Genomic DNA, 56,694 nt, shown 5'->3' on the forward strand with positions numbered 1-56,694 from the left:
GCGTCCTGCGCAACCCGGCCCCCGTCGGGCTGGCCGACGCCCGCAACCTGGGCCTGTCGCTCGCCTCCGGCCGGTACGTCACGTACATGGACGGCGACGACTGGCTCGCCCCGGGCTATCTTCCACGGCTGGTGGCCGCCATCGAGGACCTGGGCTGCGACTTCGTCCGGGTGGACCACGTGCAGGCCGAGGGCCGCAAGCGGGTCGTGCACCGGGCGCCGCAGGCCAGGCGCGGCGTGGTCCTCGACCCCCGGGACGGCATCCTGCCGGTGGACGGCAGGTCGATGGTCGACTACCCGTACGCGTGGGCCGGGATCTACCGGCGTGACCTGGGCGACCTGCTGACCTTCCCGGGCCATCTGCACACCGCCGAGGACCGGCCGTGGATCTGGCGGCTGCACCGCAGGGCGCGTTCGTACGCGGTGGTGTCCCTCGCCGGGCTCTTCTACCGGCGGCAGGTGCCCGGCTCGCTCACCCAGATCGGCGACGAGCGGCAGTTGCAGATCTTCGACGCCTTCGAGCTGGTGTTCAAGGACCTCGAAGAGGAGCCGGTCTTCCTGCCCAAGGCGGTGCGCAACCTGTGCGCGCTGATCGCGCACCACCTCGAACTCGCCGAGCGCTTCAGCCCGGAGCTGCGGGTGAAGTTCGACGAGCGGGCCGCGGACGCGCTGCGGCGGCTGCCCTCCGACCTGCTCGCCGCGACGCTCACCAGGATCGAGTCCGAGCGCGCGCGGGCGCTGAGCGCCCTCATCCCGGAACTGGAAGTGGATCTGCCCGGCCCCCGGCCCCCGCAGGAGGACGCATGACCCGGCTCTTCTACGCCTCGACGCTGTTCGGCGCCATGACACTGGCCGCCGCGATCGACGCGGGGCGGTTCGGCCCGCGCGAGGGGCGGCAGATCCTCATGGTGTCCAACAACGCCGCCATCCCCGAGGTCGCCACCGCGCTGGACGAGGCCCCGGCCTTCGCGGCGCTGCGCTCGCGGTTCGACGAGGTCTGGTCGTGGAACGAGATCGTCGCCCCGTTGCACCCGTCGGACTGGAAGGCCCGGGTCATCGAGGTGCCGATGATCGGCCGCCTGGTGTCCTCGCACCTGTCCCTCGGCGACGGCCCGGACGAGCTCGTCGTGGAGTCCATCGCGGTGCCGCCCGCGCGCACGATCGCCGGACTGGTCCGGGACTGCCCGATCACGGTCTACTCCGACGGCCTGATGAGCTACGGCCCCACCCGCGACCCGCTGCCGCTGGAGATCTCCGGCCGCATCACCCGGCTGCTCCACCTGGACCTGGTGCCCGGCCTGACCCCGCTGCTGCTCAGCGAGTACGGCGTGCCGGCCGAGCGACTCCCCGACGCCGCGTTCACCGGCGTGATCGGCCAGGTGGCCGCCGCGGTGCGGGACCTGGTGGCGGACGACGCGGCCGGCGACCCGCTCATCCTGGGCCAGTACCTCTCCGCGCTGGACGTGCTCAGCCGCCCGGAGGAGGAGGCCCTGCACGCCGACATGCTGCGCGGCCTCGCCGCCCGCGGCCACACCCAGGTGATCTTCAAGCCGCATCCCGCCGCCGGGCGGGGGCACGTGCGCGCGCTGCGGGAGACCGCCGAGGAGCTCGGGGTCAGGCTCGTCGTGGCGGGCGAGACGGTGCCCGCCGAGGCGCTCTTCGCCGCGCTGCGCCCGTCGCTGGTCGTCGGCTGCTTCTCCACCGCGCTGGCCACCGCCCGGCGCTACTTCGGCCTCCCGGTGGCCACCATGGGCGGGGAGCTCGTGCTGGAACGGCTCACGCCGTACGAGAACAGCAACCGCGTCCCCGCCACCCTCATCGACGCCACCACGCCGCTGCTGCGCCCGGACGGCGGCCTGGAGGATCCGCCGGTCGCCGCGGAGCGGGTCGTGCCGCTGGTCCAGGCGGTCGGGTTCTGCATGCAGAGCACGGTCTACCCGGAGCTGCGCGAGACCGCCGCCGCCTACGTGGACGAGGCGGGGCCGGGGCGCTACTTCAAACGCCAGCGGCTGTCCTCGGTCGGCGTGCCGTACCGGGTGGAGGACGGCGGCGCGGCGGCCAGGCCGGCGAAGGAGCCGGCGAGCGCGCTCAACCGGCTGCGCCGCAGGCTCTCGCGTTCCATCTGATCGGCTTTTCGCGCCGTTGACGCCGCCCGTGTGGCCGGCCGCCGCTCACGCGGGGCCGGCCTTTCCGGCTGTCAGGTGATGGCTTTGAGGTAGCGGCGCACCCGCCGCTTGGCGCGGTAGCCCACCCGGAGCATGTCCGGCGGGATCTCGACGCGGAGCCTGGCCCTGCGCCGGGCGGCGGCGTGCTGCGGGCCGTCGAGCAGGGACGCGGCGGGGCGCAGCCGGCCGGCGCGGGCCTCGGTGGACATCGCCGCGAGCCGGGCGGCCCAGTCGGCGGCGGCCCTGTCGTGGAAGTAGTTGGCCTGGCACCAGGCGGGCAGCGGGTCGCGGAACTCGCCCTTGGCCAGCTCCTCCAGGGTGCCGAGGCAGCCGCTGCCCTCGAAGACGAGGTTGATCATCTCGGCGCTGACGCCGAAGTCGGACAGCACCAGCAGCGGCACCGACTGGGCGATCGCCTCCAGGGCCGCGGTGGAGCTGACGGTCACGAATCCGACGGCGTGCGCGAGGTGCTCGTGCATGGCCCCGTCGGCGAACCGGACGCCGCCGTCGCGCACCCGGCCCTGGGCGACCAGCTCGCGCCACAGCCGCTCGTAGTGGTAGCGCTCGTTGTGCGTCTGCCGCTCGCCGTCCCTGGCCCTGAGCTTGACCACGACGTCGAGGTCGGGGCGCCGGTCGGCGAGCGCGGCCAGCGCGAACAGCACGCTCTCCCGGTCCTCCCTGCGCCGCGGCACCTTGGCCTGGGTGGCGAAGACGACACGGTCGCGGGGGCCGGTCGGCGCCACCGTGGTCCCGTGGTCGAGGAAGGGCAGCCGGGCCAGCCCGATCGCCCCTCCCCCGCCGAGCCGCTCGGCCACCGCCGAGAACTCGCCCACCTCGCGCCCGCTGTGCAGCACGAACAGGTCGCAGCCGCTGCGGAACAGCCACGCCTTGTCGGTCGCGGGCACCGAGATGCCCGGCAGGCCGGAGACGAACACCGGGCGCGGGGAGAGGCCGTCGAGCACCTCCGAGACCAGCACGTCCACCACCGGGCCGGTGCAGGCGACCAGGACCGCGTCCGGCTGGAACCGCTCGGCCAGGCGGCGCAGCCGGCGGGCGGACAGGACGGGAGGCAGGCCGCTGTCGTCACCGTCCTCCACGGCCGGGCCGGCGGACCGCGCCGCGGCGGCGCCGGAGCGGGTGCCGGCGACCGCGGCCCGGATCTGCCCGGACGAGGGGGCGATCGGCGTGCGGATGACGACGAGCTCTGTGGCGCTCCCCGCGGGCAGGCCGTCGAGCAGGCATGCGGCCCACTTCAGATAAGAGTCCGAGTCGGCCACCGCCAGGACCTTCACCGAGTAACTCCTGAGTCATGATGTGCGAACATTTGCAGGTGGGAACGTAGGGAGGGGGCCGCCTGCGCGGTCCACCAGTCGTCCGGCACCTCCACCGCGTCGACGCTCACCCCGCGGGCCGACAGCAGCACCCGCAGCGACGTGACGGCCGTGGAGGGCAGGCTCAGCACACGTTGTTCCGCCGACAGACCGCGTAGCGTCATTTCGGCGGGCGCTCCGCCATCGTAGACCCGAATGCCCGGTTGTTCCCGAACTCGATCGAGATCTCCGGGATCTTCTCTCCGGTGCGGGAAATAGGCGACCGGGCCGTCCGTGCCGAGCCCGGCGAGCCAGTCGAAGTAGCGGTCGCGGTGGATCAGGCCGTTGCGGACCAGCGACGTGCCGAGCACGATCGTCCGCTCGCCGGGCAGCGGCCGGGCGAGGGGCTGGGCGCGCAGCCAGGCGAAGTCGTGCAGCACCAGCCGGGCGCCCGCGCGGCGGACCCCGTCGGCGAGGGCCTCGGGCACGGGGAGCGCGGTGAAGACCGACAGCCGTCCGGCCCGGGCGGCGGCGCGCAGCCGCAGCCCGGCCGCGGTGCCGAGGGCGTAGCGCAGCGGCCCGGCCTGGGCTCTGGCCCGCAGCAGGGGCTTCCAGGGCCGTCCGCCGAGAAGTTCGAGCAGATGGATGGTGGCGAGCCCGTCGTCGACGATCACCACGCGGCGCGGGAAGGCGGTGAGCAGGCTGAGCTGGACCTTGCCGGAGAACGCGTCGCCCACCGCCCAGGTGGCGCCGCGGCGGGGGCGGCGCATCTCGCTCTCCGGCGCGGTGAGCGTCGCGCCGGGCGGCAGCGCCAGCCCTTTGAGCTCGCGGCGGGTCGCGTTCAGCGCGGGGAGTTTGGCCCGTGGCACCACCTGCGTGTCCGCGCCGAGCAACCCCGCATGATGGGCCTCCACCGCGCAGAGCATCTGCAGCGGGGATTCCACCCAGGCCACGGCCGACCCTTGCTCCCGCGCGTGGTGCGGCCGACCATCTTCCTCCACGCCGGATCTTGACCCGTTCACGACAGGGCCACGTTAGCCCGGGTTGCTTAAGGCATCGGGAACCAAGAGTGAACAGACGGCCACGTGCACGCTCACGATCACTTAATGTCCCATTTGCCCTCCCATAGCCTCATGTATTACCTTTTCAGGAATTAGGTACTCGTTCGTGCCTGTTTGTCGGGTTTGAACGTTTGCCTGGTCATTGCAAGCACCGCGCCCACGTGGCGGGATCCCCATCCCGTCTTGGGGCGCGGCCGCCGAGTCCGCGCGAGCGGAGCCGGGGACCCATCTCTCCCATGGGGTGAATCGGTCCGCCGCCTCGTCAGAGGCGGGGGTGCCGTAGGGCCGCCTTCCAGGTCCGAACCCGTCAGCTAACTCGGTAGGCGGCATGGAAGCAAGGAGCTCTCCCCCTATGTCCCTCTCCCGGATCAGTGAGCGAACGCGAACCCGCCTCGTGTGTGGCGTGGCGGGTCTCGCCCTGGCCGCCGGCGCCGTCGCCGGCCCGGTCGCCTCCGCCTACGCGGACAGCCCCACCGACACCGCCGTGCGCGTCCCCGCCGCGGCGGACAAGGCGGCCAAGATGGTCACCGCCCAGGACGTGATCAACCTCGCCATGCGCCAGGTCGGCATCAGCGAGAACAGCTACGGCGGCGGCACGAAGTTCCAGCAGTGGTACATGAACACCCAGCGCGCCAAGGAGACCCTGGCCCGGGACGGCGGCGGCACCCCCGCCATCTACCTGAACGCCCCGTGGTGCGCGATGTTCGTCTCCTGGCTGGGCGACCAGCTCGGCATCCGGCCGATCCTCGGCTGGGACGCCTACACCGTCACCTACGCCAAGTGGTTCCAGAACAACGGGCACTGGGGCGACGTCGCCAAGCCGGGCGCGGTCGTCTTCTACGCCTGGAACGGCAGCAAGGACGTCGACAGCGTCGACCACGTCGGCATCGTCGTGCAGGACAACGGCGACGGCACCATCAAGACCGTCGAAGGCAACACCGGACGCGGCCAGGTCGAGGTCAGGATCCGGCCCAAGAGCCAGGTCGTCGGCTACGGCTACCCGCAGTACACCGCCTGACCGACTCCCCCACCGGGTGTCGCCCGGCCGGGATCCCGCACTCCGCGAGGCGGCAGGACGCCTCCCGCGGAGCCCCCGAGGGACCTGGACCGACGCGACATCCCCTCAACCGGCCAGCAGGCCCGCCGTGACCTCCGCCGGCCGCCGCACGCCCGCCGTCCCCATCGTGATGTCCAGGTCGGCCAGCAGGCACCGGATGACGTGCCGCACGCCGGCCTCCCCGCCGAGCCCGAGCCCGTAGGCGTAGGGACGGCCGATCAGGACCGCCCTCGCGCCCAGCGCCAGCGCCTTGAGCACGTCGGAGCCGGTGCGCACGCCGCTGTCGAACAGCACGGTGAGCCGGTCCCCCACCTCCTCCACCACCGCGGGCAGCGCGTCCAGCGCGCCGATCGCGCCGTCGACCTGCCGTCCGCCGTGGTTGGACACGACGACGCCGTCCATGCCCGCGTCCGCGGCCCGCCGCGCGTCGGCGGGATGCAGGATCCCCTTCAGCAGGATCGGCCGGTCCCAGTGGTCCCGCAGGAACCCCAGGTCCTCCCAGGTGAGCGAGGGGTTGCCGAAGGTGGCCTGCCAGGCCGCGATCGCCTCGCGCCGGTTGCCCGCGCCGATCGGGCCGCCGACCTTCTTCTGGAACACCGGGTCGGAGAAGTAGTTGGCGACGCCGACGCCGCGCAGGAACGGCAGGTAGCCGCGGTCCAGGTCGCGTGGCCGCCAGCCGAGTGTATGGGTGTCCAGCGTGACGACCAGCGCCTGGAAGCCGGCGGCGTGCGCGCGCTGCAGGAAGCTCGCCGCGAGGTCGGGGTCCCCGGGCCAGTAGAGCTGGAACCAGCGCGGGCCGCCGGCGCCCGCCTCCGCCACCTCCTCCATCGAGTGGGCCGCGGCGGTGCTCAGCACCATCGGCGTCCCCTGCGCCGCCGCCGCGCGCGCCACGGCGATCTCCCCGTCCGGGTGCATGATCGTCAGGACGCCGACCGGGCCGAGCAGCACCGGCGCCGGCAGCCGGTGGCCGAACAGCTCCACCGACAGGTCGCGGGCGGCCACGTCGCGCAGCATCCGGGGCACGATCCGCCTGCGCTCGAAGGCGTCGCGGTTGGCGCGGGCCGTCCACCCTGTGCCCGCGGACCCGGCGACGTATCCGAACGCCCGCGGGTCGAGCCGCTCGCGCGCGAGCCCCTCCAGCTCGGTGAGGCCGGTGGGCAGCTCCGGCACCAGGCCGCGCAGCCCGTTGAGGTAGATCTCGTTCTGGTAGTCGGCGAGAGCACCCATGGTGATCTCCTGTGGTCGGTTCACGGTACGGCCGGCGGCTGGTCCGCGCCGGCCGGGGCGGCGGGCGGGCCGCCCTCCTCGCCCGCGTCGCCGGGCGAGACCAGGGCGCCGGCGCGCCGCAGCCCGGTGATCTGGGAGTCGTCATACCCCAGTTCACGCAGGATCTGCACGTTGTGCTCGCCCTGGCGGGCCGGCGGCTCCTCACCCTGCCGCTCGCCGCCGTCCGGCCCGAAGTGCCACGGCGGGCCCGGGACCGGGATCTCGCCGCCGGCGCGGTCGGGCACGTGCCGTACCGCGCCCCACCGCGCGGCCCATTCGCCGCCGGCGACGTCGGCGAGGGTGCGCACCCGCCCGGTGGCGATCTTGGCCTCGTCGAGCTGGACGTCGAGCGAGGCCATGTCGTCGAAGGTCCAGATCCAGTCCTGGACGATCGCGTGCAGCTCCTCCAGGTGCGCCCGGCGGGCCTGCGGGGTGCGGAAGCGCGGGTCGCGGGCGAGTTCGGGGCGGCGCATCGCGGCGAGGTAGGCGGGGAAGGACATGCTGCCCACCATGCTCATCGGGCAGACGAACGTCTCGCCGCCGGGACCGGTGAAGAACGGGCAGTCCGTCGCGCCCAGGATGGGCGTCTCCGCTCCGAGGTCGAGGCCGGACAGGTCGGCGTGCACCCGCTCGTCGACCGACAGCATGACCGCGGCCATCGCCACGTCCACGTACCGCCCCTCGCCGGTCGCGTCCCGGTGGCGCAGCGCGGCCAGTATCGCGATCGCGGCGTGCAGCCCGGCGTAGACGTCGGCGTGCGACAGGGAGTCGGTGCGCAGGGCGCCGAACTGCTCCCGGGTGAGGTCCGTGAGGCCCGTCTCGGCCTGCACGGTCGGGGCGTAGGCCATCCGCGAGCTCCAGGCGCCGTGCTGGCCGTACCCGCTGATCGAGGCGTACACGACGCGCGGGTTGCGGGCCGCGACGTCGTCGTAGCCCAGGCCGAAGGAGGCCAGGGTGCCCGGGCGGAAGTTCTCCACGACGACGTCCGCGCGGTCGCACAGCCGCAGCGCGACCTCCCGGGCGCCGGGGACGTTGAGGTCGACGGAGACGTTACGCTTGCCGGCGTTCTGCTGGGCGTAGTAGCCGGAGATCTCCCCCCACCGGGGGAAGGCCCGCCGGGCCATGTCCCCGGCGGGCGGCTCCACCTTGACCACCTCGGCCCCGAGCTCGTGCAGGGTGCGCGCGCACAGCGGCCCGGCCAGCACCCGGGAGAAGTCCACGACGCGGATCCCGTCGAGCAGCGCGGTCATCGCTAGCACCCCCTGAACTCGGCCAGGCCGGGACCGGCGCGCCGGTAGGACTCGACCCCCTCGGCGAAGTCGCGGGAGCGGAAGATCGGCTTCTGGAGTCCGGCCATCGCCTCGTCGGCGGCGGCCACGCCCTCGTTCTCGGCGATCGACACCAGCGCCTTCGTCGCCGCGTGGGCCACGGTCGGCCCGGCGGCGAGCTCGCGGGCGAGGCTCATCGTGGCGGCGTCCAGTCGTTCGTCGGGGACCACGCGGTTGATGACGCCCCAGCGTTCCATGGTGCGCGCGTCGTAGCGGCGGCCGAGCATCGCCATCTCCTTCGCGCGCGCGGCGCCGGCCCGCTGGACGATCCGCTGGACGCCGCCCATCAGCGGGTGCAGCCCCACGGTGGCCTCCACCGATCCCAGCCTGGCCGACTCGCCCGCCACGACGAGGTCGCAGGCCAGGGCCAGCTCCAGGCCGCCGCCGACGCAGACCCCGTGCACCCGGGCCACGACCGGGATCGGCAGCTCGCCGAACGCGCGCAGCACCTCGGTCAGCCCCCAGTCCAGCACGCCGTCGCCGCGCGCGGCGGCGGCGGCCATGGCGTCGAGGTCGGCGCCCGCGGAGAAGTGCCGCAGCCCGCTGCCCAGCACGGCGGCGCGGGCGCCCTGCCCGGCGACCCAGGCCAGCGCCTCGACGATGTGCCCGGACATCTCCCCGTCGAGCAGGTTGTAGGGCCGGTGGCACAGGGTCAGCACGGCCACGGTGTCCGCCATCCGCCGCTCGATCGGGCTGTGGCGGGCCTCGGTTGCGGGCGGTGACATCGGCCTCCCCCTCCCCTCGGCTGACTTTCAATATGAAAGCCTACCTTTCTCGCAGCCTACGCCGGGAGCCCCCTCCCCGCAAGTCGGCGGTCCATCACCGCCGGTTGGGCGTATCGTGGTGTACGAAACCGTTCCGTACACTCGGAGGCATCCCCATGACGACCTGGACCGTCCGCGACATCCCCCCGCTTACTGGGGTCAACGCGCTGGTGACCGGGGCGAGCAGCGGCATCGGCGTCCCCACGGCGCTGGAGCTGGCCAGGCGCGGCGCCCGGGTCCTCCTCGCCGTCCGCGATCCGGCCAGGGGACGCGCCACGGCCGACCGCATCCGCGACCTGGTCCCCGGCGCGGATGTCGAGCACGGCCGGCTGGACCTCGCCGACCTGCGCTCGGTGCGCGAGTTCGCCGGCACCGTGACCGGGCCGCTCGACCTGCTCGTCAACAACGCGGGCCTCGGCATGGTCCGGCGCGGCACCACCGCCGACGGCTTCGAGACGCAGTTCGGCGTCAACCATCTGGGGCACTTCGCGCTGACCGGGCTGCTGCTGCCCCGCCTGCTCGCCCGGGGCGAGGGCCGCCCAACGGCGCGCGTCGTGACCGTCTCCAGCGACGCGCACGCGTGGGGCCGGATCGACTTCGACGACCTGGCGCTGGAGCGGCGCTACGGCCGGTTCTCCGCCTACGGCCGGTCCAAGCTGGCCAACCTGATGTTCGCCAGGGAGTTGCAGCGCAGGGCGGACGAGGCGGGCGCCGGCCTGCTGAGCCTCGCGGCGCATCCCGGGGCGACCGCCACCCCCTTCGTCAAGGCCGGACCGCTCACCGGCGCGCTCGTGGCGGTGGCCCGGCTGATGATGAGGTCCCCCGAGGAGGGCGCCGTGCCCTCGCTCTACGCGGCGACCTCGCCGGACGCGCGGGGCGGCGAGTTCATCGGCCCGGGGCCGAAGCGGCTGACGCCTTCGGCCAAGGCGTACGACGAGGGGGTGGCACGGCGGCTGTGGGAGGTCTCGTGCGAGCTCACCGGCGTAGACTTCGCACAGTTCGGGCGGCACGCCACACACGGGTGACCGCGCCGGCCCGCAGAAACCCCGCGGACCACGGGGTCCCGGAGGAGAGGGTGAGCGCGTGCGGACCGAGGACGGCGGGGCGGCCGGGACCCGCAGGCTCGACCCCGGCCGGGAGCACGCGATCCTCGACGCCGCCCTCGGCCTGCTCGCCGAGGTCGGCTACGACCGCATGTCGATCGACCAGATCGCCCGCAGGGCCGGGGCCAGCAAGGCCACGATCTACCGGCGCTGGACGGGCAAGCCCGAGATCGTCGTCGACGTCATCTGCCACCGGATGGACCTGGCGGTCGCGGAGCCCCCGGACACCGGCTCGCTGCGCGGCGACCTGGTCGCGCTGTGCCGTTCGCTGTGCGAGACGTTGGAGGTCAAGCGGGATCTCGTCCTCGGGCTGATCCCGACCCTGCTCGCCGACCCGGAGCTCGCCACCGCCCTGCGCGCCCATCTGCCCGGCCAGAACCTCACCGGCATGGTGCTGGTGCTCGGCCGGGCCCGCGAGCGGGGCGACCTCGCCGGCCCGGTCGAGCCCGCGGAGCCGGTCGCGGTGGTCGAGGCGATGATCTTCCGTCAGATGTTCTTCGGCGGCCGTCCGCTCGACGACGAGTTCGTCCGCTCGACGGTGGACCGGGTCCTGCTCCCGCTGATCCGCGCCTGGACCGCCTGACCCCGCCCACAAATACCCCCATGTCCTGATATATCACCATTGTGTGGGAGCGCTCCCAACGACTGATATATCCCCCAAAGCGCCTTATATCGCCATTTCAGATGCCAGTCAGCCGCCGGAGTAACAGTTAGGTTTCGGCGTATTGACGTCCCGGTTCCACATCGGCCAGTCTCGTGGGAGCGCTCCCAAAACATCGGGGACTCACGCGAATACGCAGCGCATCGTGCCACCGCGTTGTCGGGGACCGGGTCGCGATGTTCCATCTCCCATCGAATCGGGCGACCACCTGAGAGGGGTCCGGAATGACGATCAAGAAGCGGCCCGGCCGCTTAGCCTCCGCCGCCGTGGCGATGGCCGCGGCGCTGGCCGTCGCGGCGTGCGGCGGCGGCGGGGAACCGGCGGCGACCGGTGGCACGTCCTCGGCGCCCAACGAGAAGATCACCCTCACTCTGCAGACCTTCGGCGGCGGCACCAACTTCGGCTACAAGGCGGCCGTCGACAAGTGGAACCAGGAACACCCGAACATCCAGGTCAAGTACACGAACCTCACCCCGGACTTCGAGAACCAGTACTGGCCGCAGATGCTGAACTGGCTCCAGGCGGGCAAGGGCGCCGGTGACGTCATCGGCATCGACGAGGCCGGCATGGGCCTCGCCAAGGCCCGCCCGCAGTTCTTCACCGACCTCGGCCAGTACGGCCTGCAGAGCCGCCAGGGCGACTTCCCCGCCTGGAAGTGGGAGAACGGGATCAACGCCGAGGGCAAGCTGTTCGCCCTGGGCACCGACGTCGGCGGCATGGCGGTCGCCTACCGCAAGGACCTCTTCGAGAAGGCCGGCCTGCCCACCGACCGCGAGGAGGTCGCCAAGCTCTGGGCGACCTGGGACGACTTCATCGAGACCGGTAAGAAGTTCCAGGAGAAGGTCCCCGACACGAAGTTCATCGACGGCCTGAACACCTGGTTCAACGTCGTGCTGTCGCAGGAGGCGGCCAAGAACGGCGACGTCTCCTACTACAGCAAGGACAACCAGCTCATCGTGGAGAGCAACCCGGCGGTGAGGTCGGCCTTCGACTTCGCCACCAAGGTCAACTCGGCGGGCATCTCGGCCAAGCTGCGCAACTTCCAGGACCCGTGGTTCGCGGGCATGCGCCAGGGCGCCTTCGCCACCGTCGGCGCGCCCGGCTGGATGCTCGGCGTGATCCAGGGCACGATCACCGAGGACGGCGAGAAGCCCGACCAGGGCAAGGGCCAGTGGGACGTCGCCACCGCGCCCGGCGGCGGCGGAGGCAACTGGGGCGGCTCGTGGCTGGCCGTGCCGAAGCAGTCGCAGCACCCGAAGGAGGCCGCGGAGCTGCTCAGCTACCTGACCAGCCCCGAGGCCCAGCTCCTGGCCTTCAAGGAGGGCGGCAACCTGCCGAGCACCATCCCGGCGCAGGACAGCCCCGACCTGCAGAGCGCGGTCAACGAGTGGTTCAGCGGCGCCCCGCTGGGCGCGATCTACGGCCCGTCCGTCAAGTCGCTGCCGCCGATCTTCCTCGGTGAGAAGCACTCGCAGACCAAGGCGGAGGTGGAGAACGTGATCCTCGGCATGGACGAGGGCTCGATCCCCGTCGGTCAGGCATGGCAGAGGTTCATCGACGAGGCCAAGAAGGTGGCGGACGGCTGACGCCGCCCCACCCGTCCCCGGCCCGCCACGGCGAACGCTCCGGCGGGCCGGCGGCCGACCTCCCGAGCGGGCCGCAGGCGAGCGCGCCGGCGGCCGCTCCGAACGCCGAAAGGTGACCTCCGATGAGCCTCCACGTCGAGACGGGGCCGCGGGCCGACGCCCGCGCGCCCGGTCGCCGCCCACGGCAGGGCGGGCGCGGGCCGCGCGGCCGGCTGCCGGCCATGTTCGACCTGCGTGTGACGCCCTACCTTCTCATCTCCCCTTATTTCCTGCTCTTCGCCGTCTTCGGGCTTTTCCCGCTCGCCTTCACGTTCTGGACCTCGCTGCAGAAGTACGAACTCGCCGGGGACGCGGAGTTCACCGGGCTGGACAACTACGTCAAGCTGATGAGCGACGGCGACTTCTGGAACGCCGTCGTGAACACTGTCGGCATCTTCGTCCTGGCGACCGTTCCCCAGCTCGTCCTGGCCCTGCTGCTGGCCAACGCGCTCAACAAGCGCATCCGCGGGCGGTTGTTCTTCCGGATGGGCGTGCTCATCCCCCTGGTCACCTCGATCGTGGCCGTCGCGGTGGTCTTCACCCAGCTCTACGGCCGTGACTACGGGATGATCAACTGGATCCTGGGCCTGTTCGGGGTGGACAACATCGCCTGGCAGAACGAGAAGTGGTCCTCCTGGATCGCGATCGCCACGATGGTCGACTGGCGCTGGACGGGGTACAACGCGATCATCTACCTCGCCGGGATGCAGACCATCCCGCGCGACCTGTACGAGGCGGCGTCGATCGACGGCGCGAGCCCGCGCCGCCAGTTCTGGCAGATCACGCTGCCGATGCTGCGCCCGATCATCGTCTTCACCGTCTTCGTCTCCACGATCGGCGGCCTCACGCTGTTCGCCGAGCCCGTCCTGTTCAACAACGGCCGGATGGACGGCGGCAGCACCGGCCAGTTCCAGACGGTCGCGATGTACATCGTCGAGCAGGGCTTCCGGCGCTTCGAGTACGGCTACGCCGCCACGGTCGCCTGGATGCTGTTCCTGCTCATCCTCGTCGGCGTCCTCATCAACTACTTCCTGGCACGCCGCATCGGGGGCGCGAAATGACCACGATCACGCAGACCCGCCCGCGGGTCGCGGGCAGGGTGCGGGACCGGCGGGACCCCTTCAGGGCGACCCCGCTCACCAAGGCGGCGCTGATCTTCACCGTGCTGCTGTCGATCTTCCCGATCTACTGGATGATCGTCATCGCCTCGCGGACCACCGCGCAGGCCGTGGACGTCCCGCCGCCGCTGCTGCCCGGCGGGAACCTCGGCGAGAACATCGCCCGGGTGTTCGCCACCGAGGACGCCCACTTCGTCACCGGGCTGACCAACTCCCTCATCGTCACCTCCACGGTGACGTTCTCGGTGGTCGTCATATCGACGCTGGCCGGGTTCGCCTTCGGCCGGCTCCGCTTCCGCGGCCGCAACCTGCTGCTCGGGTCCATCCTGATCACGATGATGGTGCCGATCCAGCAGATGGGGGTCGTGCCGCTCTACCAGCTCATGGTGAACCTCGGCTGGACGGGCAGCCTCCAGGCGGTCATCCTGCCGTTCCTGCTCAACGGCTTCGGCGTCTTCCTGATGACGCAGTACACCGAGCAGGCGGTGCCGCAGGAACTCGTCGAGGCGGCCCGCGTGGACGGCGCCTCCACCATGCGGATCTACTGGAACGTCGTGCTGCCCGCCGTACGGCCGGGCATGGCGGTGCTCGCGCTCCAGACGTTCATGCTCAACTGGAACGAGTTCATGTGGCCGCTGATCGTCCTGACCCCGGAGAACCCCACGGTCCAGGTGTCGATCGCCTTTCTCACCGGCCAGCACAGCACCGACTACGCCCTGATCTTCACCGGCACGGCGCTGTCCGTCCTCCCCCTGATCATCGTCTTCATCGCGTTCGGCCGGCAGATCGTCGGCGGCCTCATGGAAGGTGCAGTCAAAGCGTGACCACGCAGCAGACGCAGACACAGTCGCCGGATCTCGCCTTTCCCACCGGGTTCGTCTGGGGCGCGTCCACCTCGGCCTACCAGATCGAGGGGGCCGTCGCCGAGGACGGGCGCGGGCCCTCCATCTGGGACGCCTTCGTGGCCAGTCCCGGCAGGGTGCTCAACGGCGACAACGCGGACGTCGCCATCGACCACTACCGGCGGTACCGGGAGGACGTGCGGGTCATGGCCGATCTCGGCCTGTCCGCCTACCGGTTCTCGGTCTCCTGGCCCCGGATCCAGCCCACCGGCTCCGGCGCGATCAACCCGGCCGGCATCGACTTCTACCAGCGGCTCACCGACGAGTTGCTCGCCCACGGCATCGACCCGTGGGTGACCCTCTACCACTGGGACCTGCCGCTCGCCCTGGAGGAGGCCGGCGGGTGGCCGGCCCGGGACACGGCGAAGCGCTTCGCCGACTTCGCGGCGGCCGTGCACGCCGCGCTGAGCGACCGGGTGACCAACTTCAGCACGGTCAACGAGCCGTGGTGCGCGGCGTTCCTGGGCTACGCCTCGGGCGAGCACGCCCCCGGGCGGCGCGAGCCGGCCGAGGCGATCCGCGCCGCGCACCACCTGAACCTCGCCCACGGCCTCGCCACCCAGGCCATGCGGGCCCAGTCGGCCGCCACCAGGATCGGCGGCTGCGTCAACCTGTACGCGATCACGCCGCACACCGGCAGCGAGGCCGACCTGGACGCGGCCCGGCGCATCGACGGCCTGCAGAACCGGTTCTTCCTGGACGCCCTGCTCAAGGGCTCCTACCCGGCCGACGTGCTGGAGGACATCGCGCCGGTGGCCGGCACGTCGTTCGCCCGGGACGGCGACCTGGAGGTGATCTCCACGCCGCTGGACCTGCTGATGGTCAACTACTACAGCCGGTTCACCGTGTCGGGCGCCCCCGGCGGCGCCGCCTCGGCCGCCGCCGCGCCGACCGACACGGGATCGCCCTGGGTGGGCAGCGAGCAGGTGTCCTTCGTCAACGGCGGGCGCCCGGTGACCGCGATGGGCTGGGAGATCGACGACGCCGGCCTGCTGGAGATCCTCACCAGGGTCGCCGCGGAGTACCCGGCGATCCCGATGGTCATCGCGGAGAACGGCGCCGCCTTCGAGGACGTGGTGACCGGCGACGAGTCGGTGCACGATCCCGAGCGCGTCGCCTACATCGACGCCCATCTGCGGATCTGCCACGCGGCCATCGAGGCGGGGATTCCGCTCCAGGGTTACTTCGCCTGGTCGCTGATGGACAATTTCGAATGGGCCTGGGGATACGGAAAGCGCTTCGGGCTCGTTTACGTGGACTACGAAACGCAGCGCAGAATTCCCAAGGACAGCGCCCTCTGGTACGCGGAGAACATCAAACGTGGCGGGTTGCGGGCTCCGGCAGAATGAGAACGCACGGCGCCCGTCTCGGACGGCGCCCACGACGGATAGGGGGGCATCGTCCATGAACGGGGACCGGCGCACGGTGACGCGTCCGACGCTGGAGGCGGTCGCCGCGCGGGCCGGCGTCGGGCGGGGCACGGTGTCACGGGTCATCAACGGCTCGCCGAAGGTGAGCGAGAAGGCGCGCGACGCCGTGCTGCAGGCGATCGAGGAGCTCGGTTACGTGCCGAACCGGGCGGCCCGGACGCTGGTGACCCGCCGTACCGACACCATCGCCCTGGTGGTGTCGGAGACCCAGCAGCGCCTCTTCGACGAGCCGTTCTTCGCCGGGATCGTCCGGGGCATCGGCTCGGCGCTGAGCGAGACGGGTCTGCAGCTCATCCTGGCGATGGCGCAGTCGCCGGAGGAGCACTCGCGGCTGGAGCAGTACCTCACCGGGCAGCACGTCGACGGCGTGCTGCTCATCTCCCTGCACGGCGCCGATCCGCTGCCCGGGCGGCTGGAGGACATGGGCGTGCCCACCGTGCTCGGCGGCCGGCCCGTCGGCCTCGACCCCTACAGCTACGTCGACGTGGACAACCGGGCCGGCGCCAGGCAGGCGGTGAAGTACCTGCTCGCCCAGGGCAGGCGGCGCATCGCGACGATCGCCGGGCCGCAGGACATGTGCGCGGGCGTGGACCGGCTGGCGGGCTACCGTGACGCGCTACTGGCCACCGGGCTGCCGGAGATCGTGGCGTTCGGCGACTTCTCCGAGGAGAGCGGCATGGCCGAGATGCGCGGTCTCCTGGCCGGTCACGGGGACATCGACGCGGTGTTCACCGCCTCCGACCCGATGGCGCTCGGCGCGATGCGGGTGCTGAAGGAGGCGGGCCGGCGGGTGCCCGACGACGTCGCGCTGATCGGCTTCGACGACTCGTCGGCGGGGGCGCACTCCTCCCCCGCGCTCACCACGGTGCACCAGCCGTCGGAGGCGATGGGCAGGCAGATGGCCCAGTTGCTGGTCGCCAGGATCAACGGAGAGTCCCTGCGCCAGCCGGTGGTCATCCTGGACACCCACCTGGTGACCCGCGCCTCGGCGTGACCGGCGCGGCGCCGCCGTCCGGTCCGGGCGGCGGCGCCGGGCCCGCCGCGAATGATCGCGGTACGATTCCGTGCACCGGCCATCGACGTGAGAGGACCCGTGGTGTCCCGCCAGTTCACCCTCCGCAGCGGCGCCATGGTCGCCGAGGTCACCGAGCGGGCCGCGGCCCTGCGCGGGTTCCGGCACGGCGACCGGGACCTCGTCACCGGCTGGCCCGCCGACGGTCCCATCCCCTTCTACAGCGGCACCCTGCTCGCCCCCTGGCCCAACCGGGTGGGCGGCGCCGTCTACGCCTTCGAGGGCGAGACCCACCGGCTGCCGGTGAACGAGAAGGACCGCGGCCACGCGCTGCACGGGCTGGTCGCCGACGTGACCTGGCAGGCGGTGGAGTGGCTCCAGGCGGAGGACGAGCACGCGTTCCTGCGGCTCGCGCACACCGTCACCCCCTCCCCCGGCTACCCGTTCACGCTGGCCCTCCAGGCGGTCTACACGCTGACCCCCGCCGGGCTGACCACCACGCTCACCGCGGAGAACACCGGGGACCGGCCGGCGCCCTACGGCTGCGGCCCGCACCCGTGGCTGCTGGCCGGCGACGGCCCCGTCGGCCCGTGGGAGCTGGAGCTGCCCGCCGGTCAGGTGCTGCTCACCGACGAGCTGCTGCTGCCCAGGAACCTCGCGGAGGTCGCCGGCACGCCGTACGACTTCCGCGCGCCCCGGCCGGTGGGCGCGACGGCGCTGGACCACGCCTTCACCGCGCTGGTCCCCGACCGGGTGGGGATGGCCAGGGTACGGCTGCGCGGCCCGGCGGGCGGTGTGGAGGTGAGCTGGGATCCCGCGGTGCTGCCGTGGGTGCAGGTGTGCACCGGCGACGGGCTCGGGCACGCCGGGATCGCGGTGGAGCCGATGACCTGCCCGCCGGACGCGTTCAACTCGGGCACCGATCTCGTGGTGCTCTATCCCGGTGACAAGCACGAGGCGAGCTGGACCATTTCGGTCGTATGACCCCGAGGTGAGGCGGTCGAGCCGGTGGAGAGCAGGACGAAGAGGGCGCTGACCGCGCCGGCGCTGGACGCGTTGCTGCGCAGGGCGGCCGGCGCCGGGGTGGCGTCCGCCGAGGAGCTGGCCGACGGCTTCGCCAACGTGGTGTGGCGGCTGCGGCTGACGGACGGGCGGCGGCTGGTGCTGAAGCTGTCGCCCCCGCCGGACCTCGAACAGCTCACCTACGAGCGGGACCTGCTGCGCACCGAGGCGCTGGTCCACCGCCTGTGCGCTGGCGCGGGGGTGCCGTGCGCGCGGCTGCTGCGCGAGGGCAGGGACGATCCGGTGCTGGGCGGCGACTATCTGCTCCTGGCCGACCTCGACGGCGTGCCGTGGAACCACGCCGCCGGCCTGACGGAGGGAGAACAGCGGGCGGTGCGGCGCGAGCTGGGACGTCACCTGGCGGTCCTGAACTCCGTCACCGGGGAGCACTTCGGCTACCCGCGCGGTGAGCTGCGCGGCGCGACGTGGCGGGAGGCGTTCCTGCGGATGGCCGCGGCCCTGCTCGCCGACGCCGCCCGGTATGACACGCCGCTGCCGCTGCCCGCCGGGGAGATCGCCGCGGTCGTGGAGGCGGCGGCCGGCGTGCTCGACGAGGTGCGCAGGCCGGCGCTGGTGCACTTCGACATCTGGCCGGGAAACGTCTTCCTCGCCCCCGGCGGCGGCCCGCCCCGGATCCAGGCGATCATCGACTTCGAGCGGGCGTTCTTCGGCGACCCGCTGGCCGACTTCGTCACCCCGACCATCTTCGGCGAGCTGACGGAGTCCGACGAGATGGTGACCGGTTACCGGGAGGCGGGCGGGAAGGTGGAGTTCACCCCGCCGGCCGCCGCCCGGCTGACGCTCTACCGCGTCTACCTCTACCTGATCCTGCTGGTGGAGAACGGCCCCCGGCAGTATCCCGAGGACGCCTACGCGCCGCTCCGGGACCGGGCCACCGCCGCCCTCGTCAAGGCCGTGGACTTCCTGCGCTGATCCGCCCTGGCACCTCTTTGCCCGGTGTCTGTTCCGTCCCGGCACGATCCGTGCGAGCGTTTCACTGGGTGATGAACCATGCGTACGACCTGCGTGATCGCCGGGAGCGGCCCCGCGGGCGCCATGCTCGCGCTGCTCCTCGGCCGGGCCGGCGTCGACGTGACGCTGCTGGAGAAACACGGCGACTTCCTGCGCGACTTCCGCGGTGACACGATTCACCCCTCGACCCTCCAGGTGATCGACGAGCTGGGCCTGTCGGCGGAGTTCCACCGGATGCCGCATCACCAGATGTCCTACATGTCGGTCTCGGATGGCAGGGCGATGCGGCCGGTGGCCGACCTGCGCAGGCTGCCGGGCAAGTACCGCTACATCGCCTTCGTCCCGCAGTGGGACTTCCTCGACCTGATCGTCGGGCACGCCCGGCGGAACCCGAACCTCAGGGTGCTGATGAACGCGGAGGTCACCGGCGTCATCACCGAGAAGGGCGCGGTGCGCGGCGTCCACTACCGCGACGCGGCCGGCGACCACGAGATCCGCGCCGCGCTGACGGTCGCGGCCGACGGGCGCGGCTCGGTCGTCCGGCGGGCGGCGGGGCTGCGGCCGAAGGACTTCGGCGCCCCGATGGACGTCGTCTGGTTCCGGCTGCCCAGGACCGCGGACGACGTCACCGAGCCCTTCCTGCGTTTCGACGCGGGCGCGGGCATGGTCGCGATCAACCGGGAGGCGTACTGGCAGCTCGCCTACCTCATCCCCAAGGGCGGCTTCGCGGCCCTGCGCGCCCGGGGCATCGCGGAGTTCCGCGAGGACATCGGGGAGATGATCCCCTTCCTCGCGGACCGGGCGCGGAACCTCGCCTCCTTCGACGACACCAGCGTGCTGTCGGTGGTGGTGGACCGGCTGCCCCGCTGGTACCTGCCGGGGCTGCTGTGCATCGGGGACGCCGCGCACGCCATGTCGCCCATCGCCGGCGTCGGCATCAACCTGGCCGTCCAGGACGCGGTCGCCGCGGCCAACCTGCTCGCCGGGCCGATGGTCCGGGCGGAGCGGAGCCGCCGGCCGGTGCTCGACCCGATGCCCGCGTCCCTGCTGGCCAGGGTGCAGCGCCGCCGGCTGCCGCCCGCGGCCATCACCCAGGCGTTGCAGTTGCGCGTCCAGAACCAGACCATCGGGCCGATGCTCGCCGGGCGGCGGCCGAGGATGCCGCGCGTCGTGTCGCCGGTGCGGCGGCATCTCGCGGGCCGGCTCATCGGCCTGGGGATACGGCCGGAACATGTACGGCCGGAATTCCGGAGTGAAAGATCTTCTCAGTAGATGGACATCGGCCTGGATAACACCTCCACGTGCAATAGCCTGATATGCCGTGAGCGCAGAAGCTATCAACCTGGATCTCTGGCGGGGCCTGACCGCCGCGCAGCAGCCCGACTGGCCCGACCCCGGCGAGCTTGAGAAGGTCGTCACCGAACTGGCGGGACTGCCGCCCCTGGTGTTCGCGGGGGAGTGCGACCAGCTCAAGTCCGAGCTGGCCGCGGTCGCCCGCGGCGAGGCGTTCGTGCTGCAGGGCGGCGACTGCGCCGAGACGTTCGCGGGCGCGACCGCCGACGCCGTGCGCAACAAGCTGAAGACTCTGCTGCAGATGGCGATCGTGCTCACCTATGCGGGCCGGGTGCCGATCGTCAAGATCGGCCGCATGGCCGGGCAGTTCGCCAAGCCGCGGTCCAAGGGCGTCGAGGCGCGCGACGGCGTCGAGCTGCCGGCCTACCGGGGCGACATGGTCAACGGGTTCGACTTCACGCCCGAGGCCCGCACGCCGGACCCGTGGCGGCTGCTCCGCGCCTACCACTCGGCCGCGGTGACGCTGAACCTGTGCCGCGCCTTCACCAAGGGCGGTTACGCCGACCTGCGCCAGGTGCACGCCTGGAACCAGGACTTCGTGGCCGGCTCCCCCGCCGGTCAGCGCTACGAGCAGCTGGCCAGGGAGATCGACCAGGCGCTGGCCTTCATGCGGGCCTGCGGCGCCGATCCCGAGGAGTTCCACACCGTGGAGTTCTACTCCTCGCACGAGGCGCTCATCCTGGACTACGACCGGGCGCTCACCCGGATCGACTCGCGCACCGGCCTGCCGTACGACGTCTCGGCGCACATGGTGTGGATCGGGGAGCGCACCCGGCAGCTCGACGGCGCGCACGTGGAGTTCTTCAGCCGCATCCGCAACCCGATCGGCGTCAAGCTGGGCCCGACGACGACGCCCGAGGACGCCCTTGAGCTGGTCGAGCGGCTCAACCCGGACAACGAGCCCGGCAGGCTGACCTTCATCACCCGGATGGGCGCGGGGAAGGTCCGCGACGCGCTGCCCAGGCTGGTGGAGAAGGTCAACGCGAGCGGCGCCGTCGTCGCGTGGATCTGCGACCCCATGCACGGCAACACCTTCGAGGCGCCGAGCGGCCACAAGACCCGGCGGCTGGACGACGTGCTGGACGAGGTGGCCGGGTTCTTCGAGGTGCACCGGGCGCTCGGCACCCACCCGGGCGGCATCCACATCGAGTTCACCGGCGACGACGTGACCGAGTGCGTCGGCGGCGGGCACGCGATCGTCGAGGACGACCTGGCCCTGCGTTACGAGACGGCCTGCGACCCGCGCCTGAACCGGAGCCAGTCGCTGGACCTCGCCTTCCGGGTCGCGGAGCTCTACCGCTCCAGCTGACGACGGGCACGAAGAGGGAGCCCCGGTGCGCCGGGGCTCCCTTCACCTGCCGGACCGCCCGGTCAGCGCTTCTCGCCGTCCATCTCCGCGGCCAGCTCGCTGCGGATCTCGTCCATGTCCAGCGCCCGCACCTGCCGGATCAGGTCCTCCAGCGCGGGCTCGGGCAGCGCGCCCGGCTGTGCGAACACCACGATGCCGTCCCTGATCGCCATGATGGTCGGGATCGAGGTGATGTCGAAGCCCTGGGCGAGGCCCTGCTCCGCCTCAGTGTCGATCTTGCCGAAGGTGATGTCCCCGTGCTTGTCGGACGCCTTCTCGAAGATCGGCCCGAACGTGCGGCAGGGACCACACCACGCCGCCCAGAAGTCCAGCAGCACGATGCCCTGGTCGGCGATGTCGTTGAAGTTCTTCTCGGTTACCGCGATGGTCGCCACCAGTGGCTCCTCGTTTCGTCGCGTCTGCTTTCTGCGGTCATAACCTTCTGCCCGCTTCGGGCATTCCTCTCACCCGCCCGGCCTCGAAGATACGGCACGAGGCCGGGCCCGGCGCCCTCGCCCGGCGCCCTCGCCCTGTGGCCGAGGCCGCGGGCGGGGCCGATCAGGCTCGCTCCGGACTGCGCGACCCGCCGTGCCCGGAAGGCCCGGGATATATCGAGCGATGACATCACCCGCATTTTGCAAGCGCTTACATATTTATCCGGAATTTCTCCCCGGCGCTCCCGTGAACGCCCCGCCCCGGAGTTTCACCCGAATGCCTCCCCCCGGCCAGGCGCTGGAGCGCCCCTTTCAGGGCACTGGACGACCCCTGTAGGATGTCGCCAGACCAGTGGAGGGGAGTACTCCTTCGCGGCCACGTCGTCATCACGGATCTCCTGATCCCGGCGCGGTCGGCTCGCACAGGCGCGAGCGGAGAAGACCTCCGACAGACGTACCAACGCCCAGTCGGAGGAGCACTATGCCCCCACCCATGTCCGTGCCCACGTGGGTCTGGATCGCGGCCCTCGCCGCGCTTCTCGCGCTCATCCTCCTCGACCTCGTCGTGGTCGACCGGAAACCGCACGAGATCACCGTAAGTGAAGCGACGAAATGGGTCACCTTCTACATCGCCTGTGCGGTGGCCTTCGGAATCGGCGTGTGGATTTTCGGGGGCAGCGAGCATGCGGCCGGATTCGCCACCGGTTACATCACCGAATACTCGCTGAGCGTCGACAATCTCTTCATCTTCATGATCATCATGTCGAGTTTCTCGGTGCCGGCGCTGCACCAGCACCGGGTGCTCCTCATCGGCATCGTGCTCGCCCTGATCATGCGCGGCGTCTTCATCGGCGTCGGCGCCCAGGCCGTCCAGAACTTCAGCTGGATCTTCTGGCTGTTCGGCGGCATCCTCATCTACACCGCCTGGAAGTTCGCCTTCAACCAGCAGGAGAACGAGGAGTACGACCCCAACGGGGGCCTCGTCCGGCTGGTCCGCAAGCTCTTCCCGGTGACCGACGAGTACCACGGCTCGAAACTGACGATCAAGCGGGACGGCCGTCGCTGGATGACGCCGATGTTCATCGTCATCGTCGCCATCGGCGGGGCGGACCTCGTCTTCGCCGTCGACTCCATCCCCGCGATCTTCGGCATCACCCAGGACGCCTTCCTGGTGTTCGCGGCCAACGCGTTCGCCCTGATGGGGCTCAGGCAGCTCTACTTCCTGCTCGGCGGGCTGGTGCAGAAGCTCGTCTACCTCACCTACGGGCTGGCCGCCATCCTCGCCTTCATCGGCGCCAAGCTGGTGCTGCACGCCCTGCACGAGAACGAGCTGCCGTTCATCAACGGCGGCCAGCACGTCACCTGGGTCCCGGAGATCAACAACTGGGTCTCGCTCGGTGTCATCGTCACGGTGCTCGGCGTCACCACCGTGGCCAGCCTCCTCAAGGCCCGGCGCGACGAGCGCGCCGGCATCGCCCCGAAGGCCGCTCCCGGCCACCCCCCGGCGGCCCCGGCCGCCCAGGCCGAGGAAGCGGGCAACGCTCCGCACTGACCGGCCCCGCGAGGAGACCCCCGGCCGCCTCCGGCCGGGGGTCTTCCGTTCGCGGTGGGAATCAGTGCGCTGGGCCTCCGCGGGCGGCGCGCGGTGCGGTCATCTCGACCGCAGCGCCGCGCGGTCGGTGACGGCGTGCCGTTCCTTGCTGATGATCGGTTCGAGCTGCAGGTCGTAGTTGGACAGGATGACCCCGACCCAGTCGCTGTCAAGGTAGACGGACCAGTTCGTCGCCCCGCCGCCGATGCCGCCGCCGTGCCCGATGATGCGCTGGCCGTTGAAGATGGGCATGAGCACCCCGTACCCCTGGAACGCCTCCTGGCCGGCGGGGTCGGCAGGGGGAGGCTGGGGGCCGCCCGGCAGCGGCGGCAGGGGCGTGACGGGGATCCGCGCGCTGGTGTACAGCTGGGTGTAGGCGGGGTCGAGCAGGTCGCCCTTCTGCAGGGCCAGCGCGAAGCGGACGAGGTCCGGCGCGGTGGAGAAGCCGCTGCCACCGCCGGATCCGATGAACGCGCGCGCGGGGTTGCTGCCGGGCGCGCCGCCCAGCACGGCGCCCTTGTCCAGGTTGCGGACGGCGTCGACGCGGCTCCCGTCCGACTGGTACATGTACGGATGGGCGATGCGCTTGTCGTCGAGCCACTGGGGCCGGGTGTAGTAGGCCGAGCGGGTCATCCTGGCCGGGGCGAAGATGTGGTCCTGGACGTAGTCCACGAAGGACTTCCCGGACACCTCGGCCACGATCTCGCCGAGGACCTCCATGCCGATGCTGCTGTAGGCGTGCCTGCTGCCCGGGGCGAACTCCAGCCGCTGCCGGCGCGTCAGCTGCCTGAGGTCGGCCAGCCGCTCCTCGACGCTGTCGGTGATCCGGCCCGCCGAGTTGTTCTCCCCGGGCCGGCTGGGGCCGCCCATCCCGGCGGTGTGGGTGAGCAGCTCGTGCGCGTGTCCGACAACGGTCGGCCTTGACGGCCGCCGGAAGGAGAGGTGGCACAGGCGGGGGTTATCGCCGCGTAAATGATCTTCGCCTGCCGTGGGATGCGACGCTGTCAGCGCGTTGTCACACACGCAGGAGCGCCCGGCGTGTCGTCCGCCGGGCGCTCCAGGTGTGATGCCGGTGATCAGCCGCAGTGCGAAACCGGTGCGGCCGTGCCGAGAGGCGATCGACGCCCGTCGGCACAACGGCCCACCAGGTCTCCGGGAACCCGGAGTCGCACGCTCCCGCCTACAGGGTGAGGCCGAAGATGACCGGGTCGTGGTCGGAGGAGCGGTAGGCGTCCGGCTTGTAGAGGCCGGGCGGGTTGTACTCGGTGTTGTAGTCGAGGATCAGCGGCTCGTCGGCGTTGATGTGCCAGATGGTGGCGCTGGTCAGCCGCTTGAGCAGCTTCTTGCCGACCAGCGCGTGGTCCAGCTCGCCGGACAGGCCGTCGAAGACGTAGCTGTAGCGCTGCGCGGCGGGCACGAACTTCTTGGTCACGCTGGTGAGACCGCCCTCTTCGAGGACGTCGATCGGGTCCTCCTCGCCGTAGGCGTTGAGGTCGCCGAGCACGATCGGGTTCTCCAGCTTGAGCGAGCCGATCAGGCCGAGCACCGCCTGCGCCTGACGCACCCGCTCGGGGTTGAAGCAGCTCTGACCGTCGCCCTGGTCCTGCTCGGGGCCGGTGGCGCCGTCACAGCCCTTCGACTTGAAGTGGTTGACGATCATCGTGAACTTCTCCCCGCCCTTGGGCCGGCGGAAGGTCTGGATGAGCGGCGGGCGGCGGAAGACCGTGTCGGTGGAGGACTGGGCCGTGCCGACCGGGACCAGCTTGGCGGGCTTGTAGATGATGCCGACCTGGATCTGGTCCGTGCCGGGGTGGGGGTGGCTGAGCGCCGCGTAGGTGCCCGCGCCGACCTGGGCGTTGAGCGCGCCGACCAGCGCGTTCAGCGCGGTCTGCCCGTTGTTCTCCACCTCCATGAGGCCCACCGCGTCGGCGTCGAGGCCCTTGAGCGTGGCCACCAGCTTGGTGAGCTGGCGCTGCTGCTCCTCGGCGGTGTCCGCGCCGCGCGAGTCGAGCGTGGTGAACCAGTTGAGGGTGTTGAGGCTGGCCACCTTCACGTTGCCGACCACCGGGAACGGCTTGGGCAGCCGCGGGTTGGTGCGCAGGAAGCTGATCTGCTTGGTCGGCTGGAGGCGGTAGGTGCCGAAGCCGTAGCCCAGCACGCCGGTGACGCCGATCGCGGTGTCGCCCGCCCGCACGGCCTGCGGCGAGGTGTAGGGCACGGTGGCCGGGTTCTGCACGTTCGAGGCGTCGTCGATGAGCAGGCTGCGCCGCTCGTTCTTCGCCGCGTCGACGCCCGGCCGGTCGGTCGGCTGGTAGAGGCGTCCCTCGGAGGAGACGGTGACCTCGCCGTAGCGGCCGAGCTGGTAGTGCTCGGTCACCGTGAGCGGCTCGGGGAAGGTGACGAGCGTGCTCTCCAGCGGCTCGAAGGTCTGCCCGGCGGCCAGCGGCAGGGTGCGCAGGGCGGGCCTGATGGTCCCGTGGCCGCACACGTCGACGGCGGTCACCGGGGACAGCTCGGTCCAGCCGTTGTACTCCACGGCCGTGCCGGTCACCCGTACCCGGTCGCCGACCTTGACGTCGGTCAGCCCGGTGCCGGCGAAGGCGAACACGCCGTCGGAGGTGGCCGGGTTCGCGTCGGGTGTCGGGTCCTGGAGGAAGAAGCCGGCGAGCTGGTCGGCCCGCTGGAAGTCGGCCGTCACCACGCCCTCGACCCGCACCGTACGGCCGGCCAGCGGGGTGACGTCACCCGTCCCCTGGACCTCGGCGATCTGGTGGGTGACCGGGATCTCGCACGGCTCGCCGGTGGGCGTCGGCGTGGGCGTGGGGGTCGGCGTGGGGGTCGGGGTCGGGTCCACGTCGCCGCAGGGGGCCGCGGCGGTGGCCGAGTTGCGCGGCGCGGGGGCGCCGGCCTCCAGGTCGGCCCCGTTGTCGTCGGTGTCGGCGCAGCCGTTCTGCCTGCGCAGCCCGGCGGTGGTGTTGCTCAGGGCGGGGGCGGGGGTGCCCTCCGCGTAGTTCGCCGTGCCGTAGCCGACGAGGTCCTCCAGGAGTGCGGTCTGCTCGGGGGTGCACGGGATGGAGCCGCCGTTGCACCCGACGCCGGTGGCGGAGCGGACCAGCGCGACCTTGCCCGCCGAGCCGCTCAGGTTGATCGAGCCGGTGGAGTCGGCGGCCGGCAGCGGGGATCCCGTGGCGCCGCCGGCGAGCTGCACCAGGTGGTAGCGCCCGGGGGCGAGCGTGCCTGACAGCGCCACCACCGGGTTGTTCCCGAAGGCGCCGGTTCCGGTGGCGCTCGCGTACTGGACCGACCAGCCGTCGAGGGCGACGTCGGCGGAGCCGCGGTTGAACAGCTCCACGTAGTCGTTCGTGAAGGGGGCGCCCGAGTTGCCGCCACCGCCGTAGACCTGGCTGATGACGACGGCGCCGGGCTCGGCGTTGGCCGCGGCGCTGGAGAGGGCAACCGAACCGGCCAAGGTGAGGCCGAGGGCTGCGAGGGCGGCGATCGCCCGGGATGATGCACGCATGCCCGGAGCGTAAGCCGCCCTTACCTCCGATATACCGTCTTAAAAGTGGATGGCCGATTAAATCCAAAAAATTGACACCTTATGTCTAGGGGCGGCCTTAAGTTCTGTTTGTCGGCGGTCTTGACACCGGAGAGCCAGAAAGCCTGGCGTCCAGGCTCGCGAACGGCGGTTTTGGCGGGTATCACGGTGTTATGGCGAGAGCTCTCCCCCTGGACATCGACTGGATCACCTGCGCGGAACCCGGCTGTCTCGGAGTCGTGCACGATCCGTCCGGCAGGTGCCTGGCGCATCTCGACGCGAGCGAGTTCGAGCGGGCGCTGCGGGCACTGCGCCCCGGAGGCGCGCTCGACATGCGCGGGGCGGTGATCGACTCCGCTCTCGCGGAGCGACTGCTGGCCGCGTTCGACGACGGCGGGCGCGCCCGGCTCGGGCGGACCCGGTTCGACCACGCCCGTTTCACCGGCGACGCGCGCTTCGCCGGCACGGTGTTCGACCGCGACGTGTCCTTCGACCATGCCAGGTTCGAAGGGCTCGCCTCCTTCTTCGGGGCGCGCTTCGCGGGGAACGCGTCCTTCGGTCACGCCCGCTTCGCCCGGGAGCTGTCCTTCCACGGCGCCACCGTGGCCGGGCACGCCGCCTTCGACCAGGTCATCGTGGACCGTGACGCGCTCTTCGGCGAGGCCCGCTTCCAGCGGACGGCGTCCTTCCGGGGCGCCCGCTTCCACGGGTTCACCGCCTTCGACGCGGCGCGCTTCGCCCGTGGCGTGTCCTTCCGGGGCACGCGCTTCAACCGCGCCGTGTCCTTCAGGAAGGCCGTCTTCTGCGGGGCCGCGGGCTTCGAGTCCACCCGGTTCGGCGCGGCGACCTATCTGACCCCTGCTTCGGCGGGCAAGGGCCTGGTGCTCACCGGGGCGCACGCGGCGGCCGGGCTGGAGCTGTGCGCGCACGACTGCGCGGTCGACCTGCGGTCCGCGCTGGTGGCCGGCCCGCTGAACCTGCGGCTGACCGACGCCGAGGCCGACCTCGAAGGGCTGGTGCTGCGCGGCGGCGGCACGCTGGTCGGGCGGGGCAGGACGCGGCTGCTCTCGCTCCGGCGGGTGGAGGCCAGGCGTCTCATGGTGTCCGGGGTCGATCTGAGCGGCTGCCGGTTCGCCGGGCTGCGCCATCCGGAGGGGCTGAGCCTGTCCGGGTGCGAGTTCGCCTCCACGCCGCGCGGCGTGCGGCTGGGGCTGCGCTGGCCGTACCTGCACTGGTGGTCCCCCCGGCGGGTGCTCGCCGAGGAGCGCGACTGGCGGGGCTGGGCGCCGCGCGAGCACGCGACGGCCGGTGAGAAGCATCCCGAGCGGCTCACCCCCGAGGCGTTGAGCACGCTCTACCTCGCGTTACGCGAGACCCTCGACGACCGGGCCACCGCGGACGACTTCGCCTTCGGCGCGATGGAGGTGCGCCGCACGACCAGCCGGAGCACGGGGCGGTGGCTGCTGTCGGCCTACTGGCTGATCTGCGGCTACGGGCTGCGGATGGGCCGGGCCGCCTGCTGGTTCGTGCTCGTCACCCTCGTGGCCGCCGGGTCGGTGCTGAGCACCTCGGCCTCGCACGCGGCTCGCAGGCCCGCTCCCCCGCCCGTCTACCCCGCGCCCGCCGTGCCGCCCGGCTGACGACGGCTCCCCCGGCTTCCGGTGGGGTGACCCTGATCCGTCATGGGGGGCGGGTCAGGGTGATTCCCGATGCCCGGCGCCGCGCCCTGCGGGGAGGATGGGGCGGGCCACACGCGCCAGGGTGAGAGCTGAGGGGATCATGGCCGTCGCAAGCGTCGAAGAGTATGTGAGCGGGCTCGACCGGGCGTTACGCGGCCCGCGGCGGGTCAAGCGGGACATGCTCGCCGAGGTCCGCGACGGGCTCTGCGACGCCGCGGAGGCGCTGGAGTCCGGCGGGCTGTGCCGGGCCGAGGCGGAGCGGGCGGCGGTCGAGGAGTTCGGCGCGATCGAGGAGATCGCGCCGGGCTACCAGGAGGAGCTGATCGCCCGTCAGGGGCGCAGGACGGCCGCGCTGCTCTTCGTCGGCGTCCCGCTCACCACGATCATGTGGAGTCTGATCTGGCGGTTCTTCCCGGACACCGTGACCCTGTCGCCGGTGCGGGACTGGCCGAGCTGGTACCTCGCGGTGGCCAGGACGATGGACGTCATGCAACTGCTCACCGGCGTGCTCGGGGCGGTCGCGCTGGTCACGCTCGGCCGCGGGGCCCGGCGGTTCCGCCGGGCGCGGCTGGTCACCCGCGGCCTGGGGCTGCTGATCTGGTGCGAGCTGCCGTTCGTCGTCGGCATGTCGCTGGCGCTGATGTGGGGAGGGAACACCGGCTTCGGCACCTTTGTGCCGGGCCTGCTGGCCAGCCTGGTCAGCAACGGACTGCTCGTGTGGCAGTTGTACAGCGCCTCCCGCTGCCTGACGCTCGGCCGCGAACGCCCCGCCACCGCCTGACCGCCACCTGACCGGCCGCCTGACCGGCCGCGCCGCCGGACCGCCGTGCGACGTCAGGAGGTCCGGTGCGGCTCCAGGACGCTGCCGATGGCGGTGGTGAACGCCCGCCAGGCGGACCGCTCGCCGGCGAGCGCGGCGCGGCCGGCCGGGGTGAGCCGGTAGGTGCGCCGTTTGCGCCCGCCGACGGTCGCCCACTCGCTGTCCAGGTGGCCCACCCGCTCCAGCCGGCGCAGCGCCGGGTAGACCGTGCCGGTCGGCACCGTCAGCGCGCCGCCGCTGCGCTCCTGGAGCGCCTCGATGATCGCGTAGCCGTGCAACGGCTCGTGCTCCAGCACCGAAAGCAGCAGGGCGTCCATGTGACCCCGCAGCGCGTCGGTGTTCATCGAGCCTCCTCCGGCCGTCGCGTCCATCCCGCTCACGCCCCAACCTTAGATCCGGATGCTTGATGTAGGCAGTCTACATGTAGTCTCTCTATATGTAGGCAGACACAGCATCGGAGTGGAAAGCGATGGACGTCCTCGACCTCGCCCGGTTGCAGTTCGCGGTGACAGGAAGCCTGCACTTCCTGTTCGTCGTGCTCACCCTGGGCATGGCCCCCCTCGTGGCGATCACCCAGACCCGTCACGCGATCACCGGCAGACCGGTGTTCGAGCGCATGACCAGGTTCTGGGGGCAGATCTATGTGATCAACTACGCGCTCGGCATCATGACCGGGCTCGTGATGGAGTTCCAGTTCGGCCTGAGCTGGAGCGGGCTGTCGCACTACGCGGGCGACGTGTTCGGCGCGCCGCTCGCCGTGGAGACCCTGGTGGCCTTCTTCCTGGAGTCCACGTTCCTCGGCCTGTGGATCTTCGGATGGCACCGGCTGCCCAAATGGCTGCACCTGGCGTGCATCTGGCTCGTCACGCTGACCGCGTACGCGTCGGCCTTCTGGATCATGGTGGCCAACTCGTTCCTGCAGAACCCGGCGGGCTCCCGGGTGCTCCCCGACGGGCGGCTCACGCTCGACGACTCCGGCGCCCTGCTCACCAACCCGTCCCTGCTCTTCTCCTTCCCGCACGTCGTCGGCGCCGGCCTGCTCACCGGCGGGCTGGTGCTGGCCGGGGCCAGCGCCTACCACCTGCTGCGCCGCCACGCCGAGCGGGAGCTCTTCACCCGCTCGATGCGCCAGGGCGTGGTCTGCGCGACGGTGGGCGCCTTCCTCACCGCCGCCTTCGGCTACGCGCAGTTCGCCGCCGTCGCCCAGGTCCAGCCGGGCAAGTTCGAGGGCAACGTGCTCGCCGGGGTGTCCCTCGGCTTCATGGTCCTGCTCGGCGAGCTGTTCCTCTTCGTCTGCCTGTTCTTCCTGCTGCCCGTGGTGGCCTGGCTGCCGAAGTGGCGCTGGACCCACCCGGTGCTGATCGCGCTGACGCCGCTCCCGTTCGTCGCGGCCATCCTCGGCTGGATCGCCCGCGAGGTCGGCAGGCAGCCGTGGCTGGTCAACGGGCGGCTGACCGTCGAGGACGCGCTGTCCCCCGGCCTCACCCAGGGGATGATCACCGGTTCCCTGATCGTCTTCACCGCCCTGCTCGGGCTGCTCGCGGTCGTCGACTACGTCCTCATCGCCCGCACCGTACGACGCGGCCCCGAGGCGGCCTTCCTCGGCGTCGCCGCAGCCGATCCCGCCACCCCGGGCCCCGCCCCGGCGATGCGTCTCTAGGACACGACATGGACCTGCTCTGGTACGCCGTACTCGTCCTGCTCCTCGGCGGCTACTTCGCCCTGGAGGGATCCAACATCGGCCTCGGCATGCTGCTCCCCGCGCTCGGCCGCGACCAGCCGGGCCGGGACCGCCTGGTGGCGGCCATGGCCCCGTTCGTCCTGGCCGGGGAGGTGTGGCTGGTCGCCGCCGTCGGCGTGCTGTTCGGCGCGTTCCCCCAGTTGGAGGGGGAGGTGATCTTCGCGCTCTACCCTCTGGTGGTCGCCCTGCTGGCCGGCTGGGTCGTCAGGGACGCGGGGCTGTGGTTCCGCCGTCGCGTCGAAGGGCCACGCTGGCGGGCCTTCTGGGACGGCGCGCTGTGCGCCGGCTCCTGGGTTCTCGCGCTCGCCTGGGGCTTCGCGCTGGCCGCCATCGCAGGCGGGCTGCACGGCCCGGTGATCACCCTGCCCGGCGCGCTGGGGGCGCTCGTCGTCGCGGCCGTCCTCGCCTTCCACGGCCGGACGTGGGCCGCCTGGCGGCTGCCGGACGCGATCCCGGGCGGCACGCCGGGCGGCATGTCGGACGCCACGCCGGGCGGCGTACGGGGTGGGGGGCGCGCGGGGTGGGCGCTGTGCGGGTCGGCGGCGCTGGCCGCGCTGCCCGCCGTGCTGCCGCTGGCCGTGGCGGCCCCGGCGGTGCTCGAACACGCCGCCCCGTCGCAGACCCTGAGCATGGTCGGACTTATGGTGGTGCCGTTCGTGCCATTCATGGTCGCCGCGCAGGTAGGAGTGTGGCGCATCTTCGGCCGCCGCCGGTCGCGGGACGCGGGTACGCCTTCCTTCTTCTGACCGACGGCCAGGCGATCGGCCGCTCGCGGACCGTAAGGGAGCCATGAACAGGGATCTGCTACGCCTCGCGCGCGCCGAGCGCGCCGTCGGCCGCCACCTGGCCGTCTGCCTCGGCACCGCCGTACTCGCCGGGCTGCTGGTCCTCGTCCAGGCCGAGCTGCTCGCCGGGGTGCTGTCCGGGCGGTTCGCGCCCGCCGCGCTCGGCCTGCTCGCCGTCGTGGTGGCCGTGCGCGCCCTGCTCGGGTGGGCGCACGGCACCGCCGCCGGCCGCACCGCCACCGCGGTGAAGACGGCGCTGCGCGGGCGGCTGCTCGCCCGGTTGCAGGAGCTCGGCCCGGCGCGGCTGTCCGAACGCCGCTCCGGCGAGCTGGTCACGCTGACCGGGCGCGGGCTGGACGCGCTGGACCCCTACCTCACCGGCTATCTGCCCACGGTCGCGGTGGCCGGGGTGGTGCCGGTCGCCGTGCTCGCCCGGCTCTTCGCCGCAGACCTGGCCAGCGCGGTGATCGTGCTGGTCACGCTGCCGCTGATCCCGGTCTTCGGCGCGCTGGTCGGGCTGCACACCAAGGCCGCCACGGAACGCCAGTGGCACGCGCTGTCCCGGCTGGGCGGGCACTTCCTGGACGTGGTGCGCGGGCTGCCCACCCTGCGCGCGTTCGGCCGGGCACGCTACCAGGCCACGGTCATCGAGCAGGTGGCGGGCGCCCACCGGAACGCGACCATGCGCACGCTGCGGGTGGCGTTCCTGTCGTCGCTGGTGCTGGAGCTCGCCGCCTCGCTGTCGCTGGCGCTGGTGGCCGTGCCCATCGGGCTGCGGCTGCTGTCCGGCTCGCTGGACCTGAGCACGGCGCTGCTGGTGCTGCTGCTCGCCCCCGAGGCGTACCTGCCGCTGCGCGCGATGGGCACCCGGTTCCACGCCTCGATGGAGGGGGTGGCGGCGGCCGGGCAGGTGTTCGCCGTGCTCGACGGGGAGACCGCGCCCGGCGGGCGGGGCACCGGGATCGTGCCGGCGGGCGTGCCGGAGATCCGGCTGGAGCACGTCACCGTGCGCTACCCGGGCCGCGGGGACGCCGCGCTGGAGGACGTCTCACTGGTCATCGCGCCCGGCGAACGGGTCGCGCTGGTCGGCGAGAGCGGCGCCGGCAAGAGCACCGTCCTGCACCTGCTGCTCGGCTTCGTCCTCCCCACCGAGGGCAGGGTCACGGTCGGCGGCGTGGACCTGGCCGACCTCGACCCGGACGCCTGGCGGGCCCGCCTCGCCTTCGTCCCCCAGCGCCCGCACCTGTTCGCCGCCAGCGTCGCCGACAACATCCGCCTCTCGCCGGCGGCCCCCGGCACGCCCGGTGACCCCGGCGCCGACGTGCGCGCCGCGGCGGCGGCGGCACAGGCGGCCGGGTTCGTCGAGGCGCTGCCGCAGGGATACGGCACCGTGCTGGGCGAGGACGGCGCCGGGCTGTCCGCCGGGCAGCGCCAGCGCATCGCGCTCGCCCGCGCCTTCTGCCGTCCCGGCGCCTCGGTGCTGCTGCTCGACGAGCCCACCGCCCGGCTCGACGGGCGCAGCGAGGCCGCGGTCGTCGCGGCCACCGCCGCCCTGGCCAGGGACCGCACCGCCGTCGTCGTCGCCCACCGTCCCGCGATGATCGAACAGGCCGACCGGGTGATCCGCCTGGCGGCCGGCCGGGTGGTCTCCGATCAGCCCGCCCCGGCCAGGATCGGAGAGGCCCCATGACCGCCCGCACGCCCGCCGTGTACTCCTTCTCGCCCCGGCTGCTCGGCGCCGCCGCCGCCGGCGCCGCCGCGGAGCTGGCCGGGCTCGGCCTCATCGCCGCCGCGGCCTGGCTCATCACCCGGGCGGCGGAGCAGCCCGGCCTGGCGGCGCTGAGCGTGGCGATCGTCGCCGTGCGCGCGTTCGCGACCAGCAAGGGGGTGTTCCGGTACGGCGAGCGGCTGGCGGGGCACGACGTCGCGCTGCGGGCGCAGGCGACGACCAGGGAACGGCTGTACGGGGCGCTCATCCCGGCCCGCCCGCACACGCCCGGCGGCGCCGACCTGCTCAGCAGGATGGTCGAGGACACCGACGCCGTGCAGGACCTCATGGTCCGCTGCCTGCTCCCCGCGGCCGGGGCGCTGGTCACCGGCCTCGCCGCGATCGGGATCGGCCTGGTGGTGCTGCCGCCGGCCGCGCTGGTGCTGCTCGCCGGGCTGCTCCTCGCCGGGGTGCTGCTGCCCGCGGCGAGCTGCGCCGCCGCCCGCCGCTGGACCGCCAGGATCGCCCCGGTCAGGGCGGAGCTGGCCGCGCGGGTCGCCGACCTGGTGCACGGCGCGGCCGACCTCGCGGCCTACGGCGCGAACGGCACGGCGCTCGCCGCGGCGGAGGAGGCCGACCGGCGGCTCGCCGCGCTGGAACGGCGGCAGTCCCGGGTGCACGCCGCCGGGCTCGCCGCGGGCACACTGGTGCAGGGCGGGACCGTGGCGTGCGTCGTGCTGGTGGCGCAGGCGGCGGGGGCCGGCCAGGTGGCGACGGCGGTGCTCGCCCTGACCGCGCTGGTCTGCTTCGAGCCGGTGCTGCCGCTGGCCGCCGCCGGGGAACGGCTCGCCGGGATCGCCGAGGCGCTGCGCCGGCTGCGCGAGGTGGGTTCGGCGCCGCCCGCCGTACCCGAGCCCGCCCGGCCCGCCGCGCCGCCGCCCGGCCCGCTCACCGTCGAGGTCGAGAATCTCGTGGTACGGCACGACGCGGACCGGCCCCCCGCGCTGGACGGCGTCAGCCTGACCCTCACGCCGGGCAGGCGCACGGCCCTGGTGGGCCCGAGCGGCGCCGGCAAGAGCACCCTGCTCGCCGCGCTGATGCGGCTCACCGAGCCCGAGTCGGGACGCGTCCGGCTCACCGGTGCGACCGGCGACGCCGTGGACCTGCGCGACCTGGACTCCGACGAGGTCAGGCGGCGGATCACCGGCCTGACCCAGGACCCCTACGTCTTCCGCGCCTCCCTGCGCGACAACCTCAGGCTGGCCGGCCCGGACGCGGACGACGAGACGCTGACCGAGGCGCTGCGCCGGGCCAGGCTGGACGACTGGGTACGGCGGACCGGCTGGGACACCGAGCTCGGCGAGGACGGGCGGACGCTGTCCGGCGGGCAGCTCCAGCGCCTCGCCCTGGCCCGGGCGCTCCTCCACGACCCCGAGGTCCTGCTGCTCGACGAGCCGGCCGAGGCGCTGGACGAGGCCGCCGCCGACGCGCTCATGGGCGACCTGCTCGACGCCACCCGCGGCCGGACCACGCTGCTGGTCACGCACCGGCTGCGCGGCCTCGAACAGGTGGACGAGATCGTCGTGCTGGAGGAGGGCCGGGTCGTCCAGCGCGGCCGGCACGAGGAGCTGGCCGCCGTGCCCGGCTACTACCGGGACCTGTGGCGGTCGGAGGCCCTCACCTCCCGCTGAGGACACGATCCCGCCTCCCTCTGCGCTTTGCGTCGCCATCTGGTTTACGATACAAACCAGTTTGCCACGCGAGAGAGGGGCGCGATCATGGACGGCGACCCGGACCGGCCCGACGAGGACCTCCCCCTGACCCCCGAGGAGACCCTGCGTCTCATCGAGCGGCAGAGCGCCGAGGCCACCCGCCGGCTCACGGGCGACCCCCTGCTGTACTACTGGCCGTGGGGGCTCGCCTGGTTCGCCGGGTTCGGGGCGCTCTTCCTGCACTACGGGCTGTCCGGCGAGCCCTACGCGCCGATCTCCATGGCGGTGGCGCTCGCCGTCCTGTTCGGCGCGATGGCCGTCGCCATGACCTTCACCATCTGGGTGTCGGTGCGGTCGGGCACGCACATCCGCGGCGGCTCCCAGGAGCGCGGCATGATGTACGGCCTGTGCTGGAGCGTCGGCTTCATCGGCGTGGGCCTGATCTGCTCCCGGTTCGGCCGGCCCGACTGGCTGCAGCCGCAGGAGATCGGGCTGCTCTGGGCCTCGGTCTCACTGCTGCTCGTCGGGGTGCTCTTCATGGCGGGCGCGGCCGTCTTCCGGGAATGGCCGATGTTCTTCATCGGCGTGGCCGTCTCGGTGCTCAACCTGATCGGCACCGCGGCCGGGGCCGGCTGGCACGCCCTGCTCGTCTCGGTGCTCGGCGGCGGCGGGTTCCTGGCGACCGGGGTGGTGCTGCGCCGCAGGGGGGAGCGCGGGTGAGCGGCGGCTTCCGCGAGCTGGATCCGGTGATCCACGCACAGGCGCGGCTGCGGGTGGTCGTCACGCTCAACGCGCTGCCCGAGGGCGACCGGATCGCCTTCCCCGGGCTGCGCGACCTGCTCGGGATGACGGCGGGCAACCTCTCGGTGCACCTCGTGAAGCTGGAAGAAGCCGGTTATGTCGACATTCACAAGACCCATCGGGGCCGGACGCCGGTGACCTACATCGCCCTCACCCGGCGGGGGCGCTCGGCCTTCGAGGACTACACGGCCGCCATCCGGGAGTTGCTGGAGGCGGGGAACGGGGAGCAGCCATGACAGCGGAGATCCTGGCCAGGGCCGACGGCGTCACCCGCCGGTACGGCGACGTGGTCGCACTCGACGACATCACCCTCGACGTCCGGGCCGGGGAACTCGTGGGGCTGCTCGGCCCCAACGGCGCCGGGAAGTCCACCCTCATCAACCTCTTCACCGGGCTGCGCCGGCCCACGTCGGGCACGGTCGAGCTGTTCGGCGGCTCCCCGCTCGACCCGGCCCGCAGGCGGCGCGTCGGCATGACCCCGCAGGACACCGGCCTGCCCGCGGCGCTCCGGGTCGGCGAGTGCGTCGACTTCGTGAGCGCCCACTTCACCACCTCGGTGAGCCGCGGCGCGCTGCTGGAGCGCTTCGGGCTCTCCGGCCTGGAGCGCCGCCAGATCGGCGGGCTGTCCGGCGGGCAGAAGCGCCGCCTGGCGGTCGCGCTCGCCTTCGCCGGGGACCCCCGGCTGGTCTTCCTCGACGAGCCGACCACCGGCCTGGACGTCGAGGCCCGCCGCACGCTGTGGGCCGGGGTCCGCGCCTTCCACGAGGACGGCGGCACGGTGCTGCTGACCAGCCACTATCTGGAGGAGATCGAGGCGCTGGCGCGGCGGGTGGTGGTCGTCGGGCAGGGCCGGGTGCTCGCCGACGACAGCGTCGAGGCGGTCCGCGGCATGGCGGGGGTGCGCCGGGTGAGCGTGACGGCGGCCGACGTCCCCGCGCTGCCGGGGGTGCTCGGCACCGAGCGGGACGGCGAGCGGGTCCACCTGATCACCTCCGACGCCGACGAGCTCGTCCGCGAGCTGGTCCGCACCGGGGCGCCGTTCTCCGGCCTGGAGGTCCGCCTGACCTCGCTGGAAGAGGCGTTCCTCGCCATCACGGCCCGCCGGGCCGCCTGACCCGCACGGCCCTCACCTCCGGGAGCTCCCCCATGGCACTCACCCTGACCCACGCCCGATACCAGTTGCTGGAGACCTTCCGCATCCCGATGGCGGTCGTCGGCAGCGCGTTCTTCCCCGCCGCGGCCATGCTGTTCTTCGTCGTCCCCTTCGGCGGGGACCACCCCGTGGGCGCGACGATGGCGACGGCGTCGATGATGGCCTTCGCCGTGATGTCCACCTCGCTGTTCACCTTCGGCATCGGCGTCGCCGAGGACCGCGCCCAGCCGTGGGACCCCTACATCCGCACCCTGCCCGCCGGGCCTTTCCCGCGCTTCGGCGGGCGCGTCATCGCCGGGTTCGCGGTCATGGGCCTGTCGGTGCTGCCCGTCCTGGCCATCGCGGCCCTGCTCACCGAGGCCACCGTGACCCCCGGCGGGTTACTGCTCGGCCTGGCCGCGCTGGCGCTCGGCTCGGTGCCGTTCACCCTGATGGGGCTGACGATCGGCTACTCCCTGCCGTCGAAGGCCGCCATCGCCGTGACGCAGCTGGTCTTCTTCCCCATGGCCTTCGGCGGCGGGCTGTTCACCTCGCCCATCGACCCGCCCGGCTTCATCGAGACCATCGCGCCGTTCCTGCCCACCCGCGGCGTCGTCGAGCTGGCGTGGGCCGCCGTGGGCGACCACACCCCGAGCGCGGTCAGCCTCGCCGCCCTGGCCGCGTGGACGCTGGTCGCGGGCCTCGGCGCCGTCCACGCCTACCGGCGTGACGAGGGCGCCCGCTTCAGCTGACCGGCGAGGGGCGCCACCGGCCGGTGGCGCCCCTCGTCACGTCCTCCCCCGAGCGGTCAGCTCATGGGGACGTCGGTCTTCTCGGTGAGGGTGACGTCGGCGGTGTGGGTCTGGCCGCCGCGGACGTAGGTGATCGCGACCTTGTCACCCGGCTGGAAGCCGCGGACCACGCCGATGACCGCGTCGGCGCCGTCGATCGGCTGGTTGCCGATCTTGGTGATGATGTCGCCCTCCTGGAGGCCGGCCTTCTCCGCCGGGCCGCCGCCGGTGACCGAGCTCACCACGGCGCCCGCCGTGCTGGTGGTGGAGTCGCCGACGCCGACGCCGAGCAGGGCGTGCTTGGCGGTGCCGTCCGCGATGAGCTGGTCGGCCACCCGCTTGGCGGTGTTGATCGGGATCGCGAAGCCCACGCCGATGTTGCCCTGGCCGCCGTTGGTGGCGATCGCGGTGTTGATGCCGATGACCTGGCCGGCCGCGTTGACCAGGGCGCCGCCGGAGTTGCCGGGGTTGATCGCCGCGTCGGTCTGGATCGCGCCGCCGATCGTGGTGGGGGTGCTGTCGGGCTCGCCGCCCTGCATCTGGCCCCAGCCGGGCGGGAGCTGCTGCTGCGGCGAGTCGTCGCCGACGGTCAGGGTGCGGTTCAGGGCGCTGACGATGCCCGCGGTGACCGAGCCCTCCAGGCCGAGCGGGCTGCCGATGGCCAGCACGGAGTCGCCCACCTTCAGCGCGCCGCTGTCGCCCAGGGCCGCCTTGCTCAGGCCGGACACGCCCTGCGCCTGGACGACCGCGATGTCGGTGCTCGGGTCGGTGCCCTTCACCGAGCCCGCGATGCTCTTGCCGTCGTTGAACCGGACGGTGACCGCGCTGCCCGGCCCGGCCGACGCGACGACGTGGTTGTTGGTCAGGATCAGCCCGTCCGAGGTCAGCACGACGCCGGAGCCCTCCGCGTCACCCGCCCTGATCGACACCACCGACGGCTGCACGGCCTGGGCCACGTCGGCGACGGTCCTGGCGTTGGACGCGGGGCTGAACACCGGGCTGGCGACCGTCTGCTGCTGGACCGGCCGGCCGTCGGAGAACGCCGTGGCGGCGAAGGCCCCCGCCGCCCCGCCGACGATCGCCATCGCGGCCAGCGCGAGGCCCGCCACCGTCTTCTGCCGCATGGTGAAACCCTGCCTGCGCGCGGGGCCTCCCGGCGCCGTCGCGAACACGGCCGTGCCGCCGTCCGGGCGGTTGCCTGCCCCCCACGGCGCCTGCTCCCCCTGAGCGGCGCCGCGACGGAACTCCCCGGCCGCCGGCGGGCGCGGACCGAACTGCGTCCACCCCTGCCCGCCCGCCTGGTTCCGTCCCGCCTCAGCGCCCGGCTGCGGACGGTCTGCCTCGTGCGGTTCGCCTGTGCTCATCAGACTTCCCCCATCCTCCTCGCGACCGCCCTTCCATCTGACGGCGGCGACCGGCTCCGCGCCGGTACGACAACCATGCCAAGGCGCCCGTAAGGCGCAGGTGAAGCAGCAGATGACCACAGGGCGCATCCCCTCACACACGCTTTATCCGTCGTGCTAGAAGCCCTGTCCCACCGGAGGAGAAGTCCCGAAAAATCCGTCTTGTGATTCTTTGACCTGTCCGGATGACGGTCATACAATCCGACCAGATGCCGGTATCACGGGTGTGCCGGGGGGAGCACCCGGTACACGGTGCCGTACGTCCGGATCGGCCCCCGCGCAAGGAGTCTGATCTTGGCGAACGCAGACACCGCCGGCCTGGCCCGGACCCGTACCAGAGCCGCCGTCGCCGTGGGCGCGGGCAACTTCATGGAGTGGTTCGACTTCGCGGTCTACGGCTTCTTCGCCGTCACCCTGGGCGCCCTGTTCTTCCCCAGCCGCGACGACGCCGTCTCGCTGCTGTCGTCGCTGGCCACGTTCGGGGTGGCGTTCCTGGTCCGGCCGGTCTACCGGGAGATCAGCGACCGCAGGGCCGCCCCCGTGCGCCGCCGCGCCGGGGCCGACCCGCGCGCGATCGCCCTGACCTTCTCCTTCGCCGGCGTCCAGGGCCTGGGCTTCTACTACCTGGCCACCTACGTCGTGACCCATCTGACCAGGAGCGTCCACCTGGAGGGCACCCGGGCGCTGGGACTCGTGGCCGCCGGGCTCACCGGCTACGCGCTGCTGTGCCCGGTGGCCGGGGCGCTCTCCGACCGGGTCGGCCGCCGGCCGCTCAACGTCGCGGGCAGCCTGGGCCTGGCCGTGTTCGCCCTGCCCGCCTTCCTGCTGATGGGCACCGGGCGGCCGGGCCCGATCCTGCTGGGCATCGCCCTCCTCGCGATCTGCCAGGCGATGCTCAGCGTCACCACGGTCGTCATGCTCGCCGAGCTGTTCCCCGCCCGCACCCGGGGCAGCGGCAGCGCGATCGGCTTCAACCTGGGGGTCACGCTGATCGGCGGGCCCGGCCCGTTCGTCGCCGCCGCGCTCGCCGAGGCGTCCGGTCTCGCCGTCATGCCCGCGGTCTACCTGGCGGCGGTCGCGTTCGCCGGCTTCCTGGTCGTGCTGCGCGGCCTGCCCGAGACCCGGGGCCGCGGGCTGGGCGTGGCCGCGCGGGCCCCCTGGTCCCGCCCCGAGCCGGAGGCGGGCGTCTCGTGACGGGCGGGCCCGCCGGTTACGAGGTGTACGCGGTGCGGTACGGCACCCGCCGGACGTCCACCGGCGAGGTGTACCTCAACCATGACGTCTACGGCGTCCCCGACGAGCCGGTAGGCATGGACTACTACCTCTGGGTGGCCCGCGACGACCGGCGCACGGTGGTGATCGACACCGGGTTCGGCGGGTCCGGCGGGGCCCGCAGGGGACGGACCGCGCTGGGCGACCCGGTCGCGCTGCTGGCGGATCTCGGCGTGCGGGCGGCGGCCGTGCCGCAGGTGGTGGTCACGCACGCCCACTACGACCACATCGGCAACCTGGCGCGCTTCCCCGCCGCGGAGGTGATCGTGTCGCGCCGCGAGTTCGACTTCTGGACCGGCCCGTACGCGAGGCGCGCGCAGTTCGCGTGGGCCGCCGAGCCCGCGGAGATCGCGCATCTCGCGGCGGTCCGCGGGCAGGGCCGCGCGACCCTTTTCGACGGCCCGCACGACGTGGCCCCGGGCATCGAGGTCCTCCCGGTCGGCGGGCACACCCCCGGCCAGGCCGTCGTGCTGGTAGCCGCGCGCGGCGGCGGCCAGGTGGTGCTGGCCTCCGACGCGGCGCACTACTACGAGGAACTGGAGCTGGACCGGCCCTTCGCCTTCACGGCCGACCTGGAGGCCGCCTACCGCGCGTTCGACCTGCTGAAGGAGATCACGGCCGGGCCGGGGCGGGTCCTGGTGCCCGGTCACGATCCCGAGGTGATGAGGCGCTTCCCCGGTGCGCCCGGGCCGGCCGTACGACTGGATTGTATGACGATAGTATGATACGATAGCACTATTGGGGGCTGTGCATGGCTGGACACCGGGTCGGGCTCATCGGGCTCGGCAACATGGGGGGACGGATAGCGCGCCGGATAGCGGCGGCGGGGCACGAGGTGCTCGGCCACGACCTGGATCCGAAGGCCGCGCCCGCCGCCGGGGTCACTCCGGCCGCGACGATCGCCGAGGCCGTCAGGGGGGCGGACTCGGTGCTGATGTCGCTGCCGGACGACGCCGCCGTCGAGGCCGTCGTGCTCGGTGAGGGCGGCGTCCTGGACACCGTCCGGGCCGGGCAGGTCGTGGCCGACCTCGGCACCTCCTCCCCCGCCCGCACCGCGCGGCTGCACGCCGTGCTCGCCGGACGCGGCGTCGAATACCTCGACGCCGGCGTCTCCGGCGGCCCGGCGGCGGCCGACGCGGGCACCCTGACGATCATGGCGGGCGGTTCCCCGGCCGCGCTGGCCCGGCTGGACGGCCTGTTCCGGGCGTTCGCCGCGAAGATCTTCCACCTGGGCGGCAGCGGCGCAGGGCACACCGCCAAGCTGCTCAACAACTTCCTCAACGCGACCACCCTCTCGGCGACCGCCGAGGTCATGGTCGCGGGGCGGGCGGCGGGCCTGAACCCGGCCACCCTGCTCGACGTGATCAACGCGAGCAGCGGCGCCAGCTACGCCAGCCGGCACCGCTTCCCGGCGATCATCCGGGGCGACTACCTGGAGGGCGGCCTGACCGGCGCGCTCATGATGAAGGACCTCGTGCTCTACGTGGACCTCCTGCGCACGCTCGGCGTGCCCTCCCTGCACGCGGCCGGGCCGATGGCCGGCTTCGGGCTGGCCGGGCGGCTGGGCTACGGCGACCGGGTCAGCAACCGGGTGGTGGACGCCCTCGGCGACGTCGCCGGCGGCATCAGGATCCAGGGGGAGGCGTCATGAGGATCGTCCGCGGCACGGGGGGCACGTCCGAGCGTCGTTCGGAGACGTTCACCGGCGAGGTGTGGGCCGACCCGCTCCTCCCCGCGACCAGCGGCGTGACCATCAACAACGTGTTCTTCACCCCGGGCGCGCGCACCCACTGGCACCGGCACGAGGGCGGCCAGATCCTGCACGTCACCGCGGGCGGCGGCTTCGTGTGCGCCGAGGGCGGCCGGCCGTACCGGCTCAGGGCGGGCGACACCGTCTGGACGCCCGCGCACGAGATGCACTGGCACGGCGCGGACGAGCACGGTTACCTGCTGCACACGGCCGTCTCGCTCGGCTCGACCGTGTGGGACCGGCCGGTGACCGGCGACGAGTACACCTCAGGCGACGCCGGGCGGGAGCGGCGGTCCGATGAGTGACGTCGCGCCCGTCGTCCCCGGCGCGGCCGTGGGGTTCATAGGGCTTGGGCACATGGGTTCCCCCATGGCGAGACGGCTGGTGGCGGCGGGGTACGCCGTGCGCGGGTTCGACGCGAATCCCGCGGCACGCCCCGAGGGGGTCGCCGCCGCCCGCTCGGCCACCGCGGCGGTTACGGGGGCCGCCGCGGTGGTGCTCATGCTTCCCGACTCGGCGGCCGTCGAGTCGGTGCTCACCCCCGGCCTGCTGGAACGGCTGGCGCCGGGCACGCCGATCGTGGACATGGGCTCGTCGGAACCGGCCAGGACGCGGGCGCTCGCGGAGCAGGCGGCCAAGCTCGGGGTGCCGCTGGTGGACGCGCCCGTCTCGGGCGGGGTCCGCGGCGCGGAGCGGGGCACGCTGACCGTCATGGCCGGCGGCGACCCGGAGGCGGTGGCGGCGCTGCGCCCGCTGTTCGGGGTGCTCGGGACCAGGGTGCTGCACGTGGGCCCGGTGGGCGCCGGGCACGCGCTGAAGGCGCTGAACAACCTGCTCTCGGCGACGCACCTGCTGGTCAGCTCCGAGGCGGTGCTGGCCGGGCGGGAGTTCGGGCTGGACCCGCAGGTCATGCTGGAGGCGATCAACGGTTCCAGCGGCAGGAGCGGGTCCACCGAGGACAAGTGGCCGCGGTTCATGCTGAACCGCCGCTTCGACTCCGGTTTCGGGGTGGGCCTCCTGCTCAAGGACCTGCGCATCGCGGCGGGGCTGGCCAGGGACGCCGGGCGGCCGTGCCTGCTCGGCGAGGCCGCGGTCGAACTGTGGGCCCGCGCGGCGGCGGAGCTGCCGGCGGGGGCGGATCACACGGAGATCGTCCGCTGGCTGGAGCTGCGGCACGACGAGAAGGGCGATTGATCGTATGACGGACAGCCGATACGATCAGCGCGTGGCTGACGGGCATGCGGTGCAGGGACTCAGCGGGATCCAGATCGGCCGGGTCGCCGCGCCCCTGCGCGAGCAGGTGCTCGACGGGCTGCGCAAGGCGATCCTCGACTTCCGGCTGAAGCCGGGGCAGCGCCTCGTCGAGCGGGAGCTGATCGAGCAGATCGGCGTCTCCCGCACCACGATCCGCGAGGTGCTGCGCGAGCTCGCCGCCGAGGGCCTGGTCACGGTGATCCCGCAGAAGGGCGTCGTCGTCTACTCGCCCTCCCCCGCCGAGGCCGAGGACCTCTACGCGGTCCGCGTCCAGCTGGAGACCCTCGCGGTGCGGCTGTTCATCGAGCGCGCCTCCGCCGACCAGGTCACCCGGCTCACCGGCACCGTGGACGAGATGGAGGCGGTGATGACCGCCGGCGGCGACATGCAGGCGATGCTGACCGCCAAGGACCACTTCTACGAGGTGCTGCTCGAAGGGGCGGGCCCGGTGGTCGAGCAGATTCTCGGCGGCGTCCAGGCCCGGGTGCGGCTGTTGCGCGCCACCTCGCTGTCGCAGCCGGACCGGCCACCGCGGATGCTGGCGGAGATGCGCGCCCTCGTCGAGGCCGTCGCGGCCCGCGAGCCGGACCTGGCGGCGGAGCTGTGCGCCGTGCACCTGAACAACGCCTCCGCCACCGGCATCGCCGCCCTCTCCGCCCAGGCGGCGGCGAACGGCCCTCAGTCCGCGGCCCGCCGCCGGTACTCCTCGACCAGCAGCCGTTTGTAGAGCTTCCCGGTGGGATGGCGGGGCAACTCGTCGCGGAAGTCGACGGCGGCGGGGCACTTGTAGTGCGCGAGCCGTTCGCGGCAGTAGGCGATCAGCTCGGCGGCCAGCTCCGGCCCCGCTTCCTGGGACGGCACCGGCTGCACGACCGCGTGCACCCGCTCCCCCATCTCCTCGTCCGGCACCCCGAAGACCGCCACGTCGGCCACCCGGGGATGCACGGCGAGCACGTTCTCCGCCTCCTGCGGGTAGACGTTCACCCCACCGGAGATGACGGTGTACGAGCGCCGGTCGGTGAGGTAGAGGAAGCCCTCCTCGTCCACGTAGCCGATGTCGCCGAGCGTGGTCCAGCCGCGTCCCCGCGGATCCTGGGAGGCCCGGGTCTTCTCCGGGTCGCCGTGGTACTCGAACCTCGGCCCGTCGGCGAAGTAGACGGTGCCGCGCTCGCCGGGTGGCAGCTCGCCGCCCTCCTCGTCGCACACGTGCGTGACGCCGAGCAGCGGGCGGCCGACGGTGCCCTTGTGCGCCAGCCAGTCCTGCGGCCCCGCGTACAGGAAGCAGTTGCCCTCGGTGCCCGCGTAGTACTCGTGGATGATCGGCCCCCACCACTCCAGCATCCGTTCCTTGACCGGGACCGGGCAGGGGGCGGCGGCGTGCACGGCGCAGGCGTGCGAGGACAGGTCGTACTTCGCCCGGACCTCGGCGGGCAGCTTGAGCATCTTGATGAACATCGTCGGCACCCACTGGGAGTGCGTGACGCGGTGCCGTTCGATCAGGGCGAGGGCCTGCTCGGGATCGAAGCGCTCCATCACCACGACAGTGGCGCCGAGGCGCTGGAAGTTCAGGCAGTAGCGCAGCGGGGCGGCGTGGTAGAGCGGCGCGGGCGAGAGGTAGACCGAATCGGCCGAGGGGGCGAAGAGGGACTCGATGAGACGCAGCAGCGGGCCGGGCGCGTCGAGCGGCGCCCGGCGCAGCGCGTTCTTGATGCCCTTGGGCCGTCCGGTGGTGCCGGAGGAGTAGAGCATGTCCATGCCCTGGCACTCGTCCTCGACCGGGGTCGGCGGGTGGGCGGCCACCGCCTCCTCGAAGGACGTGAAGCCGGGCGCCACGCCGTCGATCATCAGGCGCACCCGGACGCCGGGCGTGTCCGCGGTGACCGCGCAGGCCACCTCGGCGAGGTGGGCGGAGGAGATGAAGACCCGCGCCCCGCAGTTGCCGAGGATGTAGGCGAGCTCGCCGGTCTGCAGCCGGGAGCTGATCGCCGTGTAGTAGAGGCCGGACCGGTGCGCCGCCCAGGCGACGACGAAGAACAGCCGGTGGTTCTCCAGCATGAAGGCGACGTGGTCACCGGGCCGGAGTCCCGCCGAGCGGAACAGGTGGGCGAGCCGGTTGGACTCCTCGTCCAGCTCACGGTAGGTGAGGACGTCGCCGGAACCCGCCATGATCACTGCCGGCCTGGCCGGCGTCCGCGCCGCGATGACTCCCGGATGCATACGACCGAACGCTACTCGGATCACCTGTGGCTGGAAAGGCTCCCCGCCGTCATCCGCCGTTCAACGCGTGCCGCAGCAGCGTCTCCACCTCACGCACGAACCCCTCGACCGCCGCCTCGCCGCGCCCGGTGAACTCCGCCACCCGCCCGTCCACCCGCACCCGCAGCGTCACCTCCTCCTCGCGCAGCCGGAACCACACCTCCAGCGAGCGGGCCAGCGCCGCCCCGCCCGGATCGGCGTCCAGCGACACCAGCAGCGAACGCGGCGGGGTGCCCATCCACCCCTCCGCCGGCCGGTGCCCGTCCAGCTCCACCCGGCCGCGGAACGCCTCCTCCCCCCGCAGCCAGTCGTCCAGCGCACGAAGGTGCCCCTCGTCCGCGCTCTCGAACTCGACGACCGTCATGACCCTCCCCGTACGGTGATCCGCGCCGTCGTGGCCTCCGTGGCGAGGAGCAGGTCGGCCGGCGTCAGCTCCAGTTCCAGCCCGCGCCGCCCGCTGGAGACGAACACGCTCGCCATCCCGGTCACCGAGACGTCCACCACCACCGGCAGGTACGGCAGCGCCACCGGGCTCACCACCTCGCTGGACGTCGCCCAGCCCAGCCGGTTCACCTCGGCAGGGGCGGCCAGCCGGGCCGTGCCGCCGCCGACCGCGCCGGCCACCGCCTCGACGTCCACCTCGGCGGAGACCGGCGCCACCGCGACCACGGCCCGCCCGTCCACCCGGACGACCACCGCCTTGAGCATGCCCGACCGCGGCACGCCCATTTCGTCGGCCAGCTCTTTCCTGGATTTCGACCGGGCCGGATCGTGTTTATGGTGGTGCGGCGTGAAAGGGACGCGGATTTTCCGCAGCGTCTTCATCGCGGGTGTCTCGGGAATGGCCACACGGGTTCTCAACGGTTCCCGGGGCGCGGAAGTGCCGTGCCGGCGCCGGCGGAAATCGTCGTACCGGGGGCCGAACACGTAAAGGTGGTCGAGGAGGGCGTCGGCGAGCGCGATCGCGTCCTCGGCGTCCTGCCGGGAGACCGGGTTGCGGCCCAGGTGCGCGGCCTCGTTGCCGATCTCCCTGAGCTCCTCCGCCCAGGCGGCCAGCCGGCCCTCGACCACGCCCCTGCGGCGCAGTTCACGCAGCGCCCGGTAGAGCGGCAGGCCGGTGACCCCGCGGTCCGCGCACACGCCCTCCAGCAGCCTGCGCACGCCGACCAGCGCGGTCGCGTAGGCGCCCGCGCCCACGCAGGCCGTCGCCTCGGCGAGTTCCGCGGTCAGCCGCGCCGGGATCGGCGAACCTTCCGTGTCCCCTGTGGCCCCCGGGCCGCCCGCGCCACGCGACCTGCCCGGCCACAGCACCCGGGCCGGGCGGGCCGGCTGGCCGTCGGGGTCGCCGTCCGGGTCGGGCCGCTGCCCCTCGGGGGCGAGGAGGAGAACCTGCCCGCACATCTGGCACACGGTCAGCGCGTATCCCGCCAGTTGCGCCGGGAGGAAATCGCGATGGGGCCCGTCGGGTTCACGTGCCAGAGAACGGCGCGCGCACCCGGGGCAATCCACATCGAATTTCGCCGCCCAGCGTCCCACAAAGCGGACACTAGGGGATCACCAATAGAGCGACAAGGGCGTACCATCCAAGCCGGGGAGGGAGGGGAGATGAAGAGATGGCCGTTCGCGGGGCGGAAAAAGGAGCTCGACAATCTGGTCGGGCTCGCCCGTGACCGGCTGACCAGGGGTGTCGTGATCGCCGGGGCCGCGGGCGTGGGCAAGTCCCGGCTCGCCGCCGAGGTGCTTCGCCACTTCTCCGCCGAGCGCTTCGCCGTCCTCACCATCAAGGCGACCAAGGCCACCAGCGGCATCCCCAACGGCGCCCTCGCCGACCTCCTCCCCCGCCGCACGCCGCCGGGCAACACGCTGCGCTGGGCCGCCGAGGAGCTCCTCGACCGGGCGGGAGGCCGCGCGCTGGTCCTCGGCGTGGACGACGCCCACCTGCTCGACGGCCACTCGGCGGGCGTGATCCTCTCCCTGGTGGGCGGGGGCCGCGCCCGGGTCGTGGCGACCGTCCGCACCGGCGAGCCCGCGCCCGACGGCGTGACCGCCCTGTGGCGCGAGGGCCACGCCGCGCGCGCCGACGTAGGGCCGCTCAGCGACGCCGACACCCGGGCGCTGCTGGAGGGCGCGCTGCGCGGCAGGCCGGACGAGGCGACCGTGCTGCGGCTGTACCGGGTGACCGCGGGCAACGCGCTGTTCCTGCACGAGATCGTCGACTCGGCGCTCGGCTCGGGAACGCTCCAGCTCGTCCGCGGCATGTGGCAGCTCACCGGTGAGACACCGCTGGCGCCCCGCCTCGCCGACCTCATCAGGGACCGGATCGGCACGCTGTCGGCCCCGGTGCAGAAGGTGCTGGAGTACACCGCGTTCGCCGAGCCGGTCGGCGCGCGCACCCTCAGCGCCCTGGCCTCGGAGGAGGCGGTGCTCGCCGCCGAGGAGCGCGGGCTGATCCGGGTGGCCGTCGAAGGACGCAGGGAGGTCGCCAGGCTCGGCCACCCGCTCTACGGGGAGGTGGCCAGGGAGCGCTGCCCCGAGCTGCGCCGGCGCCGCCGCCACTCCGACCTGGTCCGCGCCGTCGAGGCGACCGGCCTGCGCCGCCGGGAGGATCTCGTGCGCACGACGGTCTGGCGGCTGGAGAGCGGGCTCGGCGCCGACCCCGAGCCGCTGGTCGCCGCCTGCCGGCTGGCCTGGGCCGCCCACGACTACCGGCTGGCCGTACGGCTGGCGGAGGCGGCGGTCGCGGCCGGCGGCGGCACGCGGGCGACGATCCTGCTGGCCACCGTGCTCGACTACGCCCAGCTCCCCGACCGGGCCCGGGCCGTGCTCGACGCGACCCCCGAACCCGCCGGGGAAGCGGACCGGGCGCAGCTCGCCCTCGCCAGGGCCAGCAACCTCGCCTGGGGGATGAACCGCCCCGCCGAGGCCAAGGAACTCCTCGACGCGACCGAGCGGACGGTCGAGGACGCCGGCCGGCGGGCCGAGATCGCCGTGCGCCGGCTGGGGCTCGCCGCCTCAGCCGCCGACCCCCGGGAGGCGCTGGCGCTCAGCGGCCCGCTGCTCGACCGGCCGCTGGACCCGCCGCTGCGCGCCCAGACGCTCAACGCGCACGCCCTCGCGCTCTGCTACGCCGGCCGTACCCGCGACGCCCTGGCCTGTGTCGCCGAGGCGCTCGCCGACCTGGCCGCCTGGCGCGACACCATCCCCGCGATCGTCTCGCCGCTGCACTCGACGTGGGCGCTGTGCGGGCTGTTCTCCGGCGAACTCGCCGAGATGGACAAGGCGATCGCCTCGATGGCGGAGGCGGTGGCCGGTCAGCGTGGCTGGTCGCGCGGGGAGGGCAGCCTGGCGCTCGCCCGCGGCCACGCCGCGACCCTGCGCGGCGACCTCGACACCGCGATGGACGTGCTGCACGCCGCCGCCCACCACGAGACCGCCCTGACCGTCGGCGGCTGCATGGGCGCCTACGCGCAGGCGCAGGCGCTACGCGGCGACGGCGCGGCCGCGCAGGAGACCCTCGACGCGGCCCTGGACCGCAACCGGGCGACCTGGACCGGCTTCACCCGCTGGACCGCGCTCACCCGGGTGTGGATCGCCGCCGCCTCCGGGGAGACGAGCCGGGCCGGGGGCCTCGCGGTGGACTTCGCCGCCGAGTGCGGGTCCGCGGGCCTGCCCGGCTTCGAGTTCGTCGCCCTGCACGACGCCGTACGGCTGGGCCGGGCCACCTCCCGCGTCCGCGACCGGCTGTCGGAACTCGCGACGATGCACGACGGCCCCCGGGTGCGGGTCGCCGCCGCGCACGCCCGGGCCCTCGCCGACGGCGACGGCGACGCGCTGATGACGGTGGCGGGCCGCTTCGAAGGGCTCGGCCTGCTGCTGCACGCGGCGGAGGCCGCCGCCCAGGGCGTCACCGCGCTGCGCAGGGCGGGCGCCGACCGCGCGGCCCGCCGCGCCGGCGCCGAGGCGTGGTCGCTGGCCGCCGCCTGCCCGCACGCCGACACCCCCGCCCTCCGCGCGCTCGCCGCCCCCGACCTCACCGCCCGCGAACTGGAGGTGGCCCAGCTCGCCGCCGCCGGAATGAGCCACCGCGCCATCGCCGAACGCCTCCACATCTCCGTCCGCACCGCCCAGAACCACCGCAACCAGGCCTACCAGAAACTCGGCGTCAACAGCGCCACCGACCTCGCCAAGATATTCGAACGCCCCTGACAACACTTCACTCCGTGATGTCCGGAGCTGCGATGCGATCGCGTGCCCGGAAACGGGCGGGCCGTGACGCGGAAAAGGTCTCTTTCCTGTCGGGACAGTCTCTTTTTCCGACGGGAAAAGAGACCGGAAGCGGCAAGGCCGCCGATCGTGGGATCGGCGGCCTTTCGCGGGGAGGGTGCTCTGTGGTCAGGGGGTCACAGGGCGGAGTAGACGGGCTTCCAGCCGCCGAACTTGCGCTCGGGGCTGTCCGAGTCGCCCTTGCTGACCTGAACGAAGATCAGCTTGGCGTTCTTGCCCGCGAAGGAGTAAGCGGCCGGGTAGCTGTTCTTGTTGGAGAAGGACCGGTAGTAGGTGTGGCCGTCGAAGGTCACGACCTTGAAGGTCTCCCAGGCGTAACGCTCGTCGGGGTGCTTGCTCCACTTGCTGTTGACGAGCGTGCTCTTCACCTTGAAGGTGGACTTGTACTCCCACTTCCAGACCCGCTTCTTCTGGGTCTCCTTCACCGGCTTGCAGTACTTCTTGCCGTGCTTCTCGAAGCACTTCTTGGTCCAGACGACCTTCTTGTCCCAGTACCACTTCTTGTACTTCTGGCGGTCGACCAGCACGCTGCCCTTGGCGACGGCCCTGTGGTCGGCGGAGAAGTACGGGCCCCAGCCGTCGTAGCCGGGGGTGGTGGCGGCGGAGGCGGCGACCGGGGCGACGAGCGCGAGGGCGGACGCGGCACCGAAACCGATCAGGATTCGCTTGACGAATCGCATTGAGTGCTCCTCGGGATGAGCTGCTGCTTGACTGATCCCCAGTGAACCGTCCGGCGATTGACACCCGCTTTCAAGCCACTTGAAAAGCCTGGCCCATGCCCTCATCTGAGCCGGCGCGCTTTATCTCGGCGCACGGAAAGAACCACTCGCGCGGGCCCCGGTCGACGATCACGCCTTTCTCTTTCGCATCAATATTCACTGATGTCACAGGGGCCCAAAAACCTCTTGGGCCCCCGGACGGTGACGCGCGGATACGGCTCCCGCCCGCCGGAGCGGGCGGGAGCCGTACAGGGGCGGGTGGTCAGGCGGCGGCGGCGCTCTCGGCGACCGTGGCGGACGCGAGCGCGAGGTCGAGCACCTCGCGGACGTCGCTCACCGCGTGCACGGTCAGCTCGGCGCGCACCTCCTCCGGCACGTCGTCGAGGTCGGGCTCGTTGCGCGCCGGGATGAGCACCGTGGTGATGCCGGCCCGGTGGGCGGCGAGCAGCTTCTGCTTGACCCCGCCGATCGGCAGCACCCTGCCGGTGAGGGAGACCTCGCCGGTCATCGCCACGTCGCCGCGGACCGGGCGGCCCGACAGCAGCGAGGCGAGCGCGGTGGTCATCGTCACGCCGGCCGAGGGCCCGTCCTTGGGGATGGCGCCGGCCGGGACGTGCACGTGCACCGAGCGCTCCTTCAGGGAGCCGACGGGCAGCTCCAGCTCGGCGCCACGTGAACGCAGGTAGGACAGCGCGATCTGGGCCGACTCCTTCATCACGTCGCCGAGCTGGCCGGTCAGCGTGAGGCCGGTCGAGCCGGTCTCCGGGTCGGCCAGCGACGCCTCGACGTAGAGGACGTCGCCGCCCGCCCCGGTGACCGCGAGCCCGGTGGCCACCCCCGGCACCGCCGTACGCTGCCTGGACTCCGGGAGTGAGGACTCCGGGACGTGCCGCGGGCGGCCGAGGTAGCCGACGAGGCCGTCCTGGGCGACGTGCACGGGCAGCTCGGTCTCGCCCAGCGACAGCCGGGCGGCGACCTTGCGCAGGATGCGCGCGATCGACCGCTCCAGCGACCGCACGCCCGCCTCCCGGGTGTACTCGGCGGCCAGGGCGCGCAGCGCGTCCTCCTCGACGGTGACCTCGTCCGCGGACAGGCCGGCCTTGCCGAGCTGGCGCGGCAGGAGGTGGTCCCGGGCGATGGCGACCTTCTCGTCCTCGGTGTAGCCGTCGAGCGTCACGATCTCCATGCGGTCGAGCAGCGGCCCGGGGATCGACTCCAGCACGTTGGCCGTGGCGAGGAACAGCACGTCGGACAGGTCGAGCTCGACCTCGAGGTAGTGGTCGCGGAACGTGTGGTTCTGCGCCGGGTCGAGCACTTCGAGCAGCGCGGCCGTCGGGTCGCCGCGGTAGTCGGCGCCGACCTTGTCCACCTCGTCCAGCAGGACGACCGGGTTCATGCTGCCGGCCTCGCGGATCGCCCGGACGATGCGGCCGGGCAGCGCGCCGACGTAGGTGCGCCGGTGGCCGCGGATCTCCGCCTCGTCGCGCACGCCGCCGAGCGCGACCCGGACGAACTTGCGGCCCATCGCGCGGGCCACGGACTCTCCGAGCGAGGTCTTGCCGACCCCGGGAGGGCCCGCCAGGGCGAGCACGGCGCCGCTGCGCCGCCCGCCGATCACGCCGAGGCCCTGGTCGTGGCGGCGCTTGCGGACCGCGAGGTACTCGATGATGCGGTCCTTCACGTCGGACAGTCCGGTGTGGTCGGCGTCGAGCACGGCGCGGGCCGCGGCGATGTCGTAGGAGTCGTCGGTCCGCTCGTTCCACGGGATGTCGAGGACGGTGTCCAGCCAGGTGCGGATCCAGCCGGTCTCCGGGGACTGGTCGGAGGTCCGCTCCAGCTTGTCGACCTCCTTCAGGGCGGCCTCGCGCACCTTGCCGGGCAGGTCGGCGGCCTCGATCTTGGCGCGGTAGTCGTCCTCCTCGTCCGCCGGGTCGCCGTTGAGCTCGGCGAGCTCCTTGCGGACGGCGGCGAGCTGCTGGCGTAGCAGGAACTCGCGCTGCTGCCGCTCCATGCCCTCCTGGACGTCCTTGCGGATGGTCTCCGCGACGTCGAGCTCGGCCAGGTGCTCGCGGGCCAGCTCGACCAGCCTGGCCAGCCGCTCGGCCGGGTCGGCCTGCTCCAGCAGCTCCACCTTCTGGGCGGCGGTCAGCCAGGGCGCGTACCCGGAGCTGTCGGCCAGCACGGAGGGGTCGTCTATCGAGTTGATCGCGTCGACGACCTGCCAGCCGCCGCGCTTCTGCATGATCGTGGTGGCGAGCGCCTTGTACTCCTTGGCCAGCTCCTCGGCGCGCTCGCTCGCCGGGACGGTCTCCATCCTGGTCGCCTCGACCCACAGGGCCGCGCCGGGGCCGGTCGTGCCCGCGCCGACGCGCACCCGGTAGAGGCCGCGCACGACGGCCGCGGGCGCCCCGCCCGGCATGCGGCCGACCTGCTCGACGAGGGCGGTCACGCCCACCGGCCCGTACCTGCCGTCGATCCGCGGCACCAGCAGCACGTGGGGCTTGCCGGAGGCGGCCTGGGCCGCGTCGATGGCGGCCCGCACCTCGGTCTCGGACAGGTCGAGCGGGACCACCATCCCGGGCAGCACCACAGCGTCGTCCAGAGGGAGGACCGGAAGGATCAAGCTCTCGCTCATGCGCACTCCGCTCAAAGGGTTGAGTTATAGGGACTCAATTAACGAGAGCCCTCCGGTGTTCCCGAACCTGCTCGTGTTCGCTCAGGGCGATCGTAATCGTGTAAGCAACACCGGGAACGGGATCGCGGGGCGAAGCGACCGGGCGGCGGCCGTGGCGGCGGGAAGCGGCCCGTAGAGGGTGGGTCAGAAGGGGTAGGGGCCGAAGCGGCCCCAGGCGACGACGGCGGCGAGGACGAGCAGGACGAAGTTGACGACGAGGCCCGGGTACTCCTTGCGCCGGATGTGCACCGCGGCCGCGCCGATCATGACGAGGACCAGGCCGGCGGCGGCCAGCGGGGTCAGCACGGGGGCGATGCCGGTGACGGCGGGCAGGATGAGGCCGAGCGCGGCGGCGACCTCGATGGCGCCGATGGCCTTGACGGTGCCGTCGGAGAAGTCCTCGACGTACGGCGTGCGGGCGTGGAGCTCCTGCTTCGGCTTGATCACCTTGATGAGGCCCGAGGCGGCGAACGCGACGGCGAGGAGCACCTGCAGGATCCAGAGGACGATGTTCATGGCGTGCCTTGTCCCGAGAAGGAGAGAAGTGAAGGGCTGTCTTCACTTGTGAGCCACCGTACCAGGAAACCGCAGGGATGGCTTCACTTCAATACAATGGCCCGCATGAAGCGACCTGGGGTGCTGCGGAGAGACGCCGAGAACAACCGCCGGCGCATCGTCGAGGCGGCGAGAGGCGTCTTCGCGGACCGCGGGCTGGAGGCCCCGCTGGAGGAGATCGCCCGGCGCGCCGAGGTCAACATCGCGACCCTCTACCGCCGCTTCCCCGACCGGTCGGCGCTGATCGAGGCCATCCTGGCGGAGAAGATGGCCGAGTTCGCCGACGCCGCCGAGCTGGCGCTGGCCGCCGAGGACCCATGGGAGGGGTTCCGCGGCTGCGTGGAGCGGTTCTGCGAGATGCAGGCCGCCGACCAGGGCGTCACCGAGGCGTTCACCACCTGCTTCCCCGGCTCCGCCGAGCTGGAGGAGTCCCGGCGGCGGGCCTTCGCCGCCCTGGAGGCGCTGATCGGGCGGGCGAAGGCGGCGGGCGCGCTGCGCGCCGACTTCGCGTTGCAGGACCTCGTGCTGTTCCTGATGGCCAACGCGGGCGTGCTCCGCTCGACCAGGGACGCCGCGCCCTGCGCGTGGAGGCGGCTGGTCGGGTTCCTGCTGTCGGCGTGCCACCTGAAGAGCCCTGCGGACGCCGAGCTGCCCGCCCCGCCCACCAGCGCCGAACTGCACGAGGCGATGCTCGCCGGGCGCCCCGCGCGCTGACCCGGGCTCAACCGCCCGCGGATCTTCCGTGATGATGGCCGCATGGATGAAGACGGCCACGTGCGCCTCGGCTCCGCCACCGGTCGCTGGGTGCTCCTCACGACGGTGCTGGCCTCGGGGATGGCGATGCTCGACGGCACCGTCGTCAACGTCGCCCTCCCCTCGCTCGGCGAAGACCTGGGCGCCGGCATGTCGGGCCTGCAGTGGACGGTCAACGCCTACACGCTCACCCTGGCCGGCCTGATCCTGCTGGGCGGCTCGCTCGGCGACCGGTACGGCAGGCGCAAGGTCTTCCTCGTCGGCGTCGTCTGGTTCGCGGTGGCCTCGGCGCTGTGCGGCCTCGCGCCGAACGTGGAGGCGCTGGTGGCGGCGCGGGCGTTGCAGGGCGTCGGCGGCGCGCTGCTCACCCCCGGCTCCCTGGCGATCATCCAGGCGTCCTTCGTCCGCTCGGACCGGCCGCGCGCGGTCGGCGTGTGGTCCGGGCTCGGCGGGGTGGCCACCGCGGTGGGACCGCTGCTGGGCGGCTGGCTGGTGGAGACGGCCGGCTGGCGCTGGGTCTTCCTGCTCAACCTGCCGCTCGCCGTACTGGTGCTGGTGGTGGCCGTGCCGCACGTGCCCGAGACGCGCGACACCGAGGCCACGGGGCGGTTCGACGTGCTCGGCGCCGCGCTGGCCGCGCTGGCGCTGGCCGCGCTCACCTACGGCCTGATCGACGTGCAGCCGGTCGCGCTGGCCGTCGGGGTGGCGCTGGGAGCGGCGTTCACCTGGCTGGAGATCCGGCGGTCGCCGAACGCGCTGGTGCCGGTCACGGTGTTCCGCTCGCACGAGTTCACCGCGATCAACCTCGTCACGCTGGTCATGTACGCGGCGATCGGCGTGGTGTTCTTCCTGCTGGTCGTGCAGCTCCAGGTGTCCTCCGGCTTCTCGCCGATCGCCGCGGGCATGGCGATGCTGCCGGTGACGCTGCTCATGCTGCTGCTGTCGGCCAGGGCGGGCGAGCTGGCCAAGCGGATCGGGCCGCGGGCGCCGCTCACGGTGGGCATCCTGCTCTGCGGGGCCGCGCTGGCGCTGCTGAGCCGGGTCGGCCCGGGTTCGTCGTACGTGCCGGACGTGCTTCCCGCGGCCGTGCTCCTCGGCCTCGGCCTGTCCGCCGCGGTGGCGCCGCTGACCGCCACGGTGCTGGCCACGGTGGCCGAGCGGTACGCGGGCGTGGCGAGCGGCGTGAACAACGCCGTGGCGCGGACCGGCGGCCTGCTCGCGGTGGCCGCGATCCCGCCGCTGGTCGGCCTCACCGGCGCCACCTACACCTCACCGGCCGCGCTCACCCCCGGCTACCGTACGGCGATGCTGATCGGGGCCGCCCTGCTGGCCGCCGCCGCGCTCCTCGCCTTCTTCACCATCCGCCGCAACGTGCTCGCCGAGCCCGAGGCCGCCGAGCCGCTGTGCAGGGTCCACTGCATGATCGGGTCACCGCCCCTCGAACCGGAACGCCCCGAGACCGAGCCCCACTAACCGGCCGGTCAGCAGCCGACCGGCCGGTCAGAA

Annotated in this window: 51 protein-coding genes and 1 riboswitch (2 of these 52 cut by a window edge); of the genes, 34 read left to right on the forward strand and 17 right to left on the reverse strand. The window is 72.8% G+C overall.

The annotated features are described in order from the left end of the window. Nucleotides 1-806, forward strand: partial view of a glycosyltransferase family 2 protein gene (locus QSK26_RS08635; protein ID WP_285774473.1) — the 3' portion only. The gene continues 178 nt to the left of window position 1, outside the view; the window shows 806 of its 984 coding nt (coding positions 179-984); the start codon falls outside the window, past its left edge; it ends in the stop codon at nt 804-806. After that, complete coding sequence (locus QSK26_RS08640; protein ID WP_285774474.1) at nt 803-2,125, forward strand: alpha-2,8-polysialyltransferase family protein; 1,323 nt, start codon at nt 803-805, stop codon at nt 2,123-2,125. The genes QSK26_RS08635 and QSK26_RS08640 overlap by 4 nt, the downstream gene beginning before the upstream one ends. Nucleotides 2,126-2,196: 71 nt before the next feature. On the opposite strand, the gene QSK26_RS08645 is transcribed toward QSK26_RS08640, so the two are convergent. Both QSK26_RS08645 and QSK26_RS08650 read right to left on the reverse strand, forming a co-directional pair. Next, nucleotides 2,197-3,456 (reverse strand): DUF6716 putative glycosyltransferase, encoded by a 1,260-nt coding sequence (locus QSK26_RS08645; protein ID WP_285774475.1) that lies wholly within the window; start codon nt 3,454-3,456, stop codon nt 2,197-2,199. Beyond that, nucleotides 3,453-4,427, reverse strand: coding sequence for a hypothetical protein (locus QSK26_RS08650; RefSeq protein ID WP_285774476.1), 975 nt, complete (start codon nt 4,425-4,427; stop codon nt 3,453-3,455). Before QSK26_RS08650 ends, QSK26_RS08645 begins: the two co-directional genes overlap by 4 nt. Before the next feature lie 293 nt (nt 4,428-4,720). After that, nucleotides 4,721-4,876: riboswitch (cyclic di-AMP (ydaO/yuaA leader) on the forward strand. Nucleotides 4,877-4,938: 62 nt separating this feature from the next. Between QSK26_RS08650 and QSK26_RS08655 the strand changes: the two genes are divergently transcribed. After that, nucleotides 4,939-5,553 carry a CHAP domain-containing protein gene (locus tag QSK26_RS08655; RefSeq protein ID WP_285774477.1) on the forward strand — a complete coding sequence of 205 codons (615 nt, stop codon included), beginning with the start codon at nt 4,939-4,941 and terminating at the stop codon, nt 5,551-5,553. Nucleotides 5,554-5,658: 105 nt separating this feature from the next. Here QSK26_RS08655 and QSK26_RS08660 read toward each other — a convergent pair whose 3' ends face one another. Genes QSK26_RS08660 through QSK26_RS08670 form a run of 3 tightly spaced genes read right to left on the reverse strand, consistent with a single transcriptional unit; the run spans nt 5,659 to nt 8,911 of the window. Continuing rightward, complete coding sequence (locus tag QSK26_RS08660) at nt 5,659-6,819, reverse strand: lactate 2-monooxygenase (protein ID WP_285774478.1); 1,161 nt, start codon at nt 6,817-6,819, stop codon at nt 5,659-5,661. 20 nt (nt 6,820-6,839) lie between these two features. Continuing rightward, on the reverse strand, nt 6,840-8,108 hold the full coding sequence (locus QSK26_RS08665) for a CaiB/BaiF CoA transferase family protein (protein WP_285774479.1): 1,269 nt from the start codon (nt 8,106-8,108) through the stop codon (nt 6,840-6,842). 2 nt (nt 8,109-8,110) lie between these two features. After that, nucleotides 8,111-8,911 (reverse strand): enoyl-CoA hydratase/isomerase family protein, encoded by an 801-nt coding sequence (locus tag QSK26_RS08670; RefSeq protein WP_285774480.1) that lies wholly within the window; start codon nt 8,909-8,911, stop codon nt 8,111-8,113. Between the two features lie 155 nt (nt 8,912-9,066). On the opposite strand from QSK26_RS08670, the gene QSK26_RS08675 reads away from it, so the two are divergent. From QSK26_RS08675 to QSK26_RS08725, 11 genes are all read left to right on the forward strand, one after another. Then, the gene (locus QSK26_RS08675) at nt 9,067-9,975 is read left to right on the forward strand and encodes an oxidoreductase (RefSeq protein WP_285774481.1); all 909 of its coding nucleotides are present in this window, start codon (nt 9,067-9,069) and stop codon (nt 9,973-9,975) included. A 58-nt stretch (nt 9,976-10,033) separates the two neighbouring features. Further along, nucleotides 10,034-10,636, forward strand: a complete 603-nt coding sequence (locus tag QSK26_RS08680; RefSeq protein ID WP_285774482.1) for a TetR/AcrR family transcriptional regulator — start codon at nt 10,034-10,036, stop codon at nt 10,634-10,636. Nucleotides 10,637-10,938: 302 nt separating this feature from the next. Then, nucleotides 10,939-12,300, forward strand: a complete 1,362-nt coding sequence (locus tag QSK26_RS08685; protein ID WP_285774483.1) for an ABC transporter substrate-binding protein — start codon at nt 10,939-10,941, stop codon at nt 12,298-12,300. 122 nt (nt 12,301-12,422) lie between these two features. After that, nucleotides 12,423-13,400 (forward strand): carbohydrate ABC transporter permease, encoded by a 978-nt coding sequence (locus tag QSK26_RS08690; protein WP_285774484.1) that lies wholly within the window; start codon nt 12,423-12,425, stop codon nt 13,398-13,400. Then, entirely contained in the window at nt 13,397-14,281 is an 885-nt protein-coding gene (locus tag QSK26_RS08695) for a carbohydrate ABC transporter permease (protein ID WP_285774485.1), read from the forward strand. Before QSK26_RS08690 ends, QSK26_RS08695 begins: the two co-directional genes overlap by 4 nt. Then, entirely contained in the window at nt 14,278-15,708 is a 1,431-nt protein-coding gene (locus QSK26_RS08700) for a GH1 family beta-glucosidase (protein ID WP_285774486.1), read from the forward strand. Before QSK26_RS08695 ends, QSK26_RS08700 begins: the two co-directional genes overlap by 4 nt. 55 nt (nt 15,709-15,763) lie before the next feature. After that, nucleotides 15,764-16,783 carry a LacI family DNA-binding transcriptional regulator gene (locus QSK26_RS08705; RefSeq protein ID WP_285774487.1) on the forward strand — a complete coding sequence of 340 codons (1,020 nt, stop codon included), beginning with the start codon at nt 15,764-15,766 and terminating at the stop codon, nt 16,781-16,783. Nucleotides 16,784-16,885: 102 nt separating this feature from the next. Beyond that, nucleotides 16,886-17,785: an aldose 1-epimerase family protein gene (locus QSK26_RS08710; RefSeq protein WP_285774488.1), complete on the forward strand. Its 900-nt coding sequence runs from the start codon at nt 16,886-16,888 to the stop codon at nt 17,783-17,785. A 24-nt stretch (nt 17,786-17,809) separates the two neighbouring features. Then, nucleotides 17,810-18,796 (forward strand): phosphotransferase family protein, encoded by a 987-nt coding sequence (locus tag QSK26_RS08715; RefSeq protein WP_285774489.1) that lies wholly within the window; start codon nt 17,810-17,812, stop codon nt 18,794-18,796. Between the two features lie 78 nt (nt 18,797-18,874). Then, nucleotides 18,875-20,107, forward strand: coding sequence for an FAD-dependent oxidoreductase (locus QSK26_RS08720; RefSeq protein ID WP_285774490.1), 1,233 nt, complete (start codon nt 18,875-18,877; stop codon nt 20,105-20,107). Nucleotides 20,108-20,156: 49 nt separating this feature from the next. Further along, nucleotides 20,157-21,497 carry a class II 3-deoxy-7-phosphoheptulonate synthase gene (locus QSK26_RS08725; RefSeq protein WP_285774491.1) on the forward strand — a complete coding sequence of 447 codons (1,341 nt, stop codon included), beginning with the start codon at nt 20,157-20,159 and terminating at the stop codon, nt 21,495-21,497. Nucleotides 21,498-21,559: 62 nt separating this feature from the next. Here QSK26_RS08725 and trxA read toward each other — a convergent pair whose 3' ends face one another. Next, nucleotides 21,560-21,931: a thioredoxin gene (gene trxA / locus QSK26_RS08730; RefSeq protein ID WP_285774492.1), complete on the reverse strand. Its 372-nt coding sequence runs from the start codon at nt 21,929-21,931 to the stop codon at nt 21,560-21,562. 532 nt (nt 21,932-22,463) lie between these two features. Between trxA and QSK26_RS08735 the strand changes: the two genes are divergently transcribed. Then, nucleotides 22,464-23,522, forward strand: coding sequence for a TerC family protein (locus QSK26_RS08735; protein ID WP_285774493.1), 1,059 nt, complete (start codon nt 22,464-22,466; stop codon nt 23,520-23,522). Between the two features lie 99 nt (nt 23,523-23,621). On the opposite strand, the gene QSK26_RS08740 is transcribed toward QSK26_RS08735, so the two are convergent. Next, nucleotides 23,622-24,584: a serine hydrolase domain-containing protein gene (locus tag QSK26_RS08740; protein ID WP_285774494.1), complete on the reverse strand. Its 963-nt coding sequence runs from the start codon at nt 24,582-24,584 to the stop codon at nt 23,622-23,624. Between the two features lie 157 nt (nt 24,585-24,741). Next, nucleotides 24,742-27,081: an ExeM/NucH family extracellular endonuclease gene (locus tag QSK26_RS08745; protein ID WP_285774495.1), complete on the reverse strand. Its 2,340-nt coding sequence runs from the start codon at nt 27,079-27,081 to the stop codon at nt 24,742-24,744. A gap of 191 nt (nt 27,082-27,272) precedes the next feature. Here QSK26_RS08745 and QSK26_RS08750 point away from each other — a divergent pair, with 191 nt between their 5' ends. Beyond that, on the forward strand, nt 27,273-28,739 hold the full coding sequence (locus QSK26_RS08750) for a pentapeptide repeat-containing protein (RefSeq protein ID WP_285774496.1): 1,467 nt from the start codon (nt 27,273-27,275) through the stop codon (nt 28,737-28,739). A gap of 139 nt (nt 28,740-28,878) precedes the next feature. Further along, nucleotides 28,879-29,559, forward strand: a complete 681-nt coding sequence (locus tag QSK26_RS08755; protein WP_285774497.1) for a permease prefix domain 1-containing protein — start codon at nt 28,879-28,881, stop codon at nt 29,557-29,559. Between the two features lie 53 nt (nt 29,560-29,612). On the opposite strand, the gene QSK26_RS08760 is transcribed toward QSK26_RS08755, so the two are convergent. Further along, nucleotides 29,613-29,942, reverse strand: a complete 330-nt coding sequence (locus QSK26_RS08760) for a PadR family transcriptional regulator (protein ID WP_285774666.1) — start codon at nt 29,940-29,942, stop codon at nt 29,613-29,615. 125 nt (nt 29,943-30,067) lie between these two features. On the opposite strand from QSK26_RS08760, the gene QSK26_RS08765 reads away from it, so the two are divergent. The 8 genes from QSK26_RS08765 to QSK26_RS08800 all read left to right on the forward strand — a co-directional run bounded on the left by QSK26_RS08765 (nt 30,068) and on the right by QSK26_RS08800 (nt 38,229). After that, on the forward strand, nt 30,068-31,258 hold the full coding sequence (locus QSK26_RS08765; protein ID WP_285774498.1) for a cytochrome ubiquinol oxidase subunit I: 1,191 nt from the start codon (nt 30,068-30,070) through the stop codon (nt 31,256-31,258). Between the two features lie 8 nt (nt 31,259-31,266). Beyond that, on the forward strand, nt 31,267-32,085 hold the full coding sequence (locus QSK26_RS08770; RefSeq protein ID WP_285774499.1) for a cytochrome d ubiquinol oxidase subunit II: 819 nt from the start codon (nt 31,267-31,269) through the stop codon (nt 32,083-32,085). Nucleotides 32,086-32,128: 43 nt separating this feature from the next. Continuing rightward, the gene (gene cydD / locus QSK26_RS08775) at nt 32,129-33,814 is read left to right on the forward strand and encodes a thiol reductant ABC exporter subunit CydD (protein ID WP_285774500.1); all 1,686 of its coding nucleotides are present in this window, start codon (nt 32,129-32,131) and stop codon (nt 33,812-33,814) included. Further along, nucleotides 33,811-35,523, forward strand: a complete 1,713-nt coding sequence (gene cydC / locus QSK26_RS08780; RefSeq protein ID WP_285774501.1) for a thiol reductant ABC exporter subunit CydC — start codon at nt 33,811-33,813, stop codon at nt 35,521-35,523. Before cydD ends, cydC begins: the two co-directional genes overlap by 4 nt. Before the next feature lie 87 nt (nt 35,524-35,610). Then, on the forward strand, nt 35,611-36,264 hold the full coding sequence (locus QSK26_RS08785) for a hypothetical protein (protein ID WP_285774502.1): 654 nt from the start codon (nt 35,611-35,613) through the stop codon (nt 36,262-36,264). Further along, a complete protein-coding gene (locus QSK26_RS08790; RefSeq protein WP_285774503.1) occupies nt 36,261-36,581 on the forward strand; it encodes a transcriptional regulator in 321 nt (106 codons plus the stop codon). Before QSK26_RS08785 ends, QSK26_RS08790 begins: the two co-directional genes overlap by 4 nt. Beyond that, nucleotides 36,578-37,459, forward strand: coding sequence for an ABC transporter ATP-binding protein (locus QSK26_RS08795; protein WP_285774504.1), 882 nt, complete (start codon nt 36,578-36,580; stop codon nt 37,457-37,459). Before QSK26_RS08790 ends, QSK26_RS08795 begins: the two co-directional genes overlap by 4 nt. Before the next feature lie 32 nt (nt 37,460-37,491). Further along, entirely contained in the window at nt 37,492-38,229 is a 738-nt protein-coding gene (locus QSK26_RS08800) for an ABC transporter permease (RefSeq protein ID WP_285774505.1), read from the forward strand. A gap of 56 nt (nt 38,230-38,285) precedes the next feature. Here the strand turns inward: QSK26_RS08800 and QSK26_RS08805 are convergent, their stop codons facing one another. Further along, on the reverse strand, nt 38,286-39,632 hold the full coding sequence (locus QSK26_RS08805; protein WP_285774506.1) for a S1C family serine protease: 1,347 nt from the start codon (nt 39,630-39,632) through the stop codon (nt 38,286-38,288). Between the two features lie 333 nt (nt 39,633-39,965). Here QSK26_RS08805 and QSK26_RS08810 point away from each other — a divergent pair, with 333 nt between their 5' ends. The 6 genes from QSK26_RS08810 to QSK26_RS08835 are packed head-to-tail and all read left to right on the forward strand — an operon-like array spanning nt 39,966 to nt 44,674. After that, nucleotides 39,966-40,865, forward strand: a complete 900-nt coding sequence (locus QSK26_RS08810) for an MFS transporter (protein WP_285774507.1) — start codon at nt 39,966-39,968, stop codon at nt 40,863-40,865. Then, nucleotides 40,862-41,668 (forward strand): N-acyl homoserine lactonase family protein, encoded by an 807-nt coding sequence (locus tag QSK26_RS08815; protein WP_285774508.1) that lies wholly within the window; start codon nt 40,862-40,864, stop codon nt 41,666-41,668. Before QSK26_RS08810 ends, QSK26_RS08815 begins: the two co-directional genes overlap by 4 nt. A 26-nt stretch (nt 41,669-41,694) precedes the next feature. Continuing rightward, nucleotides 41,695-42,594: an NAD(P)-dependent oxidoreductase gene (locus tag QSK26_RS08820; protein WP_285774509.1), complete on the forward strand. Its 900-nt coding sequence runs from the start codon at nt 41,695-41,697 to the stop codon at nt 42,592-42,594. Then, nucleotides 42,591-42,998, forward strand: coding sequence for a cupin domain-containing protein (locus QSK26_RS08825; protein ID WP_285774510.1), 408 nt, complete (start codon nt 42,591-42,593; stop codon nt 42,996-42,998). The genes QSK26_RS08820 and QSK26_RS08825 overlap by 4 nt, the downstream gene beginning before the upstream one ends. Beyond that, nucleotides 42,991-43,887: an NAD(P)-dependent oxidoreductase gene (locus QSK26_RS08830; protein ID WP_285774511.1), complete on the forward strand. Its 897-nt coding sequence runs from the start codon at nt 42,991-42,993 to the stop codon at nt 43,885-43,887. The genes QSK26_RS08825 and QSK26_RS08830 overlap by 8 nt, the downstream gene beginning before the upstream one ends. Nucleotides 43,888-43,918: 31 nt before the next feature. After that, the gene (locus QSK26_RS08835) at nt 43,919-44,674 is read left to right on the forward strand and encodes a GntR family transcriptional regulator (RefSeq protein WP_285774512.1); all 756 of its coding nucleotides are present in this window, start codon (nt 43,919-43,921) and stop codon (nt 44,672-44,674) included. Here QSK26_RS08835 and QSK26_RS08840 read toward each other — a convergent pair. Genes QSK26_RS08840 through QSK26_RS08850 form a run of 3 tightly spaced genes read right to left on the reverse strand, consistent with a single transcriptional unit; the run spans nt 44,626 to nt 47,604 of the window. Continuing rightward, nucleotides 44,626-46,164 (reverse strand): acyl-CoA synthetase, encoded by a 1,539-nt coding sequence (locus tag QSK26_RS08840; RefSeq protein ID WP_285774513.1) that lies wholly within the window; start codon nt 46,162-46,164, stop codon nt 44,626-44,628. The genes QSK26_RS08835 and QSK26_RS08840 overlap by 49 nt on opposite strands. Before the next feature lie 49 nt (nt 46,165-46,213). Continuing rightward, on the reverse strand, nt 46,214-46,567 hold the full coding sequence (locus tag QSK26_RS08845; protein ID WP_285774514.1) for an effector-associated constant component EACC1: 354 nt from the start codon (nt 46,565-46,567) through the stop codon (nt 46,214-46,216). Beyond that, nucleotides 46,564-47,604, reverse strand: coding sequence for a DUF4145 domain-containing protein (locus QSK26_RS08850; protein ID WP_285774515.1), 1,041 nt, complete (start codon nt 47,602-47,604; stop codon nt 46,564-46,566). Before QSK26_RS08850 ends, QSK26_RS08845 begins: the two co-directional genes overlap by 4 nt. 204 nt (nt 47,605-47,808) lie before the next feature. On the opposite strand from QSK26_RS08850, the gene QSK26_RS08855 reads away from it, so the two are divergent. Beyond that, complete coding sequence (locus tag QSK26_RS08855) at nt 47,809-50,409, forward strand: LuxR C-terminal-related transcriptional regulator (protein WP_285774516.1); 2,601 nt, start codon at nt 47,809-47,811, stop codon at nt 50,407-50,409. 194 nt (nt 50,410-50,603) lie between these two features. On the opposite strand, the gene QSK26_RS08860 is transcribed toward QSK26_RS08855, so the two are convergent. The 3 genes from QSK26_RS08860 to QSK26_RS08870 form a co-directional block, all read right to left on the reverse strand. Then, entirely contained in the window at nt 50,604-51,167 is a 564-nt protein-coding gene (locus QSK26_RS08860) for a hypothetical protein (RefSeq protein WP_285774517.1), read from the reverse strand. A gap of 301 nt (nt 51,168-51,468) precedes the next feature. Next, nucleotides 51,469-53,841: an endopeptidase La gene (lon, locus tag QSK26_RS08865; protein ID WP_285774518.1), complete on the reverse strand. Its 2,373-nt coding sequence runs from the start codon at nt 53,839-53,841 to the stop codon at nt 51,469-51,471. 183 nt (nt 53,842-54,024) lie between these two features. Beyond that, entirely contained in the window at nt 54,025-54,396 is a 372-nt protein-coding gene (locus tag QSK26_RS08870; RefSeq protein WP_285774519.1) for a DoxX family protein, read from the reverse strand. A 105-nt stretch (nt 54,397-54,501) separates the two neighbouring features. Between QSK26_RS08870 and QSK26_RS08875 the strand changes: the two genes are divergently transcribed. Together QSK26_RS08875 and QSK26_RS08880 are read left to right on the forward strand one after the other, a co-directional pair. Further along, entirely contained in the window at nt 54,502-55,149 is a 648-nt protein-coding gene (locus QSK26_RS08875) for a TetR/AcrR family transcriptional regulator (protein ID WP_285774520.1), read from the forward strand. Between the two features lie 42 nt (nt 55,150-55,191). Continuing rightward, complete coding sequence (locus QSK26_RS08880; protein WP_285774521.1) at nt 55,192-56,661, forward strand: MFS transporter; 1,470 nt, start codon at nt 55,192-55,194, stop codon at nt 56,659-56,661. A 27-nt stretch (nt 56,662-56,688) separates the two neighbouring features. On the opposite strand, the gene QSK26_RS08885 is transcribed toward QSK26_RS08880, so the two are convergent. Beyond that, a protein-coding gene (locus QSK26_RS08885) for a cytochrome P450 (protein WP_285774522.1) crosses the window boundary here: on the reverse strand, nt 56,689-56,694 show its end. 1,248 nt of this gene lie beyond the right edge of the window; the window shows 6 of its 1,254 coding nt (coding positions 1,249-1,254); its start codon lies beyond the right edge, outside the window; it ends in the stop codon at nt 56,689-56,691.

It is taken from the genome of Microtetraspora sp. NBRC 13810 (genome assembly GCF_030268685.1).
Classification (GTDB): Bacteria; Actinomycetota; Actinomycetes; order Streptosporangiales; family Streptosporangiaceae; genus BSRQ01.

Excerpts from the sequence above, each read along its gene's own strand:
- QSK26_RS08640 (WP_285774474.1), top strand. The coding sequence starts at position 803 with ATGACCCGGCTCTTCTACGCCTCGACGCTGTTCGGCGCCATGACACTG.
- QSK26_RS08660 (WP_285774478.1), bottom strand. The coding sequence starts at position 6,819 with ATGGGTGCTCTCGCCGACTACCAGAACGAGATCTACCTCAACGGGCTG.
- QSK26_RS08665 (WP_285774479.1), bottom strand. The coding sequence starts at position 8,108 with ATGACCGCGCTGCTCGACGGGATCCGCGTCGTGGACTTCTCCCGGGTG.
- QSK26_RS08670 (WP_285774480.1), bottom strand. The coding sequence starts at position 8,911 with ATGTCACCGCCCGCAACCGAGGCCCGCCACAGCCCGATCGAGCGGCGG.
- QSK26_RS08675 (WP_285774481.1), top strand. The coding sequence starts at position 9,067 with ATGACGACCTGGACCGTCCGCGACATCCCCCCGCTTACTGGGGTCAAC.
- QSK26_RS08685 (WP_285774483.1), top strand. The coding sequence starts at position 10,939 with ATGACGATCAAGAAGCGGCCCGGCCGCTTAGCCTCCGCCGCCGTGGCG.
- QSK26_RS08690 (WP_285774484.1), top strand. The coding sequence starts at position 12,423 with ATGAGCCTCCACGTCGAGACGGGGCCGCGGGCCGACGCCCGCGCGCCC.
- QSK26_RS08695 (WP_285774485.1), top strand. The coding sequence starts at position 13,397 with ATGACCACGATCACGCAGACCCGCCCGCGGGTCGCGGGCAGGGTGCGG.
- QSK26_RS08705 (WP_285774487.1), top strand. The coding sequence starts at position 15,764 with ATGAACGGGGACCGGCGCACGGTGACGCGTCCGACGCTGGAGGCGGTC.
- QSK26_RS08720 (WP_285774490.1), top strand. The coding sequence starts at position 18,875 with ATGCGTACGACCTGCGTGATCGCCGGGAGCGGCCCCGCGGGCGCCATG.
- QSK26_RS08735 (WP_285774493.1), top strand. The coding sequence starts at position 22,464 with ATGTCCGTGCCCACGTGGGTCTGGATCGCGGCCCTCGCCGCGCTTCTC.
- QSK26_RS08745 (WP_285774495.1), bottom strand. The coding sequence starts at position 27,081 with ATGCGTGCATCATCCCGGGCGATCGCCGCCCTCGCAGCCCTCGGCCTC.
- QSK26_RS08750 (WP_285774496.1), top strand. The coding sequence starts at position 27,273 with ATGGCGAGAGCTCTCCCCCTGGACATCGACTGGATCACCTGCGCGGAA.
- QSK26_RS08755 (WP_285774497.1), top strand. The coding sequence starts at position 28,879 with ATGGCCGTCGCAAGCGTCGAAGAGTATGTGAGCGGGCTCGACCGGGCG.
- QSK26_RS08760 (WP_285774666.1), bottom strand. The coding sequence starts at position 29,942 with ATGAACACCGACGCGCTGCGGGGTCACATGGACGCCCTGCTGCTTTCG.
- QSK26_RS08765 (WP_285774498.1), top strand. The coding sequence starts at position 30,068 with ATGGACGTCCTCGACCTCGCCCGGTTGCAGTTCGCGGTGACAGGAAGC.
- QSK26_RS08770 (WP_285774499.1), top strand. The coding sequence starts at position 31,267 with ATGGACCTGCTCTGGTACGCCGTACTCGTCCTGCTCCTCGGCGGCTAC.
- cydD (WP_285774500.1), top strand. The coding sequence starts at position 32,129 with ATGAACAGGGATCTGCTACGCCTCGCGCGCGCCGAGCGCGCCGTCGGC.
- cydC (WP_285774501.1), top strand. The coding sequence starts at position 33,811 with ATGACCGCCCGCACGCCCGCCGTGTACTCCTTCTCGCCCCGGCTGCTC.
- QSK26_RS08785 (WP_285774502.1), top strand. The coding sequence starts at position 35,611 with ATGGACGGCGACCCGGACCGGCCCGACGAGGACCTCCCCCTGACCCCC.
- QSK26_RS08795 (WP_285774504.1), top strand. The coding sequence starts at position 36,578 with ATGACAGCGGAGATCCTGGCCAGGGCCGACGGCGTCACCCGCCGGTAC.
- QSK26_RS08800 (WP_285774505.1), top strand. The coding sequence starts at position 37,492 with ATGGCACTCACCCTGACCCACGCCCGATACCAGTTGCTGGAGACCTTC.
- QSK26_RS08805 (WP_285774506.1), bottom strand. The coding sequence starts at position 39,632 with ATGAGCACAGGCGAACCGCACGAGGCAGACCGTCCGCAGCCGGGCGCT.
- QSK26_RS08820 (WP_285774509.1), top strand. The coding sequence starts at position 41,695 with ATGGCTGGACACCGGGTCGGGCTCATCGGGCTCGGCAACATGGGGGGA.
- QSK26_RS08825 (WP_285774510.1), top strand. The coding sequence starts at position 42,591 with ATGAGGATCGTCCGCGGCACGGGGGGCACGTCCGAGCGTCGTTCGGAG.
- QSK26_RS08830 (WP_285774511.1), top strand. The coding sequence starts at position 42,991 with ATGAGTGACGTCGCGCCCGTCGTCCCCGGCGCGGCCGTGGGGTTCATA.
- QSK26_RS08840 (WP_285774513.1), bottom strand. The coding sequence starts at position 46,164 with ATGCATCCGGGAGTCATCGCGGCGCGGACGCCGGCCAGGCCGGCAGTG.
- QSK26_RS08845 (WP_285774514.1), bottom strand. The coding sequence starts at position 46,567 with ATGACGGTCGTCGAGTTCGAGAGCGCGGACGAGGGGCACCTTCGTGCG.
- QSK26_RS08850 (WP_285774515.1), bottom strand. The coding sequence starts at position 47,604 with ATGTGCGGGCAGGTTCTCCTCCTCGCCCCCGAGGGGCAGCGGCCCGAC.
- QSK26_RS08855 (WP_285774516.1), top strand. The coding sequence starts at position 47,809 with ATGAAGAGATGGCCGTTCGCGGGGCGGAAAAAGGAGCTCGACAATCTG.
- QSK26_RS08860 (WP_285774517.1), bottom strand. The coding sequence starts at position 51,167 with ATGCGATTCGTCAAGCGAATCCTGATCGGTTTCGGTGCCGCGTCCGCC.
- lon (WP_285774518.1), bottom strand. The coding sequence starts at position 53,841 with ATGAGCGAGAGCTTGATCCTTCCGGTCCTCCCTCTGGACGACGCTGTG.
- QSK26_RS08870 (WP_285774519.1), bottom strand. The coding sequence starts at position 54,396 with ATGAACATCGTCCTCTGGATCCTGCAGGTGCTCCTCGCCGTCGCGTTC.
- QSK26_RS08875 (WP_285774520.1), top strand. The coding sequence starts at position 54,502 with ATGAAGCGACCTGGGGTGCTGCGGAGAGACGCCGAGAACAACCGCCGG.
- QSK26_RS08880 (WP_285774521.1), top strand. The coding sequence starts at position 55,192 with ATGGATGAAGACGGCCACGTGCGCCTCGGCTCCGCCACCGGTCGCTGG.